The organism is Photobacterium sp. DNB23_23_1 (assembly GCF_052873815.1).
On sequence record NZ_JBNNXT010000021.1, the window covers coordinates 1 to 57,671 of the forward strand.

Here is a 57,671-nt window from a genome sequence, read left to right on the forward strand (position 1 = left end):
GATAATTCTTTTGTTGACTATCATTTCACGAGTGCCCACACAGATTGCATGGTCAAATTGTTAAAGAACAATACTGATTGGATAGCGGCTTAAGTTGCCGTGCTCCGTGTCAGTGAGGTCGCATTATAGGGAGTTCTGATCAACTGGCAAGCCTTAAATCAACAAAAAACGTCCCACCCAAGCTGTTCGAACGCTATTTGAACAACAACCACCTTTTTCGCTGTTTAAAAGAACAGAGCTTCACCAGAGTGTCTTGACTAACACTGATAATGAAAACAGGTTAAGGCTTATATTTGGTATCCATTACCGTAACAAGCTCAAAGCTCTGTCCTTTCTTCACCGCCTTCAATGTGGCTTTCTAATAATCAGGCCACATGGGTGTTGTTTGCAGACCTCTTGCGCTTCCTGTCACGAGGGTGCGTGATCGGAATCGCCGACAGTAGCTTCTTGGTATAATCAGCCTGCGGGTTACTGTATATTTCCCGGGCATCACCCATCTCAACCACTTTGCCAAAATACATCACCGCCACACGGTCGGAGATATGCTTCACGACCGAGAGGTCGTGGGAAATGAAGATGATGGCCAAATTCATTTCCTGCTGAAGCTGCAGCAATAAGTTCAGGATCTGGGCTTGGACCGACACATCCAGTGCCGATACCGACTCATCGCAGATCAATAGTTTGGGCTTGAGGGCAATCGCACGGGCGATCCCTATTCGCTGGCGCTGCCCCCCAGAAAACTCATGCGGGTAACGATTAGCGGCTTCCTCCGGCAAGCCCACTTTGACCAATAATTCTTTCACCCACAGCTTTCGCTCCACCGGTGTACCAACTTTGTGGATAATAAAAGGCTCTTCCAAGATCATCCCGACGGTATGGCGCTGGTTGAGCGACTCCATCGGATCTTGAAAAACGATTTGCACGTCTTTACGCAGAGGGCGCATCTCTTTAGCGGAGAGCTGAGTAATATCTTTACCCTCGAAGAAAATTTTACCGTCAGTCGGTTCATAAAGCTTGAGGATCGTCCGACCTAAGGTACTCTTACCACAGCCAGACTCCCCTACCAGCCCCAAGGTTTCACCTCGAGCAACGGAGAAAGACACCCCGTCGACCGCTTTCACCGTATAGCCTTTTTTAAAAATCCCTTTTCCAGAAACAAAGTGCTGCTTGAGGTTTTCTATCCTTAGTAACTCTGTCATTTCATTCTCCCTTTACCGCCCAATCTATACCGCTCAGCCTAGCCCTTGCCTACCCCTTTCCTATCCCTTGAATTCGGGGAACAAAGTGACATCTATAGGTTTAATTTCAATCGGCTGCTTTGGCTCATTATCTAAACTAGGCATTAACCCCATTAAGCGCTCGGTATAGGGATGCTGGGGATTGTCGAACAAATCAAAAATGTCGGCGAACTCCACCACTTTCCCGCCGTACATCACCACAACGTCATCACAAATTTCAGCAACGACACCCAAATCATGGGTAATGAAGATCACAGACATACCTGTTTCTTGCTGGAGATCGTTAATCAGATCAAGGATCGAGGCCTGCACAGTGACATCCAGTGCCGTTGTCGGTTCATCACAAATAAGTATGTCAGGTTTACACGCCAGTGCCATGGCAATCATTACCCGCTGACGCATCCCTCCCGAAAGGTTATGCGGGTATTCGTTGAGCCGTTTCTCCGGCATTGGGATTTTAACCTTCTTGAGCATATCCAAGGCGTACTGATTCCGCTCACCCTTGTTAAGCTCAGGGCGGTGCAACTCAAGCACTTCGATCAGCTGGCGGCCAACCGAGTGCACGGGATTAAGTGCGGTCATCGGATCCTGGAAAATCATCGAAATCCGGTTCCCCCGCATGGCATACATGTCTTCCGCAGGTAGCGTCACCAGATCAGTCCCGCGGTACAGGATCTGGCCGCCAACGACCTGACCGTAGGGCTTGGGCAGCAAGCCCATGACCGACATCGCCGTCACACTTTTACCGCATCCTGATTCGCCAACAATGCCCAATGTCCGGCCTTTGCGAACATCGAAGCTAACGCCATGGAGGATTTTTACAATACCTTCATCGGTAGTGAACTCAGTCTCCAGCCCTTGAACATTTAAAATTACATCATCTTGCATAGTCGACCGACCTTACAGCTTATAGTTGTCATCGATCACAGTGACCGGTTCAAAGGTTTTGCCTTTCTTCATCGCAGAAAGAGTGGCTTTCTTGTCTTCCTCATCAATCCAGAACGTGGCCAAGTCAACGACTGAGAACAAAGAGTTCGTCTGTTTGGTCATGGCCGGCATCGGATATTTCAACCAACGCCAATACCCTTCCCGGGTATAGGGCACCATGTAGCCAGGAACAATCAGAAACTCATCAGAGACAATTTTCTGAATTTGATGGGATATTGTTTGTTTCTTCTCAAGATCAAACTCTTTGTTATAGTGGTCGATCAACTTGTCCATTTCTGGAGAACTGAAATTGGTATGGTTGTTCGTCTGCGGTTTGGCATTCACCGAGTGTAGATACTCCCAGTAAGCTGGGATCTCGCCGCCCCCCATATTGATAAATGCCAAGTCATGTTTCTTCTCTAACACATACTTGAACGCCGACGAGCCATCGACAAGATTAAGCGTTAATTCAAGACCCGCTTTCTTCGCCTGCTCTTTCAGATAGGCAATTCTCGGTGTATGTGGCTGGTACCCATAGGTAATAGCGAAGCTCAAACGCTCTCCGCTGGCGTTTATCCTGATCCCATCCGGTCCAACCTTGTCAAAGCCCGCTTTGACAAAGTACTCAGCTGCCAACTCAGGATCAAAGGTCGGTGCTTTATTGTCACTGCGATCATAGCCACCATGGCCGAACCCCATACCGTGAGGCTTACGGGCATAATCGCCACGCAAGACATTGGCAATCATGCCATCAAAGTCGGTGGCGTAAGTGACCCCGGCACGGATATGGCGGTCGTCAAGCAATGACTGGGCAGTATTGATCCAAAGTCCCCCAGCACCTTGTACAACCTGGTTATAACCCCAAAATTTATGGATATAACCATCTTGGTACGGCTTGGTATTGGCTTTTTCATGCCAAAGACTGGGTAAAACCAGACCAAAAGTGTCTAACTTGCCTTTCTCGAAATGCTTGCGGGCAATGTCACTATCGCGGATCACCGTATAACGCACTTTCTCGACGTTATAGCGGTTCTGGTAATAGCGATTGCTGTAACCCCACCAGTCTTCCCCAACATGCTTGAAGGTCACGCTCTTGCCTTTCTTGACCTTGTCCATGAAATAAGGACCGGTTGTCGGCTCGCTCTTGAAGTTGTAACGTCGAACAAAGTTATCGTCGATACCGTCGTTATTTTCATCTTTCTTTGGCTTAAAGAAGTGCTCAGGCCTTGGCTGCAAGCCGTTGCTTGGCAGGTTGATCTGTACCATCAGCTCATCATTGGTCATTTTGACGACAGACTTCACCGCGATGGTGTAATCATCGAGCTTGACGACATCCTCGATCTTGTTGGTGAAGAAATCGTTGTACCAAGGTGAAATAATGTCTTTCGAACGGTAATACTTCAGCATAAACAGATAATCATCGGCGGTAACCTTCTCGCCATCCGACCAACGAGCGCTGGGATCCAGCTTGAAGTACACTGTCTGGTTATCATCACCAAAGGCCCATTCCTGTGCCAACTGAGGGATCCACTTTCCAGTATTGGGGTGACGTGCCGCCAGCTTAGGAACTCCGTCCATGAAGTGATGACGAAGCCCTGAATTGGAATCCGGGCCGACACTGCGCAAGGTCTGTGGAAAGCTGGCCATATGAGTGCGTAACGTGCCACCGAACTTGGCTTCAGGAGAAGCAAACAACGGCTCATCCATGTTGGACACCCACGTCAAATCTGCGGGTAGATCTGCCGCCTGCGCAGCACTTCCGAGTGCGGCGATAATCGCGACAGCTGACAATTTGAGCATGTTTTTCATTATTAATATCCTTATTTCAACAGCTACAAACCAAGGTTATACCAATCTGGATAAGTAGTTGATCAAGTATTTGCAATGGAGAAATCATTGTTATCAAGGCAGATATTGCAGTAACTAGTGGCTCTAATTACAAAATATCTAACGCAGAGAACAGCGATTTTAACCTGCAAGACTGCTCAAATATTTATGCAGGTTGGTATTATACATAGCGGGTAAATTTCTTCGGATCGAAGGCGGCCCGAATCGCCTCACCAATGAAAGTTACCATCACTAACACCAAGACAATCGATGACACGACCGAGGCCACAATCCACGGCGAGTCCAAGTTGGACTTACCTTGCTGTAGTAACTCTCCCCAGCTCGGAGTGGGTGGCATAAGGCCAAGACCAAGGTAATCCAGCGCGGTCAGCGCGGTGATATTGGCGGCGATGGTAAACGGCGCCAGCGTGACAATCATGACCATAGTGTTAGGTAAGATGTGGTGGAAGATAATACGGACGGTTGATGCACCCAACGCCTTAGCGGCCATCACATATTCCCGGGCAGACTCCTTGTAAGTCATGGTACGCATGTACCAGGTCATCCCCATCCAGCCAAACAGCACGTTGATCCCGACAAATAACGTAAAGGTCGGTTGGGTTATCGATACCAAAATCATAATGACATAGAGGAAAGGTACCATTGACCATACCTCTATCAAGCGCTGGACAAACAGGTCGAATTTACCGCCGAAAAAGCCCATTGCACATCCTACCGCGGTACCAATGGCATAAGAGATCGCCATAGTGATCAAAGCAAACCCCATCGCTGTTCGAAAACCGTAGACTAAACGAGCGAGAATATCCCGACCAATGACATCCGTTCCCAAATAATGCTGACCGGCAACGCTCGGAGCGGTGGGCGGAAAATCACCGGAAAAGTCCTGCTCATAGGGGTTCCAAGGCACCAGTGGCATCACTACAAAATTATCCCCGCCCTGCTCAGCAAAGAGCCTCTGAAGCGCGCGGTAATCCGCCTCACTAGATGAAGACTGGCCAAATTCAGTACCGAGACGAACATCGGACAGCACGGGAAAGCTATATTCACCATTGTATTTGATCACCAACGCCTTGCTGTTGATCAACAGTTCGGCAAACAACGACAACACCAACAAGCATGAAAGCAGCAAGAAAGACCAGTAGCCACGCTTAATTTCTTTGAAGCGATTGATCTTTCTCAGTGTCAGAGGGTTTAAGTTAAACATGATCAAGCTCCAAACTTCACTCGAGGATCAACCAAGGCAACACAGATATCGGAGATAATATTGCCCATCAACAACATGCCGGCATTGATAGACACAATTCCCATCACGACCGGGTAATCCCGCTCGATAATTGACTCGTAGCCAAGCAAGCCTATTCCATCAATATTGAAAATAACCTCAATCAGGAAAGAGCCGGTCATGAAAAATAACAACGAATTACCGAAATGGCTGGCAATCGGGATCAAACTGTTGCGCAGGGCATGTTTGCGTACTGCCGTTTTAAACGGCAGTCCCTTGGCAATTGCGGTACGGATATAGTCGGATGACAGGTTCTCCATCAGGTTATTTTTCATGGTCATGGTCAAGGTGGCAAAGTCACCGATCAGATAACAGATCAGCGGCAGCACCGCATGCCACATCACATCCCTGGCCCGCTCAACAAAGGTTTCGTAATCATCGTAATCATCACCCGCGAATCCCCCCATCGGGAACCATTCGAGGTGGTAACTAAATAAGGTAATGAGCAGGACACCCACCACATAACCGGGTAAGGCGTAGCCAACAAAAATCAAAATCGACGAGCCGGAATCAAATACCGAACCGTGCTTGAGCGCCTTGTAGTAACCGAGGGGGATCGAGATGAAATAACTGATGAAAAACGTCATGCCACCATAGAACAGTGATACCGGTAATCGCTCGGCAATCATATCGGAGACCGGCTCGTAATAGCGGGTCGATTCACCGAAGTCCAACACCATCAACTTGCCCAGCCATTCGGTATAGGCTTCCACAACGGGTTTATCCAAGCCATAAAAGGCGTTCAGCTCGGCAATCTGATCTTCAGACAGTGCAGAGTTACCACCAGCCGACGTCATCGCGGCGGCGCCATCTCCTTGTGCCTGCATATTGGCCAGCATCCGTTCGACAGGCCCGCCGGGCACGAAACGGGTAATGGCAAAGATAAGGATCGTGATCCCTAAAAACGTCGGGACAACCAATGCCAATCGACGCAAGAAATATGACAGCATGTTTTAACGACTCCATGTCAAACAGGCACTATGCTCGTAACAATGGCAAGGTTAATTGCAATAAAAAACAGCCAAATTACAAACTCGATTCTTTAAACTTTATAATAACAACCGATAAGATGAAGAGATTTAGAAGAAAAAGATCAAAAAAGGCTGCGAATGCAGCCTTGATACAACAATATAAATGAAGCCTTTTATTGAGCAGCCAGCCAAGCAGGCACATCGGCAACACTGTCTAGCACAGCATCGGCCAACTGCTCACCCTCAGCGGTTACCGGCTTGCCCGTTCGCACCACGATTTTGGTGCCAACTTCGGCCGCTTCGGCGGCTTTCATGTCATCGGCCTTATCACCGATCATTACCGAACTGGCCATATCGATCTTGAGAAAATCACGGGCAGAGATAAACATACCTGGCTTGGGTTTGCGACATTCACAATCCTGAAGGTAATCACCTTTGCCTTCTGTCGGATGGTGCGGGCAGTAATAAATACCGTCGAACTCCACACCGTTGTCGACAAAGTTCCAGTCCATCCACTCGGTCAGGGTCAGGAAATCATCCTCGGTAAACATTCCACGAGCAATGCCAGACTGGTTTGTCACCAACACCAACATATACCCCATAGCCTTAAGTTTTTTACAAGCTTCAAACACACCTTCGACATATTCAAAATCATCGGTAGTGTGTACATAGCCGTGATCGATGTTAATTACACCATCACGGTCAATAAAAACTGCTGGTTTGGCCAAGCGTCAGCCCTCTGTCTCGCTGTATTCGTTATCCCAAATTATGGCACGGCTGGCAACGGGATTCACCTGTTTCTCTCAACCGTATAAATAAGAACAATCTATCATACTCACACTGACACTATGGCTATAAAGCCATTTAGACGTCCAGACGTAAAAATATCTATTGACTTCATTTATGTTAGCCCATAGCATCAAAGCCATAGATGCAATTGGCAGACAGGCTTCAAGCATCAATAAAATAATGCAAATGCAATACACAACATAACAATATACCGGTCGCAGCCATTGATGGGCGTGCCCGTCATCAACACGGTATAGGATTTGGGAAATAAGATGATAGAAATAAACAGAGTCAATAAAGTCTTCTATCAAGGGGCCAAGGAGATCCACGCGCTGCGTGATATCAACCTGACCATTGAGCAAGGCACCATTTTTGGGGTGATTGGTTCTTCAGGTGCCGGTAAAAGCACCCTGATCCGCTGCGTTAACCTGCTCGAACGCCCAACAAGTGGTCATGTCATTGTTGATGGTATCGACCTCACTCAGCTCTCAAACCAAGAGTTGACCCAAGCTCGCCGCAAGATCGGCATGATCTTCCAGCACTTCAACCTTTTGTCTTCCCGCACAGTTTTCGACAATGTCGCATTGCCTCTTGAGTTGGCAGGTACCAGCAAAGCCGGCATCAAAACCAAAGTCGATGAACTGCTTGAGCTGGTTGGTTTGGCCGACAAGAGCGACACCTACCCGTCCAACTTGAGTGGCGGACAGAAACAACGTGTGGCAATTGCCCGCGCACTGGCCTCTGATCCTAAGGTACTACTGTGTGACGAAGCCACCAGCGCACTTGACCCAGCAACAACCCAATCTATCTTGACGCTGTTAAAGGAAATCAACCGCAAGCTCGAGCTAACTATCTTACTGATCACCCATGAGATGGATGTGGTGAAAAGTATCTGCTCCGAAGTAGCCATCATCGGTGACGGTGAGCTGGTCGAAAAAGGCCCGGTCGGTGATATCTTTGCCCACCCGAAAACCGAATTAGCACGTGACTTCATCCGCTCGACGTTGGATCTTTCGATTCCGGAAGACTACCGCGCACGAATGGTAGAAACCCGTGTTGCAAACAGCTACCCGCTGATCCGCCTTGAGTTTACAGGTGCCTCTGTTGATGCCCCTCTGATTTCTCAGGTAGCTCGAGAGTTCAATATTGATATCAGCATCTTAAGCTCAGATATGGACTACGCCGGCGGCGTCAAATTTGGCCTAATGCTAGCCGAGTTATTCGGTACCGAACAAGCGGCAGAGCAAGCCATTAACTTCCTTCGTGATCACAAAGTAAATGTAGAGGTATTGGGCTATGTTGCTTGATTCAATTACCACCTGGTGGGCCCAGAACGAGCGTTTGGTTGACCTGCTTATTGATGCCCTCGGCCAAACCCTGATCATGGTGTTTGCCTCTGGCCTGATTGGCTTTTTGATCGGAATCCCAGTTGGTGTTGCCCTGCACCTAACCAAAGCAAACGGCCTACTGGCAAACCCTGCAGTCAATAAAGTACTGGGTATTGTGACCAATATTGGTCGCTCTATTCCCTTTATCATCTTGCTGGTCGCGATTATCCCGTTCACCCGCTTCGTGGTCGGCAGCTCTATCGGCACCGCCGCGGCAATCGTGCCATTGACTGTCGGCGCAATCCCGTTCATCGCCCGCCTGGTTGAAGGAGCATTGCTAGAAGTCCCGACCGGTTTGGTGGAAGCTGCGCAGGCGATGGGTGCAACCCCACGCCAAATCATTACCAAGGTACTGCTACCTGAGGCCATGCCAGGTATTTTCAACGCGGTGACCATTACTCTAGTGACCCTGGTCAGCTACTCGGCAATGGCCGGTACTGTCGGCGGCGGTGGCTTGGGTGATGTGGGGATCCGCTACGGCTACCAACGCTTTGACGGCACTGTCATGCTTATCACGGTCGTGATGCTGGTCATTCTGGTTCAGATCATCCAGTCTGCTGGCGACCATCTGGTCAAGCGCTTCGATCACCGATAGTGAACAGCACAGATAACAAACAACACTGATTACAAAATACAGAAGACACATATTCCATCTAGTATTACGGACAACCCCAGTTTTTAAGGAGAAGTAACATGGCTTTTAATTTGAAGAATTTGTTCGCCGTCGCCGGTTTGGCATCAGCATTGGTCCTGGCTGGCTGTGGCGAGAAAGACGCTGTCGTTGATAACAGCAAAATTAAAATTGGGGTTATGGCGGGCGCTGAAGAGCAAGTAGCGGAAATTGCGGCCCAAGAAGCCAAGGAGAAATACGGCCTTGATGTGGAGCTTATCGCCTTCACGGATTACGTATCACCAAATGCAGCGCTGGAAGAGGGCTCGATTGATATCAATGCTTTCCAGCACAAGCCTTACCTTGATCAACAAATTTCAGACCGCGGTTATAAGTTTGCGGTCGCTGGTAATACTTTCGTTTACCCGATTGCCGGTTACTCAAGCAAAATTGAATCGGTTGACGAACTAAAAGACGGCGATCAAATCGCAGTACCAAACGATCCAACCAACCTTGGCCGATCACTGCTTCTACTTGAGCAGCAAGGTTTACTGACACTGAAAGAAGATGCCGGCCTAACAGCAACGGTATTGGATATCATTGAAAATCCAAAAGATCTAAAGATTGTTGAACTAGAAGCCGCCCAGCTACCTCGTTCACTGGATGATGTGCAACTAGCAATCATCAACACAACATACGCGAGCAGCATCAACCTAACACCAGAACGTGACGGTGTGTTTGTTGAAGACAAAGAGTCTCCATATGTGAACCTGATTGTAGCCCGCGAAGATAATGTCGATGCCGAGAATGTTCAGACCTTCATCAAGGCTTACCAGTCAGATGTTGTGTACGAAGCGGCAAAAGAAATCTTCCAAGGTGGCGTAGTTAAAGGTTGGTAATTACCCACCTAGCCTCCCTCTGATATCAGCCAACAACAGCCCCGGCCATTACGCCGGGGCTTTTTTTGCCCCAGCCATAATGCTATGTTCAGCGCCATGACCCACAACGCATTGCCCGAACTACTATGCCTTACCAAATAGAACCTATCGGTATTGTCCGCTCGCCGTACAAAGAAAAATTTGCCGTGCCCCGTCAGCCGGGACTGGTACCCAGCGCTCGATCCGACGTTATTCTCCAAGGAGAAGCCAATGCTTTGGAAGCGGTACGTGGACTGGAACAGTTCAGCCACCTGTGGTTACTCTTTTTGTTTGATCAGAATCTGGAAGCTGGATGGCGGCCAACCGTCAGGCCTCCCCGCTTGGGCGGTAACGAGCGCATCGGTGTATTTGCCAGCCGGGCAACCTTTCGTCCCAATGGAATCGGGATGTCAGCCGTCGAGCTAATCGGTGTGCGTCAACAAGGCAGTGATGTCATCATCGAACTCGGCGGGGTCGATCTGGTTGACGGTACGCCGATTGTCGATATCAAACCCTACATCCCATACTCCGATAGCCTCCCCGACGCCCATGGCGGCTTTGCTGATGGTGAGCCAGCTACCCTGCCTGTGGTCTTTACCGAAAAGGCCGAAGGCCAACTCACAGGTAAACAATTAGCCCGACAGCGTGCGGTGATTGAAGAAGTACTGGCACAAGATCCGCGCCCGGCTTACAAAAAAGGCAAAGCAGACGCCAAGGAATACGCGGTTCACCTGTTCGACTACAATGTTAAATTTACCGTCAGCCAGGACGCGGTCACCGTTATAGCTCTGGATAAGCCACTAGAAAAATAACCCGAGGTTATCTATACCCCGTAAATTCCAGTGGAAATTCTGGTTCCGGGGACCCCAATCTCTTTGGCTAACGGCCATTGGGCTGGTAGTATATGCGGTTACCGCCCTTATAGGCGGCTGGGGCAAGCCCCAAATCCCCTTATTTTCATCAAACAAACGGATACCATCAATGCGTACCAGTAACTATCTTCTTTCTACCCTGAAGGAGACTCCAAATGACGCAGAAGTTGTTAGTCATCAGCTAATGCTTCGTGCAGGTATGATCCGTAAGCTGGCTTCAGGTCTTTACACCTGGCTGCCTACTGGTCTGCGCGTTTTACGTAAAGTCGAGAACATTGTTCGCGAAGAAATCAACAATGCAGGTGCTGTTGAAATTTTGATGCCCGTAGTTCAGCCGTTTGAACTATGGGAAGAGACAGGTCGATCTGAAAAGATGGGCGCTGAGCTACTTCGCTTTACTGACCGCCATGATCGTCCGTTTGTACTTAGCCCGACAGCAGAAGAAGTCGTTACCAGCCTTGTGCGTAACGAAGTAAGCTCTTACAAGCAGCTTCCGCTGAACCTGTACCAAATCCAGACCAAATTCCGTGACGAAAGACGCCCTCGTTTTGGTGCAATGCGTGCACGTGAATTTAGCATGATGGATGCCTACAGCTTTGACATCGACAAAGACGGCCTTAAGCAATCTTACGATGCGATGCATGAAGCATACTGTAAGGCATTCGACCGCATGGGTCTTGATTACCGCCCAGTACTGGCTGATACCGGTGCAATCGGTGGTAGTGGCTCTCACGAGTTCCACGTATTGGCAGAAAGCGGCGAAGACTTGATTGCCTTCTCTAGCGAGTCTGATTACGCGGCCAACATCGAAAAAGCAGAAGCACTAGCGCCTGCGATGGAACTTGCAGCGCCAACGCAAGAGATGACGCTGGTTGATACGCCAAACGCTAAAACGATTGCCGAGCTTGTTGAACAGCACGGCCTAGCTATCGAGAAAACCGTTAAGACGCTATTCGTTAAAGCGTCTGATGAGGTTGATGCCGACATCATCGCACTGATCATCCGTGGTGATCACGAGCTGAACGAAGTAAAAGCGGAAAACCTAAAAGAAGTCGCCTCTCCACTAGAGATGGCAACGGAAGAGGAAATCCGCGCACTTATCGGTGCAGGTCCAGGTTCACTTGGCCCTGTTGGCCTTGAACTACCATTTATCGTTGACCGCACAGTTGCTGTAATGAGCGATTTCGGTGCTGGCGCTAACGTTGACGACAAACACTACTTCGGCATCAACTGGGGTCGTGACGTAGAACTCGGTCAAGTTGAAGACCTACGTAATGTGGTTGAAGGCGACCCAAGCCCATGCGGCCAAGGTACTATCCAGCTTAAACGTGGTATCGAAGTCGGCCATATCTTCCAACTAGGTACTAACTACTCAGAGAAGATGAACTGTGGCGTACTTGGTCCTGATGGCAAAAACGTTATTCTAGAAATGGGCTGTTACGGTATTGGTGTATCACGTGTTGTTGCATCAGCCATAGAACAAAACCACGATGAAAACGGCATTATCTGGCCAGCAGCACTTGCACCGTTCCAGGTATCAATCGTTCCAATGAACATGGCGAAATCGGCAGAAGTGAAGGAAGCGGCTGAAAAGCTATACGCTGACCTAACGGCTGCTGGTATCGACGTTCTGTTCGACGACCGTAAAGAGCGTCCAGGTGTTATGTTCGCAGACCACGAATTAGTGGGTATCCCACACACTATCGTGATCGGTAACCGCAGCCTAGAAAACGGCGAGATGGAATACAAAGACCGTCGTGCTGGTACCAAAGAAGGTGTTGCTGTGGCTGATATCGTTGAGTTCGTTAAGCAGAAACTCGCTTAATCGCATACGATTCAGTTACTAAAGGCCTCCCTTGCGGAGGCTTTTTTTTGTCTGTTGCCCAACACTGACACCTCAATGTTATAAGTCTATATTCCACCATAAGTAAAAATAGGGATATAGTTATAGAAAGAACAAAAGAGAGGAGCACTATGGGCAAGGATACGCCACGGATCAGCCTGATCCTCACTGGAGGCGGGGCAAGAGCTGCCTATCAAGTCGGGGTCCTCAAGGCCATTTCAGAATGGTACCCACGGGTTCATCACAGCCCATTCAGCATATACTGCGGCACTTCGGCAGGGGCAATCAATGCCACATCGATTGCTTGCTATGCCTCCTGCTTCCGCTTAGGTGTAAAAAAACTGGAATGGATCTGGTCGCGCTTGCACAGCCGGCGCATTTTTGCCACCTCCCCGCGGGGAATGAGCGGCTACCTCGCCAGTCAGTGGTTTGCCCGCTTGCAGGCTCATCACCACGAGCGGCCCCCCTTTGGGCTGCTCAACAACCGTCCGCTGCGCCAGCTTCTCAATCAAGTCAACAACTACTCCCGGTTGGAAAAACAAATTGCTGCCGGTAACCTTCATGGTATTTCCATCACGGCCTCCAGCTATAAAAGCGGCCACTCAGTCAGTTTCTTTCAGGGCCAACAAGGACTCAACGAATGGGACAGGGCCAAGTCGAAAGGCCGCCGCTCACTGATCACCACCGATCACCTCCTGGCCTCCTCCGCTATTCCTTTGGTTTTTCCCGCTACCCGTATCGGTCAATCCTACTATGGGGATGGCTCTATCCACCAACTGGCACCGTTGCGACCGTCACTCAAAATGGGGGCTGATAAAATATTGATCATTGACCTCATCAACCAGAAAATGGAGAGTCCGGATCACACCCGGGCCCCCGGCCTCGCAGCACTGGGCGGCCACCTGATGGATACCATTTTCAGTGATACGCTCACCGCCGATCTGGAGAACCTTTCAAGGATCAACACCTTAATCGATAGCTTACCCGAGGCTGAAACAAAGCGAAAACTACGGAAAATCGACCATATTCATCTGTCGCCAAGTCACTCTTTTGAACACCTTGCCCGTAAGTACTATTGCCACCTCCCCCCCATGACCCGCGGCTTAATGCAGCTGATTGGTATCAGCCCCAAAGATGACGCTGCTATCACCAGCTATATCCTATTCGAGCCCGCTTACATCCATGCCCTGATGAAGATGGGATATGAAGACACCCAGGAAAAAGAAGCTCACCTTCGCAGTTTCTTAATTAAATCAGATGATTAATGATATAAACTCCGTTTAGGTATTGAAATGGCTTAATAATTGCCTATAGTTAGTTCCCTAGTAATTTTTTGACATATGTATGGATCCACTCCACTGGAATGACAAGCTGGCCGATAGCCAATATGCAAAACCAAGGACCAAACCCCTTGGGGCTGATCAGCGCCTGCTAGTATTGCAAAAACTTCAGGGGAAGCTAGATGTTAGCCTATTGTTTGATATATTCAGCCGAGAAGTTGAAAAACAGATAGATATCAGTAGGTTAATGTGGGGCTCTGACAATACTACTACCCTCGTACGCCAAGGTTCTGCGACTCAATACCGGCAGACCTTTATCCTTCGCTTCAATAAACAAGATTTGGGTAAACTTCAATACCACACGCCTTACGCGCTCGATAAAGATGAAGTCAACCTGCTTCATACCTATCACCGCTTGTTTGCCGGACCGCTAGCATGCGCACTTGAATACCGCCGAGTAAAAAATATGGCATTGCGTGACTATCTATCGGGGCTTGGTAATCGCAACAGTTTTGAGCAGGATCTCAACCATGCGATTGCGATGAGCGAAAGGCGTAACATCGGCTTGGTACTGACCATGTTCGACCTCGACAACTTCAAACAGGTCAATGACCGATTTGGTCATCCCGACGGTGACAAGGTGATCCGCCATTTCTCACTGCTGCTGAAAAAATCAGTTCGGGCCACCGACCGCTGTTATCGTATTGGCGGTGATGAGTTTGCGGTACTGCTCCAACCCGCTACCGACTCATCCGCTCTACACGTGATCCGCCGGCTGGACGTCCTGATGGCAGACGATGCGACCCTGCGTACATTAAAAATAGGCTGCTCCAGTGGTTTTAGCTCCTACCAGAAAGGTGACACCAATATCACCTTGGTTGATCGCGCTGACCGCCATCTGTACAAACACAAACGTACCCGCTAAATCCCCTGCCGTCCCCGGTGAGTCTTTGATATAGTAATAAGCCTGCTTTCGCCAGCCCTCTGTCATAGAAAACAGCCGGTTGCCGAAATCACTGTTTATGAAGGACACACTATGAAAGTTTATGAGTGCTGCGAGCAAATACGTATGATCTACGCACAGATTGGTGGTGGTGAACTGGGCTATATCCCCAATGCGATTCACTGTGCTATCAAGGCACTGAATGACATTGCGGCTAACGACACGCTGCCAAAAGATGTTCGCGAGCGTGCCGCTTTTGCCGCTGCCAACTTACTGATGAGCGATCACGAGGACGCGTAATGAATTTGAACAACTTCGATAGCATGGATCCCATCATGCTAATGAGCATCGTCAATATGAAGATCCGCGATGAGTTCGGCGATCTGGATGCCCTGGTCAAGTTCTACGATATCGATAAAGAAAAGCTGGTTACCAAATTAGCCAGTGCTGGGTTTGACTACCTACCGGATGCCAAGCAGTTTCGATAAAGCGGTTGGCGATGACAAAGGCTGATTCAAAACATTAAAAAAACGGAAGCCGAGGCTTCCGTTTTTTTATTGCATGGATACATAACCCAGTGCTTATACCAACCTAGCCTTTAAAGACAGGCAGTAGATTCGCCATCGCCAGTAAATGGAAGGCGGCTGTCAGTACCCCGAATGCAATTACCATATAAATAGTCGCATTCCCCCCAGGAACCACAAAACCTTCTTGTACAGGTGCTCGTTGACGTAATGTTTTTGCCAGCGTAGCCGGAATAATACAGGTCCAGATAGTGGCAGCAGCGCCAGCTAGACCAATCGCGGCAACAAAACCAAACGGTGCGACTAACGAGAACACTAATGGCGGAACAAAAGTCACGCCCCAGGTTTTTAGTCGGCCTTGTTTGGTATCAGCAAAGCCAAACAAGTCAGCCAAGTAATCGAACACACCTAATCCAACACCAATAAATGATGAGACAATCGCGGCAATAGAAAAGACATGCAGGGCTTGTTTAATGCTATTTGAATCAATCGCTGATGTCAGTGCCGCCATTAAGGCATCTACACCCCCACCGGCGGTCACAACAGGACCGAACTCTTGACGAGGTACATTACCAAAGATACAGATCACCCAACCAAGATAGAATGTCAGTGCAATCAGAGTACCGCCAAGAATCGCTTTTTGGGCACGTTGCTCATCCTGGTAGTAATCACGCATTGTACTCACTGAATGGTGGTAACCAAAAGAGGTTAACGCGACCGGCAACAGGGCTAACGCATAGCCTGAAAAAGCGCTCTCAGATTCGCTCTGGGCAAATAGAGTCGGCACACTGATATTTGAAGCCAACCCGGAAACACCCAATACAAAGCTAATGATCATGAACAGGATCAACACAATTGAGATCCGGTCTACCGCACGGGTGGAGTGCAAAACAAAGGCCGAGCATAATGCAACAAACAGGACGGAAGCTAATTCGCGCGAGACACCAAGCATTTCGCTAAAGATCATACCGGATGATGAAATGTATGCATATAGTAGAATTCCACCCACAAAATAAAGAGATAGGTTATTAATTAAATTAACCTTTTTGCTCAAGATATCTTTAGCAACAGTATTAAATGAAGCTTTAATCTCATAATGCTTCAGTGCTTCTAGAAGTAACCAGCCAGAAAGCGTCATCATGATCATCGTGACCGAAATGGCAATCACACTCCATAACGTCCACGCACCCGCACCTGCACTTGGCAACCCAAGCATGCCTGCCCCAACACAAACACTGGCGATAATACACGCGCCCCCAAGTGTGGATGGTTTACTCATAATAACTCCTAAACAACATTAACGTATCAGCGTGCTAGTACAATAATGTGTTCTGAGTTATTACGCAACCGCAGAGCATTTGTTTGGGCAAAAGATAAACAAATAGATGGAAATTTTAGTTTACGAAATCAAGACGCCTATTTATTTCGGACAAGAAGCTATCAAAAAAGATAAAAATAGCACCTAACAAAAATCGCCCAGCCCTTTTGGTTAAAAAGGTCTGGGCGACGGGATCTGTTCTATCACTAACCGAAGTATCGCAAAATAGCTGATACTCATCAGCACAAGAAAATAACCTTGTGCTTAACGTGGTCAGTATTATTTCATCTGAGCAAAATAAGCGGCGACATTGGCAATGTCATGATCACTGAGCATAGAAGCCTGCGGTTGCATTACCATGGCCATTCCGCCGGTACGCTCTTTATTTTTGTACGCCTTCAGCGAGCGGATCAAATACTGCTCGTTCTGACCTTTCAGATTAGGATAACCAGGAATAACGGCGACACCGTCTGCACCATGGCAGGCTGCACACACCGCGGCTTTGGATTTTCCGGCAACCGGATCACCTGCTGCCATCGCAGGACTCGCCATAACGGCAGCAAACATTACACAAGCTAGAACTTTCTTCATCAGGTCCTCATTATTATTTTCTATTATCCATAGTATCCCCTGATAACGGGATATAGCGTTGGCACGACAGTACACCACGCTGATTAGATTGTGCCTTTATTCAACAACAAATACTAAATTAAGTCATGATATTGTGCACTTTTTCCTGCTCGTAGTGCCATGTCAGGTCACAATCCTTACCGGCAAACGCTTCAACAACAAACAATCCGGCTACCGCGGCTAGCTCTTCGCCATAGAAGATCAATGGTGTTCGGCGTCGTTGCCAGCTCGGCACCCCGTATTCCTGAAACAGTTTTTTCAGCTTGCGCTTACCCACCCGGCCAACGGGCTGGACTTCCAATCCGGCAGGCTCGAAGCGCACCGAAACCGGCTCGTTATACAGCGGCAAACGTAAGTGACCATCTTCTGACTCAGCCAACAACAACGAACCTAGGGACGAGGGCAAATGGCAGTGTTGATTGACGCTAACAGGCAGGATTGAACCGGAGGCATCCGGCCAAGGCTGGACAACATACAAACGCTGCCGGAACCGACGAACTTCCGCATCCCCCCAGCACACTTTGGGATTGGCATCCGGTTTAGCCAATACCACTGAATGCCACACCTGTTCCAACTGGGCCTGCGAGGGCATTTTCACGCCAATGGCAGCAAACCAAAAACGTAGCAACGCCTTACCCCGCCGTTCACTACCCGGCTGATCTGGATTTAAATGGGTGATACCCAAACTCTGATCAGCCGAAATGGCTTGGCTAAGTTGTTCCGCTAACAGCTCCTGCAGCAAGGCCTCCTGCTCACCACATAAAACGGCGCTGCGAGCCACTGCTTTACGGATCCCCGGCCAACGGGAATTCAACAGCGGGGTGATCTGGTGGCGCAGGAAGTTACGGTCGTAACGCTCGTCACTGTTGCTCTCATCCTCTATCCAATCAAGGCGATGCTCGTTGGCATACTGTTCAATAACAATACGGGGTTGGTCAAGCAAAGGCCGTAGAAGCCAACCTGAAGCAAACGCCATCCGCTGCGGCATCGCCGATAGCCCTGCCGGCCCACTGCCCCTTTTCAGCGCCAGCAAAACCGTTTCCAGTTGATCATCAGCATGCTGGGCCGTCAGCAACACAGTACCCGGCGTGATATAGTCGCGTAAGGCCGCATAACGGGCATCCCTTGCTTGCTGCTCCACACTCATGCGCTTTCCCAGTATCAGCGAGACCCGTTCGACCTCGATGCTGATTCCCGCCTCAGCGGCCCAATCAGCACAACGCTCAGCCCAAAAGTCGGCATTGGGGCTTAGGCCATGGTGGACATGTACAGCCTTGCAGCTTGCTTCAGGGTGGGCCTGAAGGTAACGCCCCATAAGGTGGAGCAATACCCGAGAGTCCAACCCACCACTGAGTGCCAGGACAAATCGGGCTGGCTTTTCCACCGCAACGGCAAAACAGGCTTCTAAACTGGTATAAAGCATTGAGCTACATCCGAAATAACACACTTCAAAAGTATACCTCCGCTACAGCAGAGGGGAATACTAAACTAAAAAAACGGGCCAGCCCAAAGGCTGACCCGTAATATTCATGTTGCCTCATAGGCACGCCGTGCTAATTAGCAGTAACCATAGCTCATAAGACGCTGATAACGACGCTCAAGCAATGCGTCGGTATCAAGTTGATCCAGCTCTTCTAGCGTCGCCAGGATCTGCTTTTTCAATGACTCAGAGATTTGAGCAACATTGCGGTGCGCGCCGCCTAGCGGCTCTTCAATAATGTTGTCAATAAGCTCAAGCTCTTTAAGGCGATCCGCCGTCATGCCCATCGCTTCGGCCGCCTGCGGTGCCTTGTCAGAATCACGCCACAGGATAGAAGCACAACCTTCAGGGGAAATAACAGAATACGTCGAGTACTGCAGCATGTTCACACAATCCCCCACGCCGATCGCAAGAGCGCCACCTGAACCACCTTCACCGACTACGTTACAGATAACCGGTACAGTCAGCCCTGCCATCGCTTTCAGATTGGTAGCAATCGCTTCAGATTGGCCACGTTCTTCCGCGCCTACACCAGGGTAGGCACCCGCGGTATCAATGAAAGTAATGATAGGCATCTTGAAACGCTCAGCCATTTTCATCAGGCGAAGGGCTTTGCGATAACCTTCCGGCTTTGGCATACCAAAATTGCGCAGCACTTTCTCTTTAGTCTCGCGGCCTTTCTGGTGACCAATCACCATCACTGGGCGGCCATCCAAACGAGCGATACCACCGACCAGGGCTTTGTCATCCGCAAACGCGCGGTCACCCGCCAATTCATCGAACTCGGTAAGCATGTGCTCAACATAGTCAAACGTGTATGGACGCTGTGGGTGGCGTGCCAGCTGAGCGACTTGCCATGCACCTAGATCGCCAAAGATCTTTTTGGTCAACTCTAGGCTCTTCTTTTCAAGCTGCTCAATTTCTTTGTCCAAATCAACCGATTCAGACTCATCACGGCGAGAAACATCACGCAGTGCTTCAATTTTTGCTTCTAGTTCAGCAATCGGTTGTTCAAACTCAAGGAAGTTAAGGCTCATACCAATTCAGTCCTTTTGCTCATAATTGTCAGTATCTATTACTGATAACTATGGGCTATTTTAATTAAACTCAAGCTCAACCTGCTTATCACCCAGCAATATTTTAAGATCAGAAATTAATTGATCTGCCGGGGTAACACGCCACTCCGTTCCCAGAGTCAGTTTGGCGCGAGCATTCGAGCGCTGATAATACACATTGACAGGTACGGTACCTGCCCGGTGCGGTTCCAGCACTTTGCTGAAACGTTCAAAAAACTGTTCATCAATTTGCCTCTCTGTTAACGAGATGGCAAGGCCGCGTAGGTGCTTTTCTCTCGCATCTGCGATGTCTAGCACTTCCCGGGCCGACATTTTAAGGCCGCCGTTGAAATCATCAAAGCTGACCTGTCCGGAAACAACCAAAATTTTATCTTTTTCAATGAGATCTAAATGGCGTTCCAAAGCTTCTGAGAACAACATCACTTCCATTCGGCCACTGCGATCATCAAGAGTCAGGATACCTATCCGGCTCCCGCGCTTGGTCGTCATCACCCGAGCACCAATCACCAGACCGGCGACGCTTACTACTTTATCACGTCCTGTCGGGTGAGCATCTTTCAAGCGCCAAGTCGTATAGTGCTTGAGTTCAGAGACATAGGCATTGATCGGGTGACCCGTCAGATATAGACCCAGCGTCTCGCGCTCACCTTCCAGCCACACTTTATCTGGCCATTCAGGGATATTGGCATACGCATGTTCCACTTCTTCCGGTGCAGCCGTCAGCACCCCGAACATATCGGCCTGACCGAACGCTTCAGCCTGATGGTGCTGGCTAGCAGCCCGGATGGCATCATCAAGTGTCGCCATCATTGCCGCACGGTTCGGACCAAGGCGGTCCATAGCACCGGATTTGATCAATTTTTCAAGTACCCGCTTGTTCACTTTTTTGGTGTCAATTCGGGCACAAAAATCAAACAGATCCTTGAAGTGGCCGTCTTTCTCACGTGCCGCAATAATATTCTCGATCGGGCCTTCACCCACCCCTTTCACCGCACCGATACCATATACGATGGCACCCTTGTCATCGACATTGAAACGGTACAGCCCCTTGTTGACATCCGGTGGCAACAAGGTGATCTTCATTCGATGGCACTCATCCACCAAACCGACGATCTTATCGGTATTATCCATATCGGCGGTCATTACCGCCGCCATGAACTCGGCTGGGTAGTGGGCTTTCAGCCAAAGCGTCTGGTACGACACAAGAGCGTAGGCAGCGGAGTGGGATTTGTTAAAACCATAACCGGCAAATTTTTCTACCAAGTCGAAGATCTTCATCGCCAACTCGCCGTCAATGCCGTTCTTCACCGCCCCTTCTTCAAAGGTGGCACGCTGCTTGGCCATCTCTTCCGGCTTTTTCTTACCCATTGCACGACGCAACATATCTGCGCCCCCCAGGGTATAGCCGGACAAGACCTGGGCGATCTGCATCACCTGTTCCTGATAGAGAATGATGCCGTAGGTCGGCTCCAGTATCTCTTTCAACGATTCGTGCTGCCAAGTCGCATCCGGGTAAGAGACTTCTTCTCGGCCGTGCTTACGGTCGATGAAGTTATCTACCATGCCCGACTGCAGCGGGCCCGGACGGAACAGGGCAACCAGTGCGATCATATCTTCGAAGCTGTCGGGTTGTAGACGTTTGATCAAGTCTTTCATCCCGCGAGATTCCAGCTGGAATACCGCGGTGGACTCGGAGCGCTGCAACATCGCGAACGATTTGGCATCGTCCATCGGAATCGCGGCAATATTGACCGGCTCTTTCCCTTGCTCCTCCAGGCGCGGGTTGATCATCCCCAGCGCCCAGTCGATGATCGTCAGGGTACGCAGACCCAAGAAGTCGAACTTGACCAGACCGGCGGTTTCCACGTCATTCTTATCGAACTGGGTAACCGGGTTGGCACCTTCCGCATCACAATACAACGGGGCAAAGTCAGTGATCGTGGTCGGTGAAATAACAACACCACCAGCGTGTTTACCGGCATTTCGGGTCACACCCTCGAGAATGCGACACATGTCGATCAGATCTTTGACTTCTTCATCAGCCTCATACGCCTGCGGCAGTTGCGGCTCGGCTTCGAATGCCTTGGCCAAGGTCATCCCCGGCTCAGCTGGCACCAGTTTGGAGATCCGGTCAACAAAACCGTACGGATGGCCCAGTACGCGACCAACATCACGGATAACCGCTTTTGCCGCCATGGTACCGAAGGTGATGATCTGAGATACCGCATCCCGCCCATACATCTCGGCCACATGATCAATAACCTGATCACGCTTATCCATACAGAAGTCGATATCGAAATCGGGCATCGATACACGTTCCGGGTTAAGGAAACGTTCGAATAGAAGGTCAAATTCCAACGGATCAAGGTCGGTAATGTCGAGCGCATAGGCCACAAGGGAGCCCGCACCCGAACCACGACCAGGACCAACCGGTACCCCGTTATCCTTCGACCACTGGATAAACTCCATGACGATCAAGAAGTAACCCGGGAACCCCATCTGGTTAATAACCTTCAGCTCGATATCCAAACGCTCGTCATATTCCGGACGGCGCTTGGCACGCTCCTCTTCATCCGGGAACAAAAACGCCAAACGGCGCTCCAACCCTTTCTCCGATTCCTTAACCAAGAAATCTTCGATGGTCATATCGCCCGTTGGGAAGTTCGGCAAAAAGTACTCACCGAGACGAACCGTGACGTTACATCGCTTAGCTATCTCTACGCTGTTTTCTAGCGCTTCCGGAATGTCGGAGAACAACTCACACATTTCGTCTTCGCTGCGCAGGTATTGCTGGGCGCTGTATAGCTTAGGTCGATTGGGATCAACCATGGTGTAACCATCATGGATAGCTACCCGGATTTCATGGGCATCGAATTGGTCTGGGTTGATAAAGCGCACATCATTGGTTGCCACAACGGGTAAACCTACGTTCTCGGCAAGTTCAATGGCAAAGTGCAAATAAGCCTCTTCATCAGCACGACCAGTACGGACTAGCTCGAGGTAATAGGCATCAGGGAAATGCTGCTGGTAGAAGTCCACACACTTGGTGACCAATTGCTGGTTACCTTTAAGCAGCGCTTTACCCACATCACCTGTTTTACCGCCCGACAGCAAGATCAGGCCTTGCTTGTGCTCCACCAACCACTCTTTATCCATCACAGGCAGGTGCTGGACATGGCCACGCTGGTAAGCCTTGGAAATCAGCATGGTCAGGTTCTGGTAACCGTCATTGTCGGCAGCCAGTACCGTCAAGTCACACAGTTCCTCGCCCATCTCATCGGACATTACCTTGAAGTCCGCACCGATGATCGGCTTCATGCCGGCGCCTTGGGCCGCAAAGTAGAATTTCACCAAGCCACAAAGGTTGGTAAAGTCCGTCAGCGCCATCGCAGGCATGCCCATCCCGGCCACGGTTTTCACCAGCGGCGGTACTTTGGACAGGCCATCAACCATAGAGAAGTCACTGTGGACACGAAGATGAATAAAACGAGGTTCAGCCATGACTAACCAGAATAGAGTTGTTCAAAAAACAAGACGGTGATTATAGCCCAAAGCACCATGGCTGTTGACTCTAATCACCACCTTTTACTAATGCAGGTTTTAAAGGGATGCAAAAACCCACAATTTGACAAAATTATATACCCAGTCACATCAAGCAGCCAAAAAGGCAGGTCGCTTGTGGCTATTTGAGGATAGACAGACTCAGTCGAGCCCGAGAATCCGCTTGACCGGCTTGAAGCTCTTACGGTGCTGCTCAATCGCCCCGTGTTCGGACAAGGCTTCAAAATGCGCCTTGGTCGGATAACCTTTATGCTTAGCAAAACCGTACTGCGGGTACTCGGCATCGAGCACTTCCATCTCGCGATCTCGCGTAACTTTGGCCAGAATAGAGGCGGCACTGATCTCAGCCACCCGCAAATCGCCCTTCACCACTGCCTGCGCTGCCATTGGTAGTTCAGGAATGCGGTTGCCATCCACCAGCACGAAGTCAGGCTGCACAGCAAGCCCAGCCACTGCCCGCTGCATTGCAACCATGGTCGCCTGTAAGATATTGAGCTGATCAATTTCTTCTGGCTCACAACGGCCTAAAGACCAAGCCAGCGCCTTCTCCTTGATTTCATCAAACAGCAGGTTACGCTTCTTCTCGGACAGTTTTTTCGAGTCCGTCAGCCCTTCAATTGGCTTTGCCGGATCCAAAATCACCGCAGCGGTGACTACGGCGCCAACCAACGGGCCGCGGCCGACCTCATCAACACCGGCAATACAGGTTGCCAACGGATATTCAAACGGTTCTAGTTCTTTGCTCATGTTACTTATCAATTAATTGCAGGACTGCCGCTGCTGCCTTCTGATCCGCATTACACTGGATCAGCTGGTGCAAACGACTAAATTCAGCCATCAGCTCGGTATTATCGGCACTCAGGAAGCGGTTCACTTCCAAGGCCAAGTTTTCTGGGGTGCAGTCATCTTGCAACAGCTCTGGCACCAACTCGCGATCAGCCAAAATATTGGCCAGCGACACATACTTGGTCTTGAGCATTTTCTTCGCAAGCCATGCCGTCAGCGGTTTGACTTTGTAGCCCACCACCATCGGCCGTTTGACCAGCATGCACTCCAGCGCTACTGTCCCAGACGCCAACAACACCGCATCAGAGGCTATCATGACGTTGCGCGCGGTATCATCCACCAGCACGAAATCAAGCTCAGGTGCAGTTTCACGCCATGCCTGTTCAAACTGATCGCGGCGCTTCTGATTGACCAAAGCGACTACAAAGCCAAGATCAGGATGCTGGGCCTTAAGCAGCTTACAGGTTTCGATAAACGTTGGTGCCAGCAACTCCATCTCGCCACCGCGACTGCCCGGCAGTACCGCCAACCACCGCTGAACCAGCGCTAACCCCAATAGCTCGCGAGCGGCGGCCTGGTCAGTTTGCATCGGAATAGCATCGGCCATGGTGTGACCGATGAACTCACACGGCACATTGAATTTATCGTAGAAGGCTTTCTCGAACGGCAAGAAGGCCAGCACCAAATTAGTGGCGGCTTCAATTTTGAATATACGCTTCTGACGCCATGCCCAGACTGACGGACTGACATAATGCACGGTTTTGATCCCGGCATCTTTCAGGCTCCGCTCCAAGCGAAGGTTGAAATCCGGCGCATCAATGCCAACAAAGACATCCGGCGGATTATCAGTGAAATACTTGACCAGTTCAGCCTTGACCTTGAACAGCCTTGGCAGGCGACCGAGCACTTCGACAATGCCCATTACCGCCAACTCTTCCATGTCAAACAGCGTCTCACAACCTTCAGCCTGCATCCGCGGACCGGCAATACCGACAAACTCGGCATCCGGGTACTGCTCGCGTACCGCCTGCATAAAGCCGGCACCTAAAATATCGCCGGAGATTTCCCCGGCGACAATTCCTATTCGAAGTGGCTTCGTCATATTAACGAATAATTCCGCGTTCGGTGTTGTTCAGCGCATCAAGCAGCAGGCCAACTGACGGCCATTCTTCGGCCATTTCAGCCAAAACCGGCTTCACTTCTTCCATAGTCTTGCCCGAGCGGTAGATTTCCTTGTAGGCACGACGTAGCGCATGCAGCTCTTTCTTCTCAAAGCCGTTACGCTGCAAGCCAACCAAGTTCAGGCCGTAAGGGGTCGCATGATTGCCTTGCGCCAACACGTATGGAGGCACGTCCTGAACCACAGCCGAGCAACCGCCAACATAGCTGAAGGCACCGACAGTACAGAAAGGGTGAATAGCCGACAGTGCCATCACTCCGGCATGATCAGCCACCGTAACGTGCCCGCCAAGAATAGAGTTATTACCGATGTGGGTATGATTACCAACCACAACATCATGGGCAATATGGGCATTAACACACAGCAGGTTGTCATTACCTACGATGGTCACGCCTTTATCCTGAATGGTACCACGGTGGATCTGAACGCTTTCGCGGATCACATTGCGGTCACCAATCTCAAGGCGGGTCGGTTCACCGTTATACTTCTTGTCTTGGCACTCTTCGCCGACAATTGCATACGGGAAGATACGGTTATCGTTACCGATCGTGGTTGGGCCCTTGATCACGACATGCGACATGATCTCGTTGCCATCCCCTATTTCGACATCTTTGCCGATATAGGTAAACGGACCGACCGTAACATTGGCGCCAATCTTAACGCCTTCTTCGATCACCGCTGAAGGGTGAATCTGCGCAGTTTCGTGGATCATTAAAACTCTCGTCTTGCACATTTAAGCTCAGCAGAACATACCACTTCGCCATCAACTTTCGCTACACCATTAAACATAGCAATACCGCGGCGCTCCTTCAGGAATTCAACCTCGATAACCAGCTGATCGCCAGGCACAACCGGTTTACGGAATTTACCGTTATCGACGCTGGCAAAGTAATACAGTTCATTTTCCGCCGGCGCACCGAAGGTTTTGAATGCCAACAGGCCTGTAGCTTGTGCCATCGCCTCTAGGATCATCACACCCGGAAATACCGGCATTTTCGGAAAGTGGCCGGTAAACTGAGGTTCGTTAACCGACACATTTTTGATGCCTGTTAGGGTTTTACCTTCTTCGTAATGTGTTACGCGGTCAATCATCAAAAACGGGTAACGATGTGGTAAAAGCTCTTGAATTTCCGTGATATTCAGCGTTTTATTTTCGCTAGTCAAAACTGAATTCCTGTTTAAAAAGTAGTAAAAATGCGGTTGGATTGAAAAGCAAAGCGGCCAACTTTGGCCGCTGAGTGTGTCACAGTCCCGGCGTTTACTCGCCTTTTGCTGCCAGCTGCTTTTCAACGGCTTTGAGACGCTTGTTCATCTCGTCAATTTTCATCGTACGAGCTGCGGTCTTACGCCATTCTTTGTTTGGTTGAAGCGGAATACCAGAAGAGTACATGCCCTTCTCTTCAATGCTGCGCATAACCATACCCATACCGGTAATGGTGACGCCGTCGGCGATTTCAATATGGCCGTTAAGCACTGATGCACCGCCAATAATACAGTATTTGCCGATTTTGGTACTGCCAGCAACAATAGTACCACCAGCCATTGCCGTACCATATCCGATCTGCACATTGTGGGCGATTTGCATCTGGTTATCGATGATCACGTTATCTTCGATAACCGTATCGTCAAGCGCACCACGGTCAATGGTAGTACATGCACCGATTTCTACACGGTTGCCAATACGTACGCTGCCTAGCTGCGGGATTTTGACCCACTCGCCTTTATCATTCGCGTAGCCAAAACCATCCGCACCAATAACAGTGCCCGACTGCACCAGACACTGCTCACCCAATACCACATTGTGGTAAATCGTTACGTTAGCCCATAGCTTGGTGCCAGCGCCGATCTGGGCATTCTTACCAATGAAGCAACCAGCACCTATTTGGGCATTGTCGCCAATACGAGCTCCAGCTTCGATCACAACATTGTGACCAATCGCGACGTTCTCACCCAGCTGTGCAGTTGGATCGACATAGGCTGACGGCGCAATGTCTGACGCACTCGCCGGTGTGGTATCCAACAGTTGGGCTACTTGGGCATACCCCAGGTAAGGATCAGCCATTAGCAGTGCATTACCTTCGAACCCTTCGGCATCAGCCTCTTTGAGCATCACCGCCGCCGCTTGGCACTCTACCAGCTGCTTACGGTATTTACTGCTCGACAGGAAAGTGATCTGGCCTTTGGCGGCCGTTGCCATTCCCGCAATAGATTCGATAACTACAGTGCCATCACCGCGAAGTTCCGCACCCAGCTTAGCTGCTATATCAGCAAGAGTCATTCCAGCCATTCGATACCTTATATTTTCTCATTCTTTGTTGGCATACCTGATAATAAACAGAACAGTTTCTGCTTGGTATTGCCTACCAACCGGTAATTCTATCTCGTCGCAACAACAGAACACCTTAAATCAAAGTGTCTATGTTGACGCAGAATATCATTCCACTTGGTAAGACCAGTATGCAATAGGGCTATCCGCCCAAAATAAAACAAGCCGAAAGCATGAAGTTTACCAAAGTATCCCCCATCCTTTCGACTTATACGTAGATTTTCTGAGACGTTAAGGCAAGCTTACTTAACGGCAGAAATCACTTTCGACGACAGATCGTCTTTCGGGCTAGCGTAAAGCACCGCATTGGCATCAACCACGATATCGTAGCCTTCGCGCTTGGCAACATCTTGAATAGCTTGACGGATTTTCTGAACCAGTTTCTGCTCTTCCTCAGCACCGCGACGGCGCTGATCTTCCTGCAGGGCCTGAGCCTTCAACTTATAGTTCGATTCCAGAGTTTGCATTTCACGCTGTAGTTTAGTTTTATCGCTTGAGCTCATCAGCTCACCATCGCGCTTCATCTTCTCGACTTTGGTCTTCATGCGACCTTCAATGCCACGCAACTCATCAATGCGGTCCTTGAATTCATTACGCAATTTCTCAGGCACATTGTAACGCTGGGCCAATTGGGCCATCGCTTGACTAGTTGCTACATAACCCACTTTCTGTGCGGCTTCTGCGGCTTGGGCATAAAATGATGACGACAGAATAACAAGGCTAAGGCCAGCCGCTTTCATCCACTGTTTCAAAGGGTATCTCCTCAAATATTTAGAATGTTCGACCAATTGTGAAGGTGAAGAACTCTTCATCATCACCCTCGTATTTCTTGATTGGCTTAGCAACCGAGAACACGAGCGGTCCCATTGGCGACATCCACTGTAGAGCTGCACCATAAGATGCACGAATCAACGAAGGATCGGAATAATCATGGATGTACAAGCCATCCGAATCACGTAGGTCATATTCCGTATCCCACACGGTACCGGCATCAACAAACACACTGGTACGAATCTGGTTGCGGACCTCCACGGACGCGAACGGCGTCGGGACGATCAGCTCCATACTGGCCAATGCCACGGCATTACCACCGGCAGCATCATCCGAGCCAATCAGATCCGGGTTGTTACCGCCGCCGCTGTAATCCAAATAAACAGCCTTCGGACCAACGGTATTCGAACGGAAGCCTCGTAGGGTCGAGAAGCCACCCGCGTAGTAGTTTTCATAGAATGGCAACAACTGGTCACTGCCATTATCTGTCGTACCATAACCATTACCGTAACCGACCCGGCCACGTAATAACAAGCTATAGTCATGATCTTCGGTCAACGGGAAGTACTGTCGCACGTCATACTGTGCCTTGAAGTACTGGGCATCAGAACCCGGGATCGTCATTCGGAAAGAGGCACGCTGGTGGTTACCAGCCGTAGGGAAGTAACCTCGGTTGAGATTATTTCGGGTCCAAGAAACCGACCAGTTGAAGTCATCAAGATCAATAACATTATCGCCTTGGTCAAAGCCGTGGATCTGCTTGAACTTCTCGATCTGGTAGTATTCCTGGGTATTGGATATCTTGTTGTGATCGTAACCCACACCGAATTCGAAGAAGTTGAGTTCATCAAACGGGAAACCCCAAGTCAAGCTAGCGCCGTAGCTCTGGTTGGTATAATCAGAGATGTTGGCGTCTGACGCTTCAAACTCGTTGTAATACACCTTACCACCGAGGCTGATCCCATCAAGGGTGAAGTATGGATCACGGTACTCCAAGCTCACGTTCTTCTGGTAATCGTTCATCATCGCATTGATGCCGAAACGGTTACCGGTACCTAAGAAGTTATCCTGCTGGATACCCGCCTGGAAACTAATACCTGATTCTGTACCGTAACCGACACCAAAGTTGATGTTACCGGCGTTGGCTTCCTTGACAGCATATTGCAGGTCGACCTGATCATCGGTCCCCGGAACACGGACCGTTTGGACATCTACCGTTTCAAAGAACCCAGTACGGCTCAAACGTTCCTTACCACGCTCTACAGAGCGAGAATTCAGCCAGCTACCTTCCATTTGACGCATTTCACGACGCAATACCTCATCTTTGGTTGAGGTGTTGCCTGAAAAGGCTATATTACGCACATAGATACGTTTGCCCGGCTCGACATTAATAACCAAGGTCACTTGCTGGTTATCATCATCGAAATCAGGGATGGTATTGACCTGCGGGTAGGCATAACCGAGTTCACCCAGCTTACGCTTAAGCGCCTCTTCCAGAGCCGTGACTTCCGCACCGCTGTAGACATCGCCACTATTGATCGCGACCAAGGCTTCCAGCTCGGCACTCTTACCTAGTAAGTCGCCACGCAACTGCACGTTATCGACCTTATACTGCTCACCTTCATCGATTTTCAGGGTGATATACACCCCTTTCTTGTCAGGTGAAATCGCGACTTGGGTCGAATCGAGTCGGTATTTTAGGTAACCGTTGTTGAGGTACATCGAGCGTAGGGTTTCAAGATCCCCAGCCAGGACCTGCTTTTGGTATTTTTTGTCGGCAAAGAAGTTCCACCACGACACTTCCGACTGCAACTTGAATTTGTCGCGCAAATCTTCATCGCTGAAGACTTCGTTACCAACAAAGTTGATCTGCTGGATTTCAGCCGACACGCCTTCGGTGAAAACAAACTTCAAGTCTGCACGGTTTCGCGGCAGCGGGGTGACCACAGCTTGCACTGTCGCGTTGTATTTACCCACGCTGTAGTAAAAGTCTTCCAGTCCTTTTTCAATTTTGCTCAGGGTGGTCCGATCGAGAGATTCACCGATACGGACACGAGACGCATCCAGGTTCTCTGTCAGCTGCTCTTCCTTGATAGCCTTATTACCGGAAAAGGTAATACTCGCAATCGTCGGGCGTTCCTGCACCTGAACCAACAAGGTATTACCATCTCGGAAGACTTGAATATCCTCGAAATTCCCCGACGCAAACAGCGCTTGGATCATTTCGGAAATATCTCCGTCATCAACATTATCTCCAACCCGGACAGGCATTTGGAGCAATGCGGCACCAAGCGTAACACGCTGGAGGCCCTCAAAGCGGATATCGTCTACTACAAATTGTTCCGCACTTTGCGCAACACTACTGCTTAGAAGTAGCGTTGCGACCAACAGTTTTTTCATCGCCATTACTGTTCTGATTATTCCTTGCTAAAACGCTCTTATTAAAGGCGGGTAAAATCATTGAATAGCGCAACAGCCATTAATGCAACCAAAATGGCTGAGCCCACTCTATAGCCTATATCCTGAACACGTTCAGAAACAGGACGACGTGTTACCGCTTCGATGGCAAAAAACATCAAGTGTCCACCATCTAATACCGGCAGCGGCAACAGATTGACAATCCCCAGGTTGACACTGATCAAAGCCAAAAAGCCGAGGAAATATACCACACCGTAATCGGCGGTCATCCCAGCCCCTTTGGCAATCGAAATCGGGCCACTCAAGTTTTTCATCGCCACATCACCGGTCACCAACTTGGTCACCATATCAAAGGTTAATGTGACCAGCTGCCATGTTTTCTCTGCAGCCTTACCCACCGCCTCAATCGGTCCATACTGCAAGTTTATGCGGTACGATTCAGGCCATGGGTCAACTTTTGGTGCAAATCCAGCGTAGCCAACAAGTTCCTCACCCTCAGGCTTCGCCTCAGGGGTCAGGGACAAGGTAACAGACTCACCGTCGCGTAACACATCCATCGCCAGCACTTGCTGAGGATGAGAACGCACCGCATCCACGACCTGCTGCCACTCGGTTACGCTTTCTCCGTCGATTGCAATAATTTCGTCATTTAAGCGCAAACCAGCGGAGATTGCTGCTCCGTCTTCCACAAGTTGTGAAATGACCAGAGTTATTTTCGGCGAATATGGGGTGATCCCCAATGTCGTCAACACCCGCTCACTTTCCGGATCAAACGACCAGTTCGACAAGTCGAGGTATTTCTCCACTTCATAACTGGTTCCCGACTCAGCTACGGTTACCACCATTTCATCGTCGCCGATATGGGAAATCATCGCCATATTAACGGATTCCCATTCTGCGGTTTTGATTCCTGAAATGGTTTTTAGTTCCATTCCACTTTCAATTCCTGCTTCAGCAGCAATCGATTGTGGAGCAATTTCACCAATGACCGGCTTCACCGCTGGAACGCCGATCAAATACACAACCCAGTAAGCAAAAATGGCAAACACAAAGTTTGCCAGCGGTCCTGCCGCAACAATAGCGCTACGCTGCCACAATGTCTTGTTGTTGAAGGCCATATGACGGCGATCAGATTCAACCGGCTCGACACGTTCATCGAGCATCTTGACATAGCCACCCAGCGGGATCATCGCCAACGTGTATTCGGTACCGTCTTTACCAACCTTACGCCACAACGCCTTACCAAAGCCAATAGAGAATTTCTCAACATAGACCCCGCAACGGCGTGCCACCCAGAAGTGTCCATATTCATGAACCGCAATGAGTATACCAAGAGCAAGCAGAAATGCGCCTAGGTTCCATAATATTCCTGTCATAACGATACCTTACGTATTACTTCCTGTGCCAAAATTCGGGCCATTCTATCGAGCTCAATTACGCTTTCCAAATCGGTGGGTTCAATCAGTGACGCAGACTCCATGACTTGACAATTGACCCTAGCGATATCGGTAAAGCCCAAACGGTTCCCCAAGAATGCTGCCACCGCTTCTTCATTGGCAGCATTAAGAGTCGTTGTCGCAGCCTGCCCGCTAAAACAAGCATCCATCGCCAACTTCAGGCAAGGATAGCGGGAAAAGTCCGGCTTAAGGAAGGTAAATTCGCCGACTTTACTGAAATCAAGAGGGGCAACACCCGCATCTACTCTTTCAGGATAGGACATCGCACAGGCAATGGGGGTCCTCATATCCGGTAACCCCATCTGGGCCAGCACTGAACCGTCCTTGTACTGCACCATAGAGTGGATCACGGACTGCGGGTGGATGATCACGTCCATCTGCTCACGCGAAGCATTGAACAGCCAGCGAGCCTCGATAAACTCCAACCCTTTGTTCATCATGGTGGCCGAGTCAACCGATATTTTCGGCCCCATAGACCAATTGGGGTGGGCAATTGCCATTGCAGGCGTCACATCAGCCAGTTCGCTGATATCGGTATAACGGAACGGGCCACCAGAACCGGTCAGGAGAATTTTGCTTACCCCTGCCGCTTCAAGATCACAATGGCCCATGTTGCGCTGCACCTGCTCTGGCAGACTTTGGAAAATCGCATTATGTTCGCTGTCTACTGGCAGTAGCTCGGCACCGTACTCGCGGCAGGCGTCGATAAACATTTGGCCAGACATCACCAGGGCTTCTTTGTTGGCCAGCAAAATACGCTTGCCAGCCTTGACCCCAGCCATTGTTGGCAGAAGTCCCGCAGCCCCAACAATCGCCGCCATCACGGTGTCAATCTCATCAAGCGAGGCAACCTGGCACATACCAACCTCGCCTGCCAATACCTCGGTGGCCAGTCCCTGCTGCTCAAGTAGCATACGCAGTTCTGCAGCCGCACTCTCCGAGGCCATCGCCGCGAACTTCGGCTGCCACTGTCGGCACAACTCAAACATTTTCTGGCTATTGCTTCCCGCAGCCAATGCAACAACGTCAAACAACTCGGGATTCTGTGCAGCAACAGCCAATGTGCTGCTACCTATAGATCCCGTCGCACCAAGAATCGTTAACTTACGCATACTATCACTTAACAACAAACAATCATTGACAGGCCAATTGAGCATGGCACTCAAGCCGGCAGCAAACAAGTCAGTAATCACTCACACTGCCGGCCAGAAATGGAGGTTAGCCTACACCAACCATAAATACAGTAGGGCAAAAACAGGAAGGGCTGCGGTCAAGCTATCAATTCTATCGAGAATGCCACCATGACCAGGCAAGATATTACCACTGTCTTTAATGCCTGAAACACGCTTGAACATGCTCTCGACCAAATCACCTAACACCGAGGCAATCACCGTTACTATCGCAATCAACAACAAACTGGATAGGCTAGCAAACGGAATATCCATCAGCGCCGCACCTGCCCAGATGACTGCAACGGCCAATACCGCACCACCGATCAAGCCTTCAATCGTCTTGTTTGGGCTCACAGCCGGAGCCATCTTGTGCTTACCAAAGCGTTTACCAGAAAAGTATGCACCGGTATCAGCAGCCCAGACCAAGAAACAGACCAACATTACCAGCTTGGCGCCATGATATGGGTTGTCAAGGTAATTGACGGCTCGGAGCATCAACACGCTCCAGAAGAAGGGTAACAGGGTCAACAAACCAAAAAGGTGCTTTAGAGGAGGGGTGGTTGACCAAGACTTGGCACTACCCGGGTAGCTGATAGCCAATGCCGAGGCGACAATCCACCATAGTCCGCCCACCAACAACATAGCCTGATGGGATGATGTCAGTGCAGACAAGGCTTCAACATCGGTTGGCATAACAACCAGCGAAATCAGCATGGCTGCTGCCGGTAAGATCATCGCAACAAAGCGCGATTTTGTGTCTACAAATTGTGTCCACTCCCAGAAACCCAGTAGGGTAATTGCCGCAAGGGCTGCAACAAAGGCAGGAAAAGGTAAAAGGAAAATTCCTGCTATAACTAGGGGAGCGAGAATGACTGCGGTGATAATACGTTGCTTAAGCAAACTGCGTCCTCTCAATTTTTCTATTGTGGCCGTGCCCTTAGGCTACGGTGTTTTGGCAATCCGGTTACCAGTAAAAAAGGCATCAAGACCATAGCCAGATGCCCTATAAAATACATAATCCTGTCAGCGCTGACGAGCGAAGAATTACTTATCCATCAATGCGTGAATTTGCTCGCCAGTGCAACCAAAGCGGCGCTCCCGGTTAACAAACCAAGCAACGGCCTCGACAAAGCTTTGCTCATCAAAGTCCGGCCAGTGCTGATCGGTGAAATAAAGTTCGGCATACGCCGCCTGCCACAGCATAAAATTACTAATTCGGCATTCCCCGCTAGTACGGATCAGGAGATCGACATCGGGTAAACCAGCTGTGGATAGTCCTGAAGCCAACATCTCTTCAGTAATATCTGATTCTGTTAATCCCTGCTCAGAAGCTTGCAGAACAAGGCGCTTGGCCGCCTGTAAAATGTCCCATTGGCCACCATAATTGGCTGCCACGTTCAGCACCAAGCCGGTATTGTCGGCGGTCAAGGCTTCTGCATCAGCGATTTTCTTCTGCAGGCGCTCGCTGAATCGGTCGGTATCACCGACAATACGCAAGCGAATATTATTCTTGTGCAGGCGCTTCACTTCACGACCAAGTACAGTCATGAACAGTTCCATCAGCAAGGAGACTTCGTCCTCGGGGCGTCGCCAGTTCTCACTGCTAAATGCAAACAGGGTGACAACCTGAATCCCCAAGCGACTCGCGGTCGAGACAGTCTTACGTACGGCTTCAACGCCGGCCTTGTGGCCAAACACTCGAGGTTTGCCCTTGGCTTTTGCCCAGCGCCCGTTACCGTCCATGATCACGGCAACGTGCTTTGGCAAATTATCAGTGCCAAGCGCAGTATCGATTGTATGCTCTGCCATACATATCCCTCAAAAAAAAAGCGCTGTGCTGCACGCACAGCGCCCTAAACTATATCAAGCAATCGAATTAAGGCTGGGCCTTAAACTTCCATTAGCTCTTTTTCTTTGGCTTCAAGAATTACTTCGATTTCCTTAACGGCTGCATCAGTCAGCTTCTGGATATCGTCCTGAGTACGACGATCGTCATCTTCAGAGATTTCTTTGTCTTTCAGAAGCGATTTGACGTCTGCGTTAGCGTCACGGCGAATGTTACGAATAGCAACACGGCCCTGCTCCGCTTCAGCGCGAACGACCTTAACTAGGTCACGACGACGCTCTTCTGTTAGCGGTGGCAATGGAACGCGGATCACGGTGCCGGCAGACATTGGGTTAAGACCCAGATCAGACATCATGATCGCTTTTTCAACTTTTTGCGTCAGCTCTTTGTCGAATACTGTGATAGCCAAAGTACGAGAGTCTTCAGCAACAACGTTTGCAAGCTGCTTAAGCGGCGTGTTTGCACCGTAGTACTCAACATAGATAGTGTCTAGCAGGCTTGGGTGTGCACGACCTGTACGTACTTTAGCCAGCTGGTTTTTCAGCGCTTCAACGCTTTTACCCATGCGCTCTTGCGCATCTTGTTTGATTGCATCAATCACGATTAATACCCTTAATGATTCGGTAAAGACGGGAGCCTAAACGCTCCCGATAAGAATAAGTGGCGTCACTTACTCGCAAGACTTAGTCGTTAGAGATCAACGTACCTTCCTGCTCGCCCATTACCACGCGGCGTAGGGAACCAGGTTTGTTCATGTTGAACACGCGAATTGGCATGCCGTGATCGCGAGCAAGCGTAAATGCGGCCAAATCCATTACTTTCAGTTCTTTCTCAAGAACATCTTGAAAGCTTAGCTTATCACAAAGAACAGCATCTGGGTTCTTAACTGGGTCATCTGTGAACACGCCATCAACTTTTGTTGCCTTCAAAACAACATCGGCTTCGATTTCGATACCGCGCAAACACGCAGCAGAATCGGTGGTAAAGAACGGGTTACCCGTTCCAGCAGAGAAGATGACCACACGGCCCTGGCGCAACTGGCTAATCGCATCAGCCCAGTTATAGTTATCACAAACGCCGTTTAGAGGAATCGCTGACATTACTCGAGCGTTCACATAGGCACGGTGTAGCGCATCACGCATTGCCAAGCCGTTCATCACGGTTGCTAGCATACCCATGTGATCGCCCACAACTCGGTTCATACCTGCTTCAGCTAGGCCTGCACCACGGAACAGGTTACCACCACCAATAACAAGGCCAACCTGTACACCTAGTTCAATCAGTTCTTTGATTTCCTGAGCCATACGGTCAAGAACTTGTGCATCAATACCAAAACCTTCCTCGCCCTGCAGTGCTTCCCCACTGAGTTTGAGTAGAATACGTTGATAAGTCGGTTTAGGATTCGTGGTCATTAGTTTACCTTCCAGGCTTACAAATATAGAAACGGAGTTGTAAAAAGACCGCAGCCTAGGCTACGGTCTTTGGAGTTCTTAGCAAGAAGGATTAACCCTTCTGTACTGCTGCTACTTCTTCAGCGAAGCTCATTTCTTGAGCTTTTTCGATACCTTCACCAACTTCTAGGCGGATGAAGTTAGTTACTGTAGCGCCTTTAGCTTTCAGCATTTGACCAACAGTTTGAGATGGGTCCATGATGAATGCTTGACCAGTTAGAGAAACTTCACCGGTGAATTTCTTCATACGGCCAACAACCATTTTCTCTGCAATCTCTTGAGGCTTGCCAGATTCAACAGCGATAGCAACCTGGATTGCTTTCTCTTTCTCAACTACGTCTGCAGGTACGTCTTCTGGGTTAACAAACTCAGGCTTAGATGCAGCAATGTGCATTGCAACGTGCTTGATAGTTTCTTCGTCAGCTTCACCAGCAACAACAACGCCGATACGGTCGCCGTGACGGTAAGAACCAACTTTAGCACCTTCGATGAACTCAACACGACGGATAGAGATGTTCTCACCGATTTTTGCTACTAGAGCAATACGTGCGTCTTCGAATTTAGCTTGAAGTGCAGCGATGTCTAGACGCTCAGTTAGAGCGACTTCTAGAACTTCGTTAGCGAATGCTAGGAAGTTTGCATCTTTAGCAACGAAGTCAGTTTGGCAGTTAACTTCAAGAAGTGCTGCAACGCCGTTAGCGTCTTTGATTAGGATTGCACCTTCAGCAGCAACGTTACCTGCTTTTTTAGCAGCCTTAGCAGCACCGCTCTTACGCATGTTTTCGATCGCTAGTTCAATGTCAGCGTTCGCTTCAACAAGCGCTTTTTTACATTCCATCATGCCTGCGCCAGTACGTTCGCGCAGTTCTTTAACTAGGGCAGCTGTAACTGTTGCCATCGTTATATCCTCAGTTTAAATACTTGATATAAAAATCAGGGGCCGAATATAGGCCCCTGGTAACCATACTTAGTTTACACAAGGTAACTTAAGATGCTCAAAGAGCTGGTTATTATTCAGCTTCTACGAAACCGTCTTGTTCAGCTTGAACAACGATATCTTGGTTGCGAGCTTCAGTAACAGTTTGAGCAACAGCACCAGTGTAAAGCTGGATAGAACGGATTGCATCATCGTTACCAGGAACAACGAAGTCAACGCCATCTGGGTTAGAGTTAGTATCTACAACAGCAAATACTGGGATACCCAGGTTGTTCGCTTCTTTGATAGCGATGTGTTCGTGATCAGCATCGATTACGAACATTGCGTCTGGTAGGCCGCCCATGTTCTTGATACCGCCTAGAGACTTCTCAAGCTTTTCCATTTCACGAGTACGCATAAGCGCTTCTTTCTTGGTTAGCTTGTCGAAAGTACCGTCTGTAGACTGAGATTCAAGATCTTTAAGACGCTTGATTGACTGACGAACAGTTTTCCAGTTAGTCAGCATACCACCCAACCAGCGGTTGTTTACGTAGTACTGGTCACAGTTAACTGCAGCTTCTTTGATAGATTCGCTGGCTGCACGCTTAGTACCAACAAAAAGAACTTTACCCTTGCGAGCAGCAATCTTGTTGATTTCTGCTAGAGCGTCGTTGAACATTGGTACAGTTTTCTCAAGGTTGATGATATGTACCTTGTTACGAGCACCGAAGATGAATGGCTTCATCTTTGGGTTCCAGTAACGAGTTTGGTGACCGAAGTGTACACCAGCCTTAAGCATGTCGCGCATTGATACAGTTGCCATTGAATAATCCTCTATGGGGTTAGGCGTCCACATACCCCATCTTACCGACCCAGACAACGCCAAAGGCGTTACAGCTTCGCGAAAAGCTGCTGGGCACCCCGGAAGACGTGCCGATATGTGTGAATGATTAATTAAAGTTTAGTGCAATCGGCATGATTGAGTCGAAACGCAATCATCCAATTACGGCGCGCTTTATACCATATTTCTCTAACTAAAATCCAGTCCCAATGTTTTCAATTCAGTGATTGTGTCTAAACTTGGTTTTCATCCTGCCCCCTCACTGTTACCATGTAATGAAGAGGTAACAAACAAATAAACAAGCAGAGAAGATTGAATGAGCATCAAGATCAAAACGGCTGAAGAGATCGAAAAAATGCGCGCCGCTGGCCGTTTGGCCGCTGAAGTGCTGGAAATGATCGAACCTCACATCAAAGAAGGTGTGACGACAGACGAGCTAAACCAAATCTGTCATGATTATGCGTTGGAAAAAGGCGCCTACTCGGCTCCGCTTGATTACCATGGTTTTCCAAAATCTATCTGTACGTCAATTAACCACATCGTTTGCCACGGCATTCCTGCCAGCCAGGATGAGATGGGTAGCAACGGTCAGATGAAGCCAGCCGTGCTCAAGAGCGGCGATATCATCAATGTCGATATCACGGTCATTGTACCGAATGACGAAAGTGCCGATTTAAGCGTACGTCCAGCGGGCTACCATGGCGATACGTCAAAAATGTTCCTCGTCGGCGATGTAACGCCTGCGGACAAGCGTCTATGTCGCGTCACTCAGGAAGCATTGTACGTGGGTATGCGCAAGGTCAAGCCAGGCGCCCGCGTAGGTGATATCGGTACCGCGATCGAGAAGTTCATCAAAGACAACAACAAAAAGAATCCTTTAAACAAATATTCAATTGTTAAAGATTTCTGCGGCCACGGTATTGGCAGTGAATTCCACGAAGAGCCTCAGGTTGTACACTACCGCAATAGCGACCGCTCGGTGCTCAAGGCTGGTATGTGTTTCACTATCGAGCCGATGATCAATGCCGGTAAATTCGGTTGTACGGTTGATGCCGCCGATGACTGGACGGTCTACACTGGCGATGGCAAAAAATCAGCACAATACGAACACACTATCGTAGTGACCGAAACGGGCTGTGAAGTGCTGACTCTGCGTAGCGATGACACTATTCCGCGTCTGATGAATAACTAAGTCACGCTTTAGCATGACTGAAGATCCTCTGAGCCGGCCTTTGGGTCGGCTTTTTTATTGCTATCAGTCCCGACCGTGATAGGGTTATATCAAGAGTATTGACTATGCATGGACGGCAATGACAGATCCTATTTCTCACCCAACAACCGAGCAGGTTGACCCAATGGCGCCAGAGCAGCTCCGCCAAGAGCTGGAGCAGTTTACCGCCAGCCAAAAGGCCCAGTTTCTGGCCCATACCCCGGTAACGAATTTGGTCGAAGCCCGATCACGCTATACCGACCACCTACTCGACCGATTATGGCAGCACTTTGGCCTAGCCGATCACCCGACGCTATCCCTAATTGCCGTCGGTGGTTATGGGCGTGGCGAATTACATCCCCTGTCGGATGTCGACATCCTTATCCTCAGCCAAGCACCAATTGACGATGACACCGGTAGCACGGTCAGCGCTTTCCTCACCCTGCTGTGGGATCTCAAGCTCGATGTCGGCCACAGCGTTCGTACAATTGATGAGTGCATAACGATTGGCCTTGATGATCTGACAGTGGCAACCAATCTGCAAGAGTCACGCTGGCTTTGTGGCAATCAAGATACCTACCAGCAGCTGGAAGAGCGGCTTAATGATGGTAATTTCTGGCCCAGCGAGCAATTCTACCAAGCCAAGCTGGACGAACAGAAAACCCGCCATGCCCGCTATCACGACACCACCTATAACCTTGAACCTGACATCAAATCGAGTCCGGGAGGCCTGCGCGACATCCATACCTTGAGCTGGGTAGCACGCCGCCATTTCGGGGCCACTAACCTGCTCGAAATGAGTCGCTTTGGCTTTCTGACCGATGCCGAATACCGTGAGCTGGTCGAATGCCAAGACTCGTTGTGGCGGATCCGCTTTGCCCTCCACAGCGAATTACGTCGCTATGACAACCGCCTGACCTTCGGCCACCAAGCCTCGGTGGCAGAGTTGCTGGGCTACCAAGGTGAGGGCAACCGCGGGGTCGAAATGATGATGAAAGATTTCTACCGTACCCTGCGCCGTGTTGCCGAGCTCAACAAGATGTTACTGCAGCTGTTTGATCAGGCAATTCTGAATAAGGGCACAGCCCCCGATGCAATCGCACTTGATGACGATTTCCAGCTACGTGGCCACCTTATCGAGGCAACAAAACCGGCGCTATTCCAAGCGAGGCCGGAAACCATCCTCGATATGTTCCTGCATGTTGCCCGTAACTCACAGATTGAAGGGATTGCCGCCCCGACCCTGCGACAACTGCGTACCGCCCGCCGCCGACTTAACCGTTTTCTGATTGAAATCCCAGCTGCGCGGGATAAATTCATGGAGCTGGTTCGTCAACCAAACTGCCTGCAAAAGGCCTTCCGCCTGATGCATCGCCATGGTGTGCTATCAGCCTACCTGCCACAGTGGAGCCAGATTGTCGGTCAAATGCAGTTTGACCTGTTCCATGTCTATACCGTCGATGAGCATACCGTCAGGCTGCTCAAGAACCTCAACAAATTCAACGATCCGATTAACCAGGATCGACACCCGATATGCTGCGAAGTGTATCCTCGGGTTGCCAAGAAAGAGATCCTCCTACTCGCAGCCATATTCCATGACATAGCCAAAGGACGCGGCGGCGATCACTCTGAGCTCGGTGGCGTTGATGCCTACGATTTCTGCCTTCAGCACGGCTTGTCCAAACCCGAGGCCAATCTGGTCAAATGGCTGGTCAACCAGCACTTGCTGATGTCGGTCACCGCCCAGCGTCGTGATATCTACGACCCGGAAGTGATCACCGAGTTTGCCAAGGAAGTCCGTGACGAAGAACGGCTCGATCACCTGGTCTGCCTCACTGTGGCAGATATCTGCGCTACCAATCAGGAATTGTGGAACAGCTGGAAGCGCACCCTACTGGCCGAACTGTATTACTCGACCCAGAAAGCCCTGCGCCGCGGGCTGGAAAACCCGCCCGATATTCGTGAGCGGATCCGCCACAACCAACAGATGGCTTCAGCCCTGCTGCGGAGCGAGGGGTTTGCGCCTCGCGATATCGAAGTGTTATGGCAGCGCTTCAAGGCTGACTATTTTCTGCGTCATACCCACAAGCAAATCGCCTGGCATGCCGAGGCTATTCTCAAGCATGAGGATCACAGCAAGCCTCTGATCTTGATCAGCCAAAAGCCGACCCGTGGCGGTACTGAAGTCTTTGTTTACTGTCGCGACAAAACAAAACTATTTGCTATCGTTGTCTCCGAGCTGGACAAGAAAAATCTCAGTGTTCACGATGCCCAGGTCATGACCAGCAAGGATGGCTTTGCCCTCGATACCTTCATGGTACTTGATCCTACCGGTAAGGCCCTGAGTGAAAGCCGCCACCAAACGGTGCGTCGGGCACTGATCAACGCCCTCACGCACATGAAATCAGATCGTAAGAAGAAACGTCCGCCCTACAAATTGCAGCACTTCAACGTCAAAACCAAGGTCGACTTCCTGCCAACAAAATCAGGCAAGAAAACCATGATAGAGCTAGTCGCACTGGATATGCCGGGGTTATTGGCCCGAGTCGGCTCGGTGTTTGCCCGTCAGCATATCAGCTTGCAAGCCGCCAAAATCACCACCATCGGTGAACGAGCAGAAGATTTTTTCATCGTCACCAATAAAGACGGCGAACAACTTAGCGAAGAGCAACAAGTACAGCTGAGGGATGCGCTGATAGAGCGGCTAGAAAAACAATAGCAAAAGACAACGGGAGAACTAGCTGCAGTTACTCCCGTTGCCAAGCCAACAACAAGAGCAGCAACAACACCAATAACAACAGAAGCACGAGGCCAGTATGTACCCCAACCTCACAGCCATCGGCATTGAAAAGCCGGAAACGATTGAACGCTACAGCCTGCGGCAGGAAGCCGCCAATGACATATTAAAAATCTACTTTGCTAAGCAAAAAGGCGGGCTATTTGCCAAAAGCGTGAAGTTCAAATTTCCCCGTCAACGTAAAACCGTCATGGTAAACAGCGGAAGCCGGGAGTACAAAGAAGTAACGGAGATCAACCGCACTCTGACGTTTATCATCGATGAGCTTGATCGCATCACCAACAAAAAGCACAGTGAAGTTGATATTAAGAAGAAGATCCTTGGTGACCTGCGCCACCTAGAGCAAGTGGTCAGTCACAAGATCGCCGAGATCGAGGCTGATCTAGAAAAGCTTAAGTGATCCCTTTCTACTGATATACATGGAGTCCAATTAAGGGCTCCAATCTCGACAAGCATGTTAACTCGAATGTAAATTAAGTCGCATCAACTTGCTTGGCCCAGCCCTCAAGCCAAGGCATAGCAACTTCCAGCGCGTCAAAGTTAACACAAGCATCTACATCCAACCGCTCCGTCAATGGCTTGGCCTGCAACTGAACCAACAGCTCATCAAACTGGCGCCCGCCCCCACAAAAACGATCTTCACCGTAGCTCGAATCACCCAGTGCAATTACGCCGTAGCGAAGCTGGGGCATCAGCGGAAAGGAGTCATTGAGCGATTGGTAGAGCGGTAGCAAATTATCGGGGATCTCCCCTTGCCCCGTGGTCGAAGACACCACTAATGCCAGCTCTTGTTGGTAACCGAGGAACTCATCCAGTGTCGGCTCCAAAAACAATTCAACCTTGTGGCCAGCCTTAACCAGGTAGCGCACCACCTCTTCTGCAACCTCTTCCGCTCCGCCGAATACCGAGCCGACAAATACACCTATTTTAGCCATCATCCAACACCATCCTTTGTGTTCTAGTTACCCATTAAATGTGGTCTTTTAAGCGGTTAGATGCAAGTTTATTGACTATTTGAAGTTACTAGAGGCTGGCGCCATCAAAGCAGCCTGCCAGCCGAAGGCATCCATGACCCGCATCCATGACTCATCGACGCCTGCGCGGATATCCAGCTGTTCGCCCGTTAGGGGATGCTGAAGCTGCAACCGTGAGGCATGAAGCATCAATCGGCGACAGTCATAGTTTTCACGGAACATCCGGTTATGGCGGCCGTCACCGTGGTTAACATCGCCAATAATATGGTGGCTCAGGTGGTGCATATGACGACGCAGCTGATGCTTACGGCCTGTCTCAGGTTTCATTTCGACCAAACAGTAACGACTGGTCGCATAGCGGCCAACCGGGATCTGGGTTTCCACATTTGCTAGAGGCGCATACGCGGTGATCGCCGACTGGGCTTCTTTGTCTTTATCGGCATTTTTATCGGCAATCTTATCCAGCTCTTCCTTGAGTGGGTAATCCAATACCGCCGCTTCCTTCACCCAGCCACGCACCACAGCATGGTAGGTCTTCTTCACATCCCGTCCGGCGAACAGTGGCATCATCAATGATGCGGTTTCACTCGAAAGGGCAAACAGCAATACGCCGGATGTTGGTCTATCCAAACGATGCAACGGGAACACATGCTGGCCGATTTGGTCGCGCAGGGTCTGCATGACAAATACCGTTTCATGGCGGTCAAGCCAAGAACGATGTACCAGCATACCGGCTGGTTTATTCACGGCGACCAGGTATTCATCGCGGTAAAGGATTTCGAGTTCCATCGTTATTCACTCTTAAATAATTGGTCAAGCTCACGAGTCACAGCCAAGATAGCCCGGTAGCCCTTGGCTTCCTTCATCGCTTCCTCAACATAAGGGGAAATTTCAAATGCCGCTGGCAACGCCATCTTCATGGCAAGCATGTGATTCAACTTGGGGATAAATATCCACTGCAACCATTGCTCGCAGCGCAGGGTGTCAATGGCAAACGGCTGATTACTGTTCAGCGCCTCAACCGGTGGCCGTTCAACGTCCCAGTGTTCATGCGTTTGCAATACCGTGGTTAGCCTATCCAGCAACAGCTGGCAATGACGGGGTTTATCCATCACGGAACCTCTAAATGATGAATGTTATTTTGATAAGGGGCGAAGGATACCACCTCCATGAAGTTTGGGTATATACTCGTTCTCCTTGATTGAGGAGCGCTGAGACTGCCCATGGATAATTTTCATACCCTTACCCAACTCTTAGACAATGCCGGATGCCAATACAAGATTTTCGACCTTGGCCGTCGGGTCAGTGAGATCGACGTAGCGCAATTCAAGGCCGTAGAGGACAACCGCCAGCCATATCCATGGCCCTTGCAGCAGCATGCCCACCTGTCTATCTCATTCTGGCAAGCTGGCAACCCACCGTGGATCTGGTTTCTGCGCTTACCGCTCGATGAACGCGGCCTGTTAAAACAAGCAGCCGTCGGTGATTTCATCAAATACGTTATCGAAGCCATGGGAGCAACGCTCAATAGCACCCCGACGGAAGAAGAGCAGGCAAAGCTAGCGGCCAATCCGTATACCTTCAAACCAAGCGATGACAAAATGGCGATCTTCCATGCTCAGTTGCGCAGCCAACTTTCTTTGTCTGCCAGCCAGTACTACGAGCATGCCCAACATTACCTCACCGGTGAACAAGGCTGGGATAAATGGCAGGGTGTTGGCCTGCAAGGCTTAGCCGATGTCTGCGCCCGTATCAAGCAGGAAAACAATGCCACGTTGCTACGCAAAGCCGCCAGCAACCTACCTCTGACCCCGCTTTATGCTTTGCTCGGCTGCTTGGAACATTGCCAGCTACCGGAACCACTGGCTACTCGTCTTGCCGAGAAAATTGATGAAGAAACAGCAGTCGACACACCTGATTTGTTCCTCGTCGCTGCTTTGATCCGCGCCCTCTCCGGCGCTGAAACCGCCCAGCTTCGCCAGCAGCTTGAGCGCTTGCTAGCTCAACCAAAGCTTTGCCACCCTGAGGTCCTGGTTGCGATTGCCGGACGTTGCTGGAATGGTCTGGCCGATCCCAAAATAGCGAGTATCTTCCTATTACGCCTCGCTGAAACGGGTGAGCAAGCCTTATTCAACCAGCTATTTGCCGATTTGGTGATGCTGCCAATGCTGCGTGGCATTATGCTGCAGGTACTACACGGACAAGCTGATCCAGCACTGGTTGAGGCGATTACCAAGCTTCAGCAGCATGCCCGAAGCCCACAACAATAGTATCTCGGCCGAAAAACCGGGGACACAAGGATGTAATGGAGTCATGATAAGAAATGGGTAACCTATTAGGTATTTTACTGCTGGCAATTATTGGCTATCTGTTTTGGCAGCAGCGGCGGCAGACTGAGCGTGCCAATTATTTTATCAACCAACGCTGTGAGCATTTAGGGCTACAACTGCTTAATACTGCACGGGGAGAGCACCGCCTGCGTGATCGCAACGGTCGTTGGGGGTGGCATACCACTTATCTGTTTGAATTTTCCGCCAGTGGGCAAGATGCCTACCAAGGGCATATTGTAATGAAAGGATTCCACCTTCTGACTATCCATATCCCCCCCCACAGGATGCCAGGGGAGTAGAAAAAAATGGGCGCAACTTTCGTTGCGCCCTTAGGTCTTACATGCAGCAGTCCCGCTACTATGGTGCTCCCTGCACTATCCTTGTTGGTCTAAATCCTTAGCGGTAATCCCTAAACCCCATCCCCGGGTTGTCCTTGGTAGCTCCTTTACCTGTCGCGTTGTCCTTGTGCGACTCTCTCATCCTTCCTGGCGGTGTCCATGCCTTCATCCTGAAGGGGTCCTGACACTTATCCTTAAGTTGTCCTCTTGCCCTGTCCTAGAGCACTATCCTTAAAGCCCCAATCCCTGAGGTGTTCCGGCTTTTCCAAAAGCTGTCCTACTCATCCTGACGGTAATCTTCCTGATCCCCGACGGTATCCATTCCGTGTCCGTGACATCTTGTCAGCTAACAACCCTGTTAGCACAGCCCTTCCTAGGCTTGCAGAATCCTTCTGCGTTCCCGTTCCTGCGCCGCTATCCTGTCGACAAGGGCCATATTACGCCTTTCGCTCACTCATACAATTGACTATCTTCCAGCATGCCTCTTGATAGATCATTCACCATAAAAATGAAACAATTAAGTCTTTAATTAAGTTAGATAAAATAAGGAAAACCTTCTCTTTTATCTAAAGATGATCTTTGCAATTCTTACAGCTTTGTAAGCGATCTCTTACAAGAAGGCAAGGCCATGTCTGCACCAAGTTGCGCAAGCGTAAAATACCGTATTTCAATTTCATTACAGAGAATAGTAAAAATTATTACGAGTTTAGCAATATGATCGGCAGATCATGGGTTGCTTAGTGATATAGAGGCTAGACAAAGCATTTCACTCACCTGGTGTAGAACATCAACAGTCGATGAGGTGTTTTCAAAGAAAAGTGAATAAATGAAGAGTAAACGATCGGGTATCTGGAACGATCGTGGGAAGCAGAAAAAAGAGCGGGCGCAACTTGCGTTGCGCCCTTAGGTCTTACTTGCAGCAATCCCGCTACTATGGTGCTCCCTGCATCATTCCGTTGACAGCTGTATTCCTTCAGCATTGTCCTTTTTACTTCGTCCTGAAGTGATCCTGTGGCCTTCCTGACCCGCCAGTCCATCCTGTCCTGACTCTCAACATCCATCCTGGAGGTGTCCCTAACTTCGTCCTGAAGTGGTCCTTTTGTCATCCTGACTGGTAAACGTCCTGCTTACCATTTTGCCGTTCCTCGGCTATCCCTTCACAGTCCTTGTTCGACATACCATCCTAGTACACCGGTCTCATCCTGAGACTAACCAAATCCTTGGTTTATTTCCTGTTCCGTTCCGTCAGTTCCTTCCGACAGGGTTAATATTACGGATTTCGTCCCTGACAAAACAGCCTCCTTGAAGATAGTCTTTTAGTTTAGAGATAAGCGCCAAACAAACAACCAAAACAAAAACCATAATAAACAACAAGATAGACACTAACAAGTAGCTTATCCACCAAACCCCTCTCCTAAATATCCCACATCCTTGTAAGAGATCTCTCACACAGCAACAAGATGAATGGATGTTTATGATTAATGATTCAAAGCTAGCTGCCTGAAATATTTCTCTATAATTAACCTTATCAATTGCGCTAGCCAAGGAGTGCCCATGGAAACCTTCAACCACAACCTTGCCTCTCTATTCAGCCAGTTAGGACTGAACAATTCCAAAGAGTTTATCGAAACCTTTCTGGCTGAGCACCGCCTCGCCCAGCATGAACAGTTATCTGAAGCCAATTTTTGGCAACCTTCACAAAAGCGTTTCCTCAAAGAATCACAAGAGCAGGATGCCGACTGGTGCGAGGTCATTGACCAACTTGATGCGTTACTGAGAAAATAGCCGTTATTCGACAGCAACAAGGAAACCGCATGTCCTCAGATATCACCCAAGCCCTTACCAACGCTATCGACGCCTTGGTTGCAGAAGGCAAAGAGCCCTCGGTGGCCTTAATTAAATCGAGGTTAGTTGATCCCCTACCAATGCCGCTGATCATCAAAGCATTGCAGAGTTGGAAGTCGAGCGCACGGGTGCCCAAAATAGAAAAAGTCGACTCGCAGCCTAGCGCCGAAGTCCGCATTGCTGCCCTGGAGCAGCAAGTCGCAGCACTGACTGCACGGCTGGAGCAATTGGAAAGCCAACAGGCTTAGTTTACCGTAGTAATATAACGAGCGAGGCGCAGGTTAACCCTGCGCCTCGCTCGTCACCCAATTGGGTATACCGCCTATTGGAAGTCCCAAGATAGATTGGAAACAATGCGGCACTTGTCGCACTTGTAATGGAAAATACCGTGCAAAGGTTCATCCAATAGCCACTGACCACCGCATTTAGGACAAGGGCGGTTCCGTTCGCTTTCAAGGCTTTCTCCGCCAACTCGATACTGGTAGTAGTAAGTCGGGATCTTGGTAATAAACTCAATTCGTCCACGTAAGTCCCAGCCTCGGCGGAAGATATCACTGTCGGCATCACGAATTTCATGCAGTGCCGCATGCTCAGCTTGGCACGCCCCTGCCATTTGTAACTCATCACAGGCTTGCCACTCAGTCTGCCACTTAACAACCGCTTTATGATCGCCGTTCAACGTCGGCTCCGGCAGGCGGTAGAGCGGTATAGGCATCAAGGTATCCCCGCAACGCAGCGGCGAGCAGGTATGAACATACGTGGTATACATCACTTGCCAGCTAGGAGAGAAATCTTCGGCCGCCGCTTCTGAATTAAGATCCCGTCCCAACAGCTTCACCTTGGGGCTCAGCAAGCTGGCATGGCTCAGGCGGTTCATACAAGCTTTCACTTGCGGGCTGTTGAAGCGGGCGTGCAAGCTGTCTTCTTCAGGACACACCGCCCTTACTTTAAAGATGGCCTCATCCATCACGATAGGAAATTCGCGTCCCAGTACCTGGCCATTATAACGCAGGGCATCCATCAAACCGTTGATGGCGGTATCTACTGCGGCAATGGTGGTGTTATCAAAACATTCAAATTGCAATTCGACGACATACATAACTTATTCGGCCTTTACCACTGGCTGCAGAGCTGCCAAAAATTGCTCAAGGCTTGAGGATAATACTTCTCGCTTGTCCTTGCCCAATGTCTCTAGGATCACCTCACCGGTCAGGTTGCATACCGACACCACTTCACTTTCGGAGTCCATCGCACCGATAAACACTGTTGGCTTGAGCTTCAAGCGACGCTGGGTCACCAGATGGCCAAGAATATTTTCCTGCAATCGCTGTACATCAGCTTCATTGAAAGCCTGCAGCAAATCAAACTCGATAGTCCCCGTCACCGCCTGGAACCTCGCGGCCATATCGCCGCTGAACTGGGCACCGTAGAATGCAACGATATCTTCATGTAGGCGCAGCTCTATCCCTTTTTCCACGCCAGCAAGATCCCCCATTGGTGAGCGGACAACCGGCTGCCAGCTTACTTCGTAACCGTCATCGGCCTTTACGCAAGGCGATGGTAGGCCAATTAAGTCATCACTGCGGGGAAAACCTTGACCAGCATCACACCATGCTTGCAAAAAACGGGAAGAAAATTCAGATAACGCCGTTGCAACGGGATGATTCATTCGCAACCTCTCAAAAGATTAAGTAAACTTTGCCTATTCTAATCCAAGTGTGTCCAGGACAGTATGAGCAAATATCAAGACGCGAAAGAATTAGCCGGTTTGACCTTAGGTCAGGGTACCGAGTACAAAGATCAATACGATGCCTCCCTTCTTCAACCAGTGCCTCGTAGCCTGAACCGAGACGATCTCGCACTTGGCGAAACATTGCCATTCACGGGCTATGATATCTGGACACTCTATGAGCTTTCTTGGCTTAACAGCAAAGGCTTGCCACAAGTTGCTATTGGTGAGGTTCGCCTACCGGCGACAAGCCCGAACTTGATTGAGTCAAAATCATTCAAGCTATACCTAAACAGCTTTAACCAAACTAAGTTTGCGAGCTGGCAGGAAGTCGCCGATATTCTGCAGAAAGATCTAACCCAATGTGCTGGTGAAGATGTTGATGTCACCATTCAGCCGATATCTGACTTTGACGACCAACCTATCGCTAACTTCTTTGGCGAGTGTATTGATGATCAAGATATCGAAATCACTGACTATGAATTTGATGCATCCTACCTTGAAGGGGCAGCATCAGAGGAAGATGTCACTGAGATCTTACACAGCCACCTGCTTAAGTCTAACTGCCTTATCACCAGCCAGCCAGACTGGGGAAGCGTACGCATCTCTTACACCGGTAAGAAAATCGATCGTGAAAAGCTCCTACGTTACTTAATTTCATTCCGTAACCATAATGAGTTCCACGAACAATGTGTCGAGCGTATTTTCACCGACATAATGAAATACTGTAAGCCGGAGCTATTGACTGTTTACGCCCGCTACACCCGCCGTGGGGGTTTAGACATCAACCCATACCGCACCAACATGGGCAAAACCCCAAGCGATAACTTCCGTTTGGCAAGGCAGTAATACAACGTTGCGATAATGCCTAGCTGATTAATGCACAGAAATGGGTAAATGTTACTCAGTTTGCCTTAAGTCCAGCAAATTCGAAGACTTTGCTGGACTTGATAAGCTAACCCATTAATATTGGTGGTACTGTTTTTTTGGGTTCTTGAAAGTATGTCTGCTAGCCGTTGGCTGTTCCGTTTGCTGTTCATTGGCATGATCTCGTTCAGCACACAAGCTAAAATTTTTACCACGCCTATTCTGGCAGAAGCTAATGAGCTGCTCCAAACCAACCCAGAGCAATCTCTGGTTATCACCGCCCGCTATCTCGACCAGCGTCGGCTAAGTGCCCCCAAAGAAACCTCCCGCGTTCATATCAATGACGAAACGGATCATTCTGTCCGAACCCCGCTGAGCACCGTCAATGCATTGCAGATCCTCGCCAAGGCTCATTATCTGCTCAATCAGCCTGACAAGGCATTGGCCGCCATCAAACAAGCAAGTGATATCTCCGCAGAGGAAAACCTCACATTCAGCCGGCTCGAAAGCCAACTGATCCGTGCTGATATTCACTGGGGCAACCTAAAAAACAACGCCCGTTCGCTGAAAATGCTGGATAATATTGACGCTGACATAACCTCCAGCACCAACCTGATGCTCGACAGCCAGATCAAGCGCCTGCAATACCAGTTACTGATGCAACGCTCGATCATCGAGTCGGCGACCGATCAGGAAAGCCTGGCTGAAAAAGGCTTCCTCAAGGCCAAACGCTACCTGATAAACCTCGATGATCCCGGTGAATTAATCCATTACCAACTGGTCGTCGGCCGGCATTATTTCAAGCATGGTCACTACGATACCGCACTGGACCGCTTGCTCAGTGGTTACTGGCTGGCCGTCGAACATGATGATCAAGCACAAACCGCAATTGCCAATTACGAACTCGCGGTTCTATTCGAACAGCGTAAGGTCTTTGACAAGGCATTAGAACACGCCACCCAAGCCGGTGAATTTTTCGAACATTACGATCGCAGCCGGCCACTCGCCAAGACACTGGAACTGATCGCTTCCATTTATGAACAGCAAGGCCGCTACAACCTAGCCCTTGTCCATTACTTCAACGCGCTGGATCAGGAAAACCAACTTAACAGCGAAATTCGCTCGGCGAGGTTAAGGCTCAATATTGCCCGAGTTTACCTCCAGCTATACAATTACCCGAAATCAGAGCAGTACCTGCATCATACCCGCTTGCTTGCTACCCAAACTGGCAACGAGGCTATTCTGGCCGATGCTCAAATTCTCCAGGGCAAACTGGATCTGGCCGAAGGCAATATCGAGGAGGCTATTTCCAACCTGCAAGCCGGATTGATTGCTGCCAGCCGTATCGGCAACAGTGATCTCCAACTAACAGGAGAAAGCTTGCTATCAAAAGCATTCGAACAACAGAGCGATTTCTACAATGCCTTGCTGAGCCAGCGCCGTTACGAGCAACTGTTCAGTACCAAACAGCAAGCTCAGGTAAAAAATAACGTCGAAGTTTTCAAGCAGCAACAGCGTATGCTTGAGCGCTCGTTGCATCTCGAAGATCTGGAGCGCCAGCAATTTGAGAGCAGCAAGGCCTTATACAAACAAAAAAATGTCACCCTTTTCCTTTTCTGCCTAACCGGTGTCATCTTTATCCTGCTAATGCGCCGCCACAAGACCGCCAAGCAACTGCAAGCACGCTTGCTACGTCTGCGTAATGACTTCTATACCCACCCGCGCAGCGGCCTGCGAAACCTACGGATGCTGACCGCAAAACTGCCTAGTTCCTTGCAGCAGAGCAGCGCCAACTTCGAGCAATGGCACCTTGGCGAGATCATCAACGAGCCACTGAGTGATCGCTTGCGTTTCGCCTTGTTCGAAGTGCCGTTCCTAAAGCATATTTACCTCAAGCATGGCTACCAGCAAGGGTTAGAACTCGAACGACAATTTGGTGAATACCTCACCGAACAAATTTGTGAACCGGCTAGGCTGTACCACTTCTCCGATGCGATGTTCTTGTATATCGAACCAAACTCACGGCTAGATTCGGCACCAGATCAACTGGCGGGCTCCCTCCAGCAGCTGGTTGACCGCTTCCTCGAAAACAAGCACATCGACAACCGGATCAGGATTGGTATGGCAGAATACCCCTTCCTCCCTCGGGCCTACACCGCGATTAATGACCACGAGCTGCTCGATATCTTGCTGATGGCGACCAATGCCGCCCGGGAGGTCAGCAAACAGGAGTCCGGCAGCCAATGGGTTCACCTCAGTGCAATCGATGCAGCTCCTGCCGCCAGTTTTGCCAGCGATAATATCCGCCGTTCATGCATCCAAGGCATCCAAAATGGGTTGGTAAAAATACAAACGTCAGGTAGTTGCGACATTAGCTGGAACAACGATCACGTTTCTGACAAAAATATCAGTTAATCTGATGGATTTATCCGCTTCATGGCCGATAACGATGAATCAAAAGGGCTTTTTTGTTAGCATTAATTCCCTTGTCAATATTTTAACCAGCTGATAAGAAACAAGTTTACCACCATGGATCGCATTAAACTCCTGTGACAGACATAAATGCCGTAGCTTCCCAATTGAGTCAGCTGAAGTTGCGTTTGGACCAAGCTCAACTTACCCACCGTGATGCCTCTCTGAAGTCTCGGCGGGAAATTGCGATCCTAAAACGTCTTATCAGCCGGCTTTCTGTGGCTTGTCGCGGATTAGATTCAGAGTTGGATGAGAAAATTGGCATGCTGCGTCAGGATCTGGAGCAACAGAAAGATATCAGCCTACTCATCCCGCGCATTGCGGTGGTTGAACGATTGGCCAACCGGATGGGAGATGCCCACCCCAAAGAACGGGAGCTGCTGGATAAGCAATTCCAGCGCAACAGCGAAATCCTGCGCCGTTTTCCCGGCCTCCCTGCCCAGCTCAAACGCGACCTTCACCAGTTACTCTCCCAGCCAACCACAACACTGTCAGGATCACTTCAGCATGTTCTTGGTTTAATGTCGCTGTATGAGCGAGCCTTGAAGCTAGTCGCCACCAAAGGGTTGCAGAATAACCCGGCAGCTATCCAGCAAGACTTGCTGATGAAGCTGACCGCCGAGTTGCAAAACTTGATCACCGAGCTCGACTTCGATGGGGAAGCCGGAGACAAACTGCTCACCATCAGGAATCAATTACTCAAAGGCGTACTGCCATCAGAGCTACTGACAATCGCTCTCGAAGTCTTGCGTCTGGTGCTTACGGGCACCCACCAAGAACGCCAAGCCTCACAACAGTTTCTTGATAATGTGAACGGTGAACTGGGTACGCTGTGCAAAACGACCCAGCAAAGTGCCGAACAAAGCCACACCATATACGAACACCGTGGTGAGATGACCGACGAGCTGGCCGGGCTGGCCCAATCAATTAAATCTGGCCTGCAAACCCATAAGCAGCTTGATAGCTGGCGGCCCGAACTCACGCACCTGACCAAAGAACTACTGGTGCTTGCCGAGCGTAATAAAGCACTCGAAAAACGGGAAAAAGCCTTACTGGAACAGCTAAGCTACAACACATCGAAGATCGAACACCTTTACGATCAAACGATGAATTACCGCCAGCGGCTTACTGACCAAGAGCAGCGTATCTTCCTCGACAACCTGACCAAGGTGTACAACCGCAGTGCACTCAATGACCGTCTCGAACACGAGTACCGGCGATGGTTGCGTTACCAGCACCCACTATGCGTGGCCTTGGTCGACATCGATAACTTCAGCACGGTGAATCAGCATTATGGCCACCAGGCCGGTGATAAAATTTTAAAAATTATCGCCCGGACTATTCGCAAGCAGCTAGAGCCTACCGATTTTATCGGCCGCTTCGGCGACGATGCTTTCATGTTGATCTTACCGGATGTTAGCGAAGAGCAGCGCAACCTGCGCCTTACTGCTATTCGCCAAGCCATTGCGCAGCTGCCATTCCGCTTTCGCGACAATAACATCACCATCACTGTATCGATGGGGGCCACCTTGTTCGAGAGCAACGATACCCCGCCAGACATCATTGAGCGAACCGACAAAGCCCTTACTGGCGCACGCAGCGCTGGCAACAATCGAATTTTATGGATTTTCTGACCACACCATAAATCATCACCCTGTCAATGGCTGGTAAAAAACGGCATCTCTGTGTATGGTAAATATATCAGCCACTTGTATCTAATACTTTTCTCATAGGCTGATCTTCAGGAAACAGAGTGTACGCCCAACCGGTTTACTTTCTGCTTCATCCGACAGTATTCACCGATTCTTCCTACAATGAATACACCCAGTGGATACCGCCGTCTTGTCATGATCAGGGAGGTAATCATGATCACTCATATCAGTCCGGTAGGTTCTATGGACCTACTTTCTCAGCACGAAGTCGACTTGCTCAAAGCAACGGCCTCCAGTGACATCTATCGTCTGTACCGTAACTGCTCATTGGCGGTACTCAATTCTGGCAGCCACACCGACAACTCGAAAGAACTACTCGAAAAACACAAAAGCTTCGATGTGAACGTCATGCGACGTGAACGCGGGATAAAACTCGAATTAATGAACCCCCCTGAGCACGCCTTTGTCGACGGTCGGATCATCCGGGGTATCCAGGAGCATATGTTTGCCGTTCTGCGCGATATTGTTTACGTCAACATGCATGTCCAGCAGCGCAAAGACATCAACCTGACCAGTGCGCCACACATTACCAATTTTGTCTTCAGTGTGCTGCGCAATGCCAAAACTGTCCGTTCAGGGCAAGACCCCAATATTGTCGTATGCTGGGGCGGTCACTCCATCAACCCTGTCGAGTACCAATACACCCGCGAAGTCGGCAACGAATTGGGACTGCGCGAACTTAATATCTGTACCGGCTGTGGCCCCGGAGCAATGGAGGGGCCGATGAAAGGCGCAGCTATTGGCCATGCCAAACAGCGATATCACAACAGCCGCTTTATTGGCCTGACCGAACCGTCAATTATTGCCGCCGAGCCCCCAAACCCGATCGTGAACGAGCTGGTGATCTTGCCGGATATCGAAAAACGCCTGGAAGCATTTGTCCGAGTCGGCCACGGCATCATTATCTTCCCAGGCGGGGCTGGTACCGCCGAGGAGCTGCTTTATATCCTCGGTATCTTGATGGAACCGCAAAATGCCGATCAGCCAATGCCGGTCGTACTCACCGGACCAAAAGAATCCGAGCCTTATTTCCGTACCCTCGACAGTTTTATTCGCGATACCTTAGGTGACGCCGCAGCCAAGCATTACCAGATCATCATTGATGATCCTGCCCAAGTGGCACGGGTCATGAAATCAGCCATGCCGCTTATCAAAGAACAGCGCTTGGCAACTGGTGACGCATACAGCTATAACTGGTCACTGGCAATTCCGCCGGAATTCCAGCTGCCGTTCGAACCCACCCATGAATCAATGGCCAGCCTGGATTTGCACTTGAACCAGCGACCAGAGCACCTTGCCGCCAACTTGCGCCGGGCCTTCTCGGGTATTGTTGCCGGTAACGTCAAGGAGGAAGGGATCCGCGAAATCGAGCGAAAAGGGCGTTTTAAAATCAATGGTGATATCGCCCTGATGAAGCGGATGGACAAACTGCTAACACAATTTGTCGCTCAACAACGGATGAAACTCCCCGGTAGCCACTACGAGCCCTGCTACGAAATCATCACCGCTGCCCCACCGATTGCGAAATAATCACTCCCGCATACTAGATGGCGGTGCACATTCGATACAACAATGCGTACAATGAAGGGTCTGTTGACCCTTTTTTCTTTACAGCTAAACGGTTTACGCTATGTCGTCTATCCACCTTGTCATCATTGATGCCCTCAACCTGATCCGCCGCGTCCATGCCGCCCAGCATGGTGAGCCCGATATCCCAAACACTGCCAAGGTCTGCTGTCAGGCTCTGGGGAAAATAATTAAAAGCAGCCAGCCGACCCATATCGTCGCGGTCTTTGATCACCATGGTGAAGACAGGGGCTGGCGAGCCGAGTTGCTCCCGCACTACAAAGAAGGGCGAAAACCAATGCCCGAAGAGCTGATGACCGGAATGGACGTGATCCAAGATGCCTTCATGGATATGGGGATCGACTCATTGCTGTCGGACGGTGATGAAGCCGATGATTTGGTCGCGACACTGGCACTGAAAGTCGCTTCGCGTGGCCAACAGGTCACGATCATCTCAACCGACAAGGGCTACTGCCAACTGCTCCAGCCGACATTACGGATCCGTGATTACTTCCAGCAACGCTGGCTCGATAGTCCCTTTGTCGAAAAGGAATTTGGCGTCAAACCCGAACAACTGCCGGACTACTGGGGACTGGCTGGGATCAGCTCGAGTAAAATCCCAGGCGTGACCGGGATCGGCCCCAAAGCCGCCGTCGAACTGCTAGGCCTCTACCCTAACCTCGAGGCGATTCTGGCTGCCGACGACCTACCCGCCAAGTGGCAAAAGAAAATCGACGCCTGCCGTGAGGAAGCCGTCGCCTCCAAGCAAGTTGCCTCATTGAAAACCGATCTGGTACTCGGCTTCAACCTGCAGGATATTCGTTTCGAAGCGGGAAACTAGATACAAGAACGCCACCCTAAGGTGGCGTTTTTTCAATATGACCGATTAGTGCGGCGAACGGTTATCCAGGCGCTGGATATGTACCGTGATTTCTTCACGGTCGTGGTACAGGTGCTTGGCCTGTAGCTTGAACTTCACCCCATTCTGGATCAGGTACACTTTCAGGTTCTCGATGTCCTGCAGTACCTCATCGTAACGACCTTTCATCGGCAGCTTAAGGTTGAAGATGGCTTCTTTCGCCCAGGCCTTGATCAGCCAATCACCCATCAGGTGCGCTACTCGGGCTGGCTTTTCGATCATGTCACAAACAATCCACGTCACGTTCTTAC

Annotated in this window: 53 protein-coding genes (1 of these 53 running past the window's edge); 21 read left to right on the plus strand and 32 right to left on the minus strand. The window is 49.8% G+C overall.

Going from position 1 to position 57,671, the window contains the following annotated elements; genetic code table 11:
• Positions 1-365: 365 nt before the first annotated feature.
• From ACVA53_RS14205 to gmhB, 6 genes are all read right to left on the minus strand, one after another.
• Positions 366-1,199 carry an ABC transporter ATP-binding protein gene (locus ACVA53_RS14205; protein WP_446505430.1) on the minus strand — a complete coding sequence of 278 codons (834 nt, stop codon included), beginning with the start codon at positions 1,197-1,199 and terminating at the stop codon, positions 366-368.
• Positions 1,200-1,259: 60 nt separating this feature from the next.
• Positions 1,260-2,126: an ABC transporter ATP-binding protein gene (locus ACVA53_RS14210; RefSeq protein ID WP_446505431.1), complete on the minus strand. Its 867-nt coding sequence runs from the start codon at positions 2,124-2,126 to the stop codon at positions 1,260-1,262.
• A gap of 12 nt (positions 2,127-2,138) precedes the next feature.
• Positions 2,139-3,965: an extracellular solute-binding protein gene (locus tag ACVA53_RS14215; protein ID WP_446505451.1), complete on the minus strand. Its 1,827-nt coding sequence runs from the start codon at positions 3,963-3,965 to the stop codon at positions 2,139-2,141.
• Positions 3,966-4,173: 208 nt separating this feature from the next.
• Complete coding sequence (locus tag ACVA53_RS14220; RefSeq protein WP_255042482.1) at positions 4,174-5,217, minus strand: ABC transporter permease; 1,044 nt, start codon at positions 5,215-5,217, stop codon at positions 4,174-4,176.
• A gap of 2 nt (positions 5,218-5,219) precedes the next feature.
• Positions 5,220-6,245: an ABC transporter permease subunit gene (locus ACVA53_RS14225; RefSeq protein WP_255042481.1), complete on the minus strand. Its 1,026-nt coding sequence runs from the start codon at positions 6,243-6,245 to the stop codon at positions 5,220-5,222.
• Between the two features lie 194 nt (positions 6,246-6,439).
• Positions 6,440-6,994, minus strand: coding sequence for a D-glycero-beta-D-manno-heptose 1,7-bisphosphate 7-phosphatase (gene gmhB, locus ACVA53_RS14230; protein WP_446505432.1), 555 nt, complete (start codon positions 6,992-6,994; stop codon positions 6,440-6,442).
• 333 nt (positions 6,995-7,327) lie between these two features.
• Between gmhB and metN the strand changes: the two genes are divergently transcribed.
• From metN to ACVA53_RS14275, 9 genes are all read left to right on the plus strand, one after another.
• Positions 7,328-8,362, plus strand: coding sequence for a methionine ABC transporter ATP-binding protein MetN (gene metN, locus ACVA53_RS14235; RefSeq protein WP_255042478.1), 1,035 nt, complete (start codon positions 7,328-7,330; stop codon positions 8,360-8,362).
• On the plus strand, positions 8,352-9,038 hold the full coding sequence (locus ACVA53_RS14240; protein ID WP_255042477.1) for a methionine ABC transporter permease: 687 nt from the start codon (positions 8,352-8,354) through the stop codon (positions 9,036-9,038). The genes metN and ACVA53_RS14240 overlap by 11 nt, the downstream gene beginning before the upstream one ends.
• A 98-nt stretch (positions 9,039-9,136) precedes the next feature.
• Positions 9,137-9,952: a MetQ/NlpA family lipoprotein gene (locus tag ACVA53_RS14245; protein ID WP_446505433.1), complete on the plus strand. Its 816-nt coding sequence runs from the start codon at positions 9,137-9,139 to the stop codon at positions 9,950-9,952.
• Between the two features lie 125 nt (positions 9,953-10,077).
• The gene (gene tsaA / locus ACVA53_RS14250) at positions 10,078-10,782 is read left to right on the plus strand and encodes a tRNA (N6-threonylcarbamoyladenosine(37)-N6)-methyltransferase TrmO (protein ID WP_255042474.1); all 705 of its coding nucleotides are present in this window, start codon (positions 10,078-10,080) and stop codon (positions 10,780-10,782) included.
• A 169-nt stretch (positions 10,783-10,951) separates the two neighbouring features.
• Entirely contained in the window at positions 10,952-12,667 is a 1,716-nt protein-coding gene (locus ACVA53_RS14255) for a proline--tRNA ligase (RefSeq protein WP_255042472.1), read from the plus strand.
• A 149-nt stretch (positions 12,668-12,816) separates the two neighbouring features.
• Positions 12,817-13,950 carry a patatin-like phospholipase family protein gene (locus ACVA53_RS14260; protein ID WP_446505434.1) on the plus strand — a complete coding sequence of 378 codons (1,134 nt, stop codon included), beginning with the start codon at positions 12,817-12,819 and terminating at the stop codon, positions 13,948-13,950.
• 79 nt (positions 13,951-14,029) lie between these two features.
• The gene (locus ACVA53_RS14265; protein ID WP_446505435.1) at positions 14,030-14,890 is read left to right on the plus strand and encodes a GGDEF domain-containing protein; all 861 of its coding nucleotides are present in this window, start codon (positions 14,030-14,032) and stop codon (positions 14,888-14,890) included.
• A gap of 111 nt (positions 14,891-15,001) precedes the next feature.
• Positions 15,002-15,208: a YaeP family protein gene (locus ACVA53_RS14270; RefSeq protein WP_255042469.1), complete on the plus strand. Its 207-nt coding sequence runs from the start codon at positions 15,002-15,004 to the stop codon at positions 15,206-15,208.
• Positions 15,208-15,396 carry a DUF4250 domain-containing protein gene (locus ACVA53_RS14275; protein ID WP_255042468.1) on the plus strand — a complete coding sequence of 63 codons (189 nt, stop codon included), beginning with the start codon at positions 15,208-15,210 and terminating at the stop codon, positions 15,394-15,396. The genes ACVA53_RS14270 and ACVA53_RS14275 overlap by 1 nt, the downstream gene beginning before the upstream one ends.
• A gap of 103 nt (positions 15,397-15,499) precedes the next feature.
• Here the strand turns inward: ACVA53_RS14275 and ACVA53_RS14280 are convergent, their stop codons facing one another.
• From ACVA53_RS14280 to rpsB, 20 genes are all read right to left on the minus strand, one after another.
• Positions 15,500-16,711 carry an aromatic amino acid transporter gene (locus tag ACVA53_RS14280; protein ID WP_255042467.1) on the minus strand — a complete coding sequence of 404 codons (1,212 nt, stop codon included), beginning with the start codon at positions 16,709-16,711 and terminating at the stop codon, positions 15,500-15,502.
• 318 nt (positions 16,712-17,029) lie between these two features.
• Complete coding sequence (locus tag ACVA53_RS14285; RefSeq protein ID WP_255042465.1) at positions 17,030-17,341, minus strand: c-type cytochrome; 312 nt, start codon at positions 17,339-17,341, stop codon at positions 17,030-17,032.
• 118 nt (positions 17,342-17,459) lie between these two features.
• The gene (gene tilS, locus ACVA53_RS14290; RefSeq protein WP_446505436.1) at positions 17,460-18,803 is read right to left on the minus strand and encodes a tRNA lysidine(34) synthetase TilS; all 1,344 of its coding nucleotides are present in this window, start codon (positions 18,801-18,803) and stop codon (positions 17,460-17,462) included.
• A 134-nt stretch (positions 18,804-18,937) separates the two neighbouring features.
• Positions 18,938-19,897 carry an acetyl-CoA carboxylase carboxyl transferase subunit alpha gene (accA, locus tag ACVA53_RS14295; protein WP_446505437.1) on the minus strand — a complete coding sequence of 320 codons (960 nt, stop codon included), beginning with the start codon at positions 19,895-19,897 and terminating at the stop codon, positions 18,938-18,940.
• A gap of 60 nt (positions 19,898-19,957) precedes the next feature.
• Positions 19,958-23,437: a DNA polymerase III subunit alpha gene (dnaE, locus tag ACVA53_RS14300; RefSeq protein WP_446505438.1), complete on the minus strand. Its 3,480-nt coding sequence runs from the start codon at positions 23,435-23,437 to the stop codon at positions 19,958-19,960.
• 201 nt (positions 23,438-23,638) lie between these two features.
• Positions 23,639-24,244 carry a ribonuclease HII gene (gene rnhB, locus ACVA53_RS14305; RefSeq protein ID WP_255042497.1) on the minus strand — a complete coding sequence of 202 codons (606 nt, stop codon included), beginning with the start codon at positions 24,242-24,244 and terminating at the stop codon, positions 23,639-23,641.
• Position 24,245: 1 nt separating this feature from the next.
• Entirely contained in the window at positions 24,246-25,385 is a 1,140-nt protein-coding gene (gene lpxB / locus ACVA53_RS14310; protein WP_255042460.1) for a lipid-A-disaccharide synthase, read from the minus strand.
• Between the two features lies 1 nt (position 25,386).
• Positions 25,387-26,175, minus strand: a complete 789-nt coding sequence (lpxA, locus tag ACVA53_RS14315) for an acyl-ACP--UDP-N-acetylglucosamine O-acyltransferase (RefSeq protein ID WP_255042458.1) — start codon at positions 26,173-26,175, stop codon at positions 25,387-25,389.
• A complete protein-coding gene (gene fabZ / locus ACVA53_RS14320; protein ID WP_039458239.1) occupies positions 26,175-26,627 on the minus strand; it encodes a 3-hydroxyacyl-ACP dehydratase FabZ in 453 nt (150 codons plus the stop codon). Before fabZ ends, lpxA begins: the two co-directional genes overlap by 1 nt.
• Before the next feature lie 94 nt (positions 26,628-26,721).
• Positions 26,722-27,750 (minus strand): UDP-3-O-(3-hydroxymyristoyl)glucosamine N-acyltransferase, encoded by a 1,029-nt coding sequence (gene lpxD, locus ACVA53_RS14325; RefSeq protein ID WP_255042456.1) that lies wholly within the window; start codon positions 27,748-27,750, stop codon positions 26,722-26,724.
• A 281-nt stretch (positions 27,751-28,031) separates the two neighbouring features.
• Entirely contained in the window at positions 28,032-28,541 is a 510-nt protein-coding gene (locus tag ACVA53_RS14330) for an OmpH family outer membrane protein (RefSeq protein WP_255042455.1), read from the minus strand.
• 19 nt (positions 28,542-28,560) lie between these two features.
• Positions 28,561-30,966, minus strand: a complete 2,406-nt coding sequence (gene bamA / locus ACVA53_RS14335) for an outer membrane protein assembly factor BamA (protein ID WP_255042454.1) — start codon at positions 30,964-30,966, stop codon at positions 28,561-28,563.
• A 35-nt stretch (positions 30,967-31,001) separates the two neighbouring features.
• Entirely contained in the window at positions 31,002-32,354 is a 1,353-nt protein-coding gene (gene rseP / locus ACVA53_RS14340) for a sigma E protease regulator RseP (protein ID WP_255042453.1), read from the minus strand.
• Positions 32,351-33,547: a 1-deoxy-D-xylulose-5-phosphate reductoisomerase gene (ispC, locus tag ACVA53_RS14345; protein WP_255042451.1), complete on the minus strand. Its 1,197-nt coding sequence runs from the start codon at positions 33,545-33,547 to the stop codon at positions 32,351-32,353. Before ispC ends, rseP begins: the two co-directional genes overlap by 4 nt.
• A gap of 111 nt (positions 33,548-33,658) precedes the next feature.
• A complete protein-coding gene (locus tag ACVA53_RS14350; protein ID WP_446505439.1) occupies positions 33,659-34,507 on the minus strand; it encodes a phosphatidate cytidylyltransferase in 849 nt (282 codons plus the stop codon).
• Positions 34,508-34,651: 144 nt separating this feature from the next.
• A complete protein-coding gene (locus tag ACVA53_RS14355) occupies positions 34,652-35,416 on the minus strand; it encodes an isoprenyl transferase (protein WP_255042448.1) in 765 nt (254 codons plus the stop codon).
• 80 nt (positions 35,417-35,496) lie between these two features.
• A complete protein-coding gene (frr, locus tag ACVA53_RS14360) occupies positions 35,497-36,054 on the minus strand; it encodes a ribosome recycling factor (protein ID WP_255042446.1) in 558 nt (185 codons plus the stop codon).
• An 82-nt stretch (positions 36,055-36,136) separates the two neighbouring features.
• Positions 36,137-36,865, minus strand: a complete 729-nt coding sequence (gene pyrH / locus ACVA53_RS14365; protein WP_255042445.1) for a UMP kinase — start codon at positions 36,863-36,865, stop codon at positions 36,137-36,139.
• Positions 36,866-36,956: 91 nt separating this feature from the next.
• Positions 36,957-37,802: a translation elongation factor Ts gene (tsf, locus tag ACVA53_RS14370; protein WP_255042444.1), complete on the minus strand. Its 846-nt coding sequence runs from the start codon at positions 37,800-37,802 to the stop codon at positions 36,957-36,959.
• A 112-nt stretch (positions 37,803-37,914) separates the two neighbouring features.
• Complete coding sequence (gene rpsB / locus ACVA53_RS14375) at positions 37,915-38,643, minus strand: 30S ribosomal protein S2 (protein ID WP_255042443.1); 729 nt, start codon at positions 38,641-38,643, stop codon at positions 37,915-37,917.
• Between the two features lie 334 nt (positions 38,644-38,977).
• Here rpsB and map point away from each other — a divergent pair, with 334 nt between their 5' ends.
• The 3 genes from map (at position 38,978) to ACVA53_RS14390 (ending at position 43,068) form a co-directional block, all read left to right on the plus strand.
• Positions 38,978-39,853 carry a type I methionyl aminopeptidase gene (gene map / locus ACVA53_RS14380; RefSeq protein WP_255042442.1) on the plus strand — a complete coding sequence of 292 codons (876 nt, stop codon included), beginning with the start codon at positions 38,978-38,980 and terminating at the stop codon, positions 39,851-39,853.
• Between the two features lie 163 nt (positions 39,854-40,016).
• Positions 40,017-42,590, plus strand: a complete 2,574-nt coding sequence (gene glnD / locus ACVA53_RS14385; RefSeq protein WP_446505452.1) for a bifunctional uridylyltransferase/uridylyl-removing protein GlnD — start codon at positions 40,017-40,019, stop codon at positions 42,588-42,590.
• A gap of 97 nt (positions 42,591-42,687) precedes the next feature.
• On the plus strand, positions 42,688-43,068 hold the full coding sequence (locus tag ACVA53_RS14390; protein WP_255042439.1) for a DUF3461 family protein: 381 nt from the start codon (positions 42,688-42,690) through the stop codon (positions 43,066-43,068).
• Between the two features lie 73 nt (positions 43,069-43,141).
• On the opposite strand, the gene ACVA53_RS14395 is transcribed toward ACVA53_RS14390, so the two are convergent.
• The 3 genes from ACVA53_RS14395 to ACVA53_RS14405 all read right to left on the minus strand — a co-directional run bounded on the left by ACVA53_RS14395 (position 43,142) and on the right by ACVA53_RS14405 (position 44,754).
• Positions 43,142-43,606, minus strand: a complete 465-nt coding sequence (locus tag ACVA53_RS14395) for a flavodoxin (RefSeq protein WP_255042438.1) — start codon at positions 43,604-43,606, stop codon at positions 43,142-43,144.
• A 72-nt stretch (positions 43,607-43,678) separates the two neighbouring features.
• Positions 43,679-44,431, minus strand: coding sequence for a tRNA pseudouridine(65) synthase TruC (gene truC, locus ACVA53_RS14400; RefSeq protein WP_255042437.1), 753 nt, complete (start codon positions 44,429-44,431; stop codon positions 43,679-43,681).
• A 2-nt stretch (positions 44,432-44,433) separates the two neighbouring features.
• Positions 44,434-44,754, minus strand: a complete 321-nt coding sequence (locus ACVA53_RS14405) for a YqcC family protein (protein WP_255042436.1) — start codon at positions 44,752-44,754, stop codon at positions 44,434-44,436.
• Between the two features lie 111 nt (positions 44,755-44,865).
• Here ACVA53_RS14405 and ACVA53_RS14410 point away from each other — a divergent pair, with 111 nt between their 5' ends.
• The 4 genes from ACVA53_RS14410 (at position 44,866) to ACVA53_RS14425 (ending at position 48,403) form a co-directional block, all read left to right on the plus strand.
• Positions 44,866-45,912 (plus strand): DUF3549 family protein, encoded by a 1,047-nt coding sequence (locus tag ACVA53_RS14410; RefSeq protein WP_255042435.1) that lies wholly within the window; start codon positions 44,866-44,868, stop codon positions 45,910-45,912.
• A 53-nt stretch (positions 45,913-45,965) separates the two neighbouring features.
• Positions 45,966-46,271 carry a DUF3301 domain-containing protein gene (locus tag ACVA53_RS14415; RefSeq protein ID WP_255042433.1) on the plus strand — a complete coding sequence of 102 codons (306 nt, stop codon included), beginning with the start codon at positions 45,966-45,968 and terminating at the stop codon, positions 46,269-46,271.
• A gap of 1,593 nt (positions 46,272-47,864) precedes the next feature.
• Positions 47,865-48,095, plus strand: a complete 231-nt coding sequence (locus tag ACVA53_RS14420) for a DUF2789 domain-containing protein (RefSeq protein ID WP_446505440.1) — start codon at positions 47,865-47,867, stop codon at positions 48,093-48,095.
• A gap of 29 nt (positions 48,096-48,124) precedes the next feature.
• Positions 48,125-48,403, plus strand: a complete 279-nt coding sequence (locus ACVA53_RS14425) for a hypothetical protein (RefSeq protein ID WP_255042431.1) — start codon at positions 48,125-48,127, stop codon at positions 48,401-48,403.
• Positions 48,404-48,477: 74 nt separating this feature from the next.
• On the opposite strand, the gene ACVA53_RS14430 is transcribed toward ACVA53_RS14425, so the two are convergent.
• Together ACVA53_RS14430 and syd are read right to left on the minus strand one after the other, a co-directional pair.
• The gene (locus ACVA53_RS14430; RefSeq protein WP_255042429.1) at positions 48,478-49,254 is read right to left on the minus strand and encodes a Zn-ribbon-containing protein; all 777 of its coding nucleotides are present in this window, start codon (positions 49,252-49,254) and stop codon (positions 48,478-48,480) included.
• Between the two features lie 3 nt (positions 49,255-49,257).
• Positions 49,258-49,824, minus strand: a complete 567-nt coding sequence (gene syd, locus ACVA53_RS14435; protein ID WP_255042427.1) for a SecY-interacting protein — start codon at positions 49,822-49,824, stop codon at positions 49,258-49,260.
• Between the two features lie 63 nt (positions 49,825-49,887).
• Between syd and queF the strand changes: the two genes are divergently transcribed.
• The 5 genes from queF (at position 49,888) to xni (ending at position 57,342) form a co-directional block, all read left to right on the plus strand.
• A complete protein-coding gene (queF, locus tag ACVA53_RS14440) occupies positions 49,888-50,733 on the plus strand; it encodes an NADPH-dependent 7-cyano-7-deazaguanine reductase QueF (RefSeq protein WP_255042426.1) in 846 nt (281 codons plus the stop codon).
• Positions 50,734-50,886: 153 nt separating this feature from the next.
• A complete protein-coding gene (locus tag ACVA53_RS14445) occupies positions 50,887-53,166 on the plus strand; it encodes a tetratricopeptide repeat-containing diguanylate cyclase (RefSeq protein ID WP_255042425.1) in 2,280 nt (759 codons plus the stop codon).
• Positions 53,167-53,300: 134 nt separating this feature from the next.
• Entirely contained in the window at positions 53,301-54,857 is a 1,557-nt protein-coding gene (locus ACVA53_RS14450; protein WP_255042423.1) for a sensor domain-containing diguanylate cyclase, read from the plus strand.
• A 231-nt stretch (positions 54,858-55,088) separates the two neighbouring features.
• Positions 55,089-56,465, plus strand: a complete 1,377-nt coding sequence (gene ppnN, locus ACVA53_RS14455) for a nucleotide 5'-monophosphate nucleosidase PpnN (protein ID WP_255042421.1) — start codon at positions 55,089-55,091, stop codon at positions 56,463-56,465.
• Between the two features lie 100 nt (positions 56,466-56,565).
• A complete protein-coding gene (gene xni, locus ACVA53_RS14460; RefSeq protein WP_255042419.1) occupies positions 56,566-57,342 on the plus strand; it encodes a flap endonuclease Xni in 777 nt (258 codons plus the stop codon).
• Between the two features lie 45 nt (positions 57,343-57,387).
• Here xni and rlmM read toward each other — a convergent pair whose 3' ends face one another.
• A protein-coding gene (gene rlmM, locus ACVA53_RS14465; protein WP_255042417.1) for a 23S rRNA (cytidine(2498)-2'-O)-methyltransferase RlmM crosses the window boundary here: on the minus strand, positions 57,388-57,671 show its 3' end. 799 nt of this gene lie beyond the right edge of the window; the window shows 284 of its 1,083 coding nt (coding positions 800-1,083); the start codon falls outside the window, past its right edge; it ends in the stop codon at positions 57,388-57,390.

Coding starts and splice junctions, on each gene's coding strand:
- syd (WP_255042427.1), bottom strand. CDS start 49,824: ATGAATCATCCCGTTGCAACGGCGTTATCTGAATTTTCTTCCCGTTTT.
- rseP (WP_255042453.1), bottom strand. CDS start 32,354: ATGACAGGAATATTATGGAACCTAGGCGCATTTCTGCTTGCTCTTGGT.
- tilS (WP_446505436.1), bottom strand. CDS start 18,803: ATGCTTTATACCAGTTTAGAAGCCTGTTTTGCCGTTGCGGTGGAAAAG.
- ACVA53_RS14280 (WP_255042467.1), bottom strand. CDS start 16,711: ATGAGTAAACCATCCACACTTGGGGGCGCGTGTATTATCGCCAGTGTT.
- lpxA (WP_255042458.1), bottom strand. CDS start 26,175: ATGATCCACGAAACTGCGCAGATTCACCCTTCAGCGGTGATCGAAGAA.
- ACVA53_RS14445 (WP_255042425.1), top strand. CDS start 50,887: ATGTCTGCTAGCCGTTGGCTGTTCCGTTTGCTGTTCATTGGCATGATC.
- tsaA (WP_255042474.1), top strand. CDS start 10,078: ATGCCTTACCAAATAGAACCTATCGGTATTGTCCGCTCGCCGTACAAA.
- ACVA53_RS14265 (WP_446505435.1), top strand. CDS start 14,030: ATGGATCCACTCCACTGGAATGACAAGCTGGCCGATAGCCAATATGCA.
- rnhB (WP_255042497.1), bottom strand. CDS start 24,244: ATGAGCAAAGAACTAGAACCGTTTGAATATCCGTTGGCAACCTGTATT.
- ispC (WP_255042451.1), bottom strand. CDS start 33,547: ATGCGTAAGTTAACGATTCTTGGTGCGACGGGATCTATAGGTAGCAGC.
- ACVA53_RS14205 (WP_446505430.1), bottom strand. CDS start 1,199: ATGACAGAGTTACTAAGGATAGAAAACCTCAAGCAGCACTTTGTTTCT.
- ACVA53_RS14405 (WP_255042436.1), bottom strand. CDS start 44,754: ATGGATAAACCCCGTCATTGCCAGCTGTTGCTGGATAGGCTAACCACG.
- rpsB (WP_255042443.1), bottom strand. CDS start 38,643: ATGGCAACTGTATCAATGCGCGACATGCTTAAGGCTGGTGTACACTTC.
- ACVA53_RS14355 (WP_255042448.1), bottom strand. CDS start 35,416: ATGGCAGAGCATACAATCGATACTGCGCTTGGCACTGATAATTTGCCA.
- metN (WP_255042478.1), top strand. CDS start 7,328: ATGATAGAAATAAACAGAGTCAATAAAGTCTTCTATCAAGGGGCCAAG.
- ACVA53_RS14410 (WP_255042435.1), top strand. CDS start 44,866: ATGGATAATTTTCATACCCTTACCCAACTCTTAGACAATGCCGGATGC.
- ACVA53_RS14390 (WP_255042439.1), top strand. CDS start 42,688: ATGTACCCCAACCTCACAGCCATCGGCATTGAAAAGCCGGAAACGATT.
- map (WP_255042442.1), top strand. CDS start 38,978: ATGAGCATCAAGATCAAAACGGCTGAAGAGATCGAAAAAATGCGCGCC.
- truC (WP_255042437.1), bottom strand. CDS start 44,431: ATGGAACTCGAAATCCTTTACCGCGATGAATACCTGGTCGCCGTGAAT.
- ACVA53_RS14430 (WP_255042429.1), bottom strand. CDS start 49,254: ATGTATGTCGTCGAATTGCAATTTGAATGTTTTGATAACACCACCATT.
- ACVA53_RS14285 (WP_255042465.1), bottom strand. CDS start 17,341: ATGAAGAAAGTTCTAGCTTGTGTAATGTTTGCTGCCGTTATGGCGAGT.
- xni (WP_255042419.1), top strand. CDS start 56,566: ATGTCGTCTATCCACCTTGTCATCATTGATGCCCTCAACCTGATCCGC.
- ACVA53_RS14210 (WP_446505431.1), bottom strand. CDS start 2,126: ATGCAAGATGATGTAATTTTAAATGTTCAAGGGCTGGAGACTGAGTTC.
- ACVA53_RS14395 (WP_255042438.1), bottom strand. CDS start 43,606: ATGATGGCTAAAATAGGTGTATTTGTCGGCTCGGTATTCGGCGGAGCG.
- ACVA53_RS14215 (WP_446505451.1), bottom strand. CDS start 3,965: ATGCTCAAATTGTCAGCTGTCGCGATTATCGCCGCACTCGGAAGTGCT.
- ACVA53_RS14415 (WP_255042433.1), top strand. CDS start 45,966: ATGGGTAACCTATTAGGTATTTTACTGCTGGCAATTATTGGCTATCTG.
- accA (WP_446505437.1), bottom strand. CDS start 19,897: ATGAGCCTTAACTTCCTTGAGTTTGAACAACCGATTGCTGAACTAGAA.
- ACVA53_RS14420 (WP_446505440.1), top strand. CDS start 47,865: ATGGAAACCTTCAACCACAACCTTGCCTCTCTATTCAGCCAGTTAGGA.
- queF (WP_255042426.1), top strand. CDS start 49,888: ATGAGCAAATATCAAGACGCGAAAGAATTAGCCGGTTTGACCTTAGGT.
- ACVA53_RS14425 (WP_255042431.1), top strand. CDS start 48,125: ATGTCCTCAGATATCACCCAAGCCCTTACCAACGCTATCGACGCCTTG.
- lpxD (WP_255042456.1), bottom strand. CDS start 27,750: ATGGCTGGAATGACTCTTGCTGATATAGCAGCTAAGCTGGGTGCGGAA.
- glnD (WP_446505452.1), top strand. CDS start 40,017: ATGGCGCCAGAGCAGCTCCGCCAAGAGCTGGAGCAGTTTACCGCCAGC.
- bamA (WP_255042454.1), bottom strand. CDS start 30,966: ATGGCGATGAAAAAACTGTTGGTCGCAACGCTACTTCTAAGCAGTAGT.
- ppnN (WP_255042421.1), top strand. CDS start 55,089: ATGATCACTCATATCAGTCCGGTAGGTTCTATGGACCTACTTTCTCAG.
- ACVA53_RS14260 (WP_446505434.1), top strand. CDS start 12,817: ATGGGCAAGGATACGCCACGGATCAGCCTGATCCTCACTGGAGGCGGG.
- dnaE (WP_446505438.1), bottom strand. CDS start 23,437: ATGGCTGAACCTCGTTTTATTCATCTTCGTGTCCACAGTGACTTCTCT.
- ACVA53_RS14225 (WP_255042481.1), bottom strand. CDS start 6,245: ATGCTGTCATATTTCTTGCGTCGATTGGCATTGGTTGTCCCGACGTTT.
- ACVA53_RS14270 (WP_255042469.1), top strand. CDS start 15,002: ATGAAAGTTTATGAGTGCTGCGAGCAAATACGTATGATCTACGCACAG.
- ACVA53_RS14255 (WP_255042472.1), top strand. CDS start 10,952: ATGCGTACCAGTAACTATCTTCTTTCTACCCTGAAGGAGACTCCAAAT.
- pyrH (WP_255042445.1), bottom strand. CDS start 36,865: ATGACCACGAATCCTAAACCGACTTATCAACGTATTCTACTCAAACTC.
- ACVA53_RS14240 (WP_255042477.1), top strand. CDS start 8,352: ATGTTGCTTGATTCAATTACCACCTGGTGGGCCCAGAACGAGCGTTTG.
- ACVA53_RS14220 (WP_255042482.1), bottom strand. CDS start 5,217: ATGTTTAACTTAAACCCTCTGACACTGAGAAAGATCAATCGCTTCAAA.
- ACVA53_RS14245 (WP_446505433.1), top strand. CDS start 9,137: ATGGCTTTTAATTTGAAGAATTTGTTCGCCGTCGCCGGTTTGGCATCA.
- ACVA53_RS14275 (WP_255042468.1), top strand. CDS start 15,208: ATGAATTTGAACAACTTCGATAGCATGGATCCCATCATGCTAATGAGC.
- tsf (WP_255042444.1), bottom strand. CDS start 37,802: ATGGCAACAGTTACAGCTGCCCTAGTTAAAGAACTGCGCGAACGTACT.
- lpxB (WP_255042460.1), bottom strand. CDS start 25,385: ATGACGAAGCCACTTCGAATAGGAATTGTCGCCGGGGAAATCTCCGGC.